This window comes from Lacibacterium aquatile, assembly GCF_042683105.1.
Classification (GTDB): domain Bacteria; phylum Pseudomonadota; class Alphaproteobacteria; order Elsterales; family Elsteraceae; genus Lacibacterium; species Lacibacterium aquatile.
Genome location: NZ_JBHUIP010000012.1, coordinates 285328 through 342998 on the forward strand (window position 1 = coordinate 285328; position 57671 = coordinate 342998).

Here is a 57671-nt window from a genome sequence, read left to right on the forward strand (position 1 = left end):
ATCTGGCCTCGCCAGACCGTGATGCACTGGAAGCTTTGCGTCTGGCGGGGAACGAGGCGCCGCTTCCCATGGTGATGTTCTGCAAGGAGGGTGACGATGGGTTGGTGATGGAGGCTATGCGGGCCGGTGTCACCGCCTATGCCATGGATGGCGTGCAGGTGGAGCGGCTGAAGCCGCTGCTCGACCTCGCCATCGCCCAGTTCCGGCAGTTTCAGCACCTGCGCGAAGAACGCGACGCCGCCCGCCAGACCCTGGCCGACCGCAAGCTCATCGACCGGGCCAAGGGCATCCTCATGAAGCGGAAAAGCTGCGACGAGGAAACCGCCTATGCCTTCCTGCGCAAAACCGCGATGGACCGGGGCGTGAAGCTCAATACCCTGGCAAGCGACATCATCGCGATGGAGGATCTGCTGAAATAATGGGCCGTGCTTCTGGCGGTTATTTGAGCAACAAGCCGTGATAAACTCCGTATCAGGAGAGAGTCATGTCCGATTCAAAATTTGACGATATTGCGGACCTACGCCTGGCGGAAGAGCGCCTGCTTCAGAATCGTGCCGGCGAATCGGAAACGATCCCACTAGAGCAACTGCTTGAACACTATGGCCTAGTTCCTCCAAAGCCTCGTCATCCTCGGACCCCGCGCGCGTTGCGCGCTTAACACGATGCTGGGCGGCAACGCCGCCGGGCCGAGGATCTGTGGCCGCGCTCGGTTCTTCGCTTAAAGATCCCCCGGTCAAGCCGGGGGATGACGACGGAGAGGGTGACAGGCAGTACGTCGCGGCCTGTCTACGCGAGATCCCAGGTCAAACCCGAGATGACAGCCATCTTTTAGAAAGTCACCCAGCCCGCGTTCTTCTCGCCGCTTTCCAGGCAGGCGTGGATGAAGCGCATGCCGTCCAGCCCGTGTTCCACCGTCGGCACCAGCAGCGCCTCTGGCTTCGGAGCGCGGCCTTCGAGCTTGGCGGTGATCTGCTCGGCAAGGTCGGTGTAGATCTGGGTGAAGCCTTCCAGATACCCCTCCGGATGCCCACCGGGAACCCGGCTGGCATGGGCAGCCACCGGTAGTGAGCCCGCGCCGTTCCGCACCACGAGGCGCGGCGGCTGGCCCAGGATGTTGTAATGGAGGTCGTTGGGATATTCCTGTTCCCAGAACAGGCTGGCCTTGTCGCCAAAGACCCGCAGGCGCAGGGCATTGCCATGGCCGGTCGCGACTTGACTGGCCCAGAGCGAGCCCTTCGCCCCGCCTTTGAAGCGCAGCAGCACCTGGACATTGTCGTCGACCACCCGGCCTTCGACCATGCTCGACACATCCGCCGCCAGCTCCGACAGGGTCAGGCCGGAGACGAAGCTGGCGATATTGAAGGCATGGCTGCCGATATCGCCCAGCGCGCCCGCGCCCGACTTCTTAGGATCGGTACGCCATTCGGCACCGCGATGGCCGGTCTTTTCGACCGCCGTCACCATCCAATCCTGGGGATATTCCACCTGGACGAGGCGGATCTGCCCCAGATCGCCCGCTGCCACCATCTCGCGCGCCTGCCGCACCATGGGGTAGCCGGTGTAGTTGTGGGTCAGGCCAAAGATCAGGCCGGATTTCTTCACCAGCGCCACCAGATCCTCGGCATCCTGCACATTGGTCGTCAGCGGCTTGTCGCAGATGACATGGAAGCCTTTTTCGAGGAACAGCTTGGCCTGCGGGTAATGCAGATGGTTCGGCGTCACGATAGCGACAGCGTCGATCTTGTCGGCGCGCTTAGCCTCGGCTTCCGCCATTTCCTGATAGGAACCATAGGCACGGTCGACCGCGATATGCAGCTCGGCCGCCGACGCCTTGGACTTCTCCGGGTCAGACGAGAAGGCCCCCGCCACCAGTTCGTATTTATCGTCGAGGCGCGAGGCGATGCGGTGCACGGCGCCGATGAAAGCCCCCTGCCCGCCGCCGACCATCCCAAGGCGAATGCGACGTGACATGCTTCAGATCCCCAGCAGCTTGCGGTTCGTTGCCTGATCAACGCCCGACGCGGCGAAATCGTCAAACGCGCGCCCTGCCGCCTGGATGATGTGGCTTTCGATGAAAGGCGCGCCTTCGGCTGCTCCCTGCTCGCTATCCTTGATGCAGCATTCCCACTCCAGCACCGCCCAGCCGCCATAACCATATTGGGTCAGCTTGGAGAAGATGCCGGTGAAATCCACCTGCCCGTCGCCCGGCGAGCGGAAGCGCCCCGCGCGATCCGCCCAGGACTGGAAGCCGCCATAGACGCCCTGGCGCCCGGTCGGATTGAACTCGGCATCCTTCACATGAAACGCCTTGATGCGCTCGTGATAGATATCGATGAAGGCGAGGTAGTCGAGCTGCTGCAGCACGAAATGGCTCGGATCGAACAGGATGTTGGCGCGCTTGTGACCGCCCACGGCCTCCAGGAACATCTCGAACGTCACGCCGTCATGGACGTCTTCGCCGGGATGAACCTCGAAGGCGAGATCGACGCCATTGTCCTCGAACACATCCAGGATCGGGCGCCAGCGCTTGCCCAGCTCCTCGAACGCCGTCTCGACCAGCCCCGCCGGGCGCTGAGGCCAGGGATAGAGGAACGGCCAGGCCAGGGCGCCGGTGAAGCTCGCCTGGCTGGTGAGGCCCAGGTTCTTGGAGGCCTTGGCGGCCAGATGCATCTGATTGACGGCCCATTCCTGGCGGCCCTTCGGGTTGCCGCGCAGCGCCTGCGGGGCAAAGCCGTCGAAGGCGAGGTCATAGGCCGGATGCACCGCCACCAGCTGACCCTGGAGATGGGTCGACAGCTCGGTGATCTCCAAGCCGTGATTGGCGAGGATGCCTTTCACTTCATCGCAATAGGTCTTGCTGGTCGCCGCCTTGTCGAGGTCGAAGAGGCGCAGATCGCCGGACGGCATCTGAATGCCCTTATAGCCATAGTCCGCCGCCCATTTGGCGATGGTATCCAGGCTGTTGAACGGCGCGGTGTCGCCCGCGAACTGGGCCAGGAAAATCGCCGGTCCTTTAAGGGTTTTCATGTCAGATCCTTCCTCCCGCTTCTTGTGTAATGGCCCGGACCGCGGCGGTGCTATCCCGCGCCAGCAGTCGGACAGGTAGTCTTTCAATATGAAGTTTGCGCGACCGTTTGCCGGACAAGGCTTCCAGCAGCCGCTGAGCAGCAAGGCGCCCGATCTCGTGCCGGGGCTGGACAAGCGTGGTCAGGGTCGGTTCACAGAAGTCGGCATAATCGACGCCATCGAACCCGACGACCGACAGGTCCTGCGGCACCCGCACCCCGGCGGTATGCATGGTCTTCACGAAACCGATGGCCATCTCGTCGCTGGTGGCATAGACGGCCGTCACCTTGCGTTCCCCTGCAAGGAACCGCTTGGCCGCCGCCACGCCCGATGCCAGGGAATAATCCCCCGGCCAATAAACCTGTTCCCCCAGATCGAGTCCTGCGGCAACCACGCCGACGCGGAAGCCGTCATAGCGCTCGATTTCGACGACATTGCCTGCGGGGCCGGAGAGATAGGCAATCCTGCGATGCCCCAGATCAGCCAGATGCCGCACGGCCACCTTGGAGGCCAGGGCATTTTCCACCAGCACATGGGGAATGGGCGCATCGATGGCGGCGCACATGGCGACAACCGGCACATCGAAGTCCAGCAACCCCCGCCCCTGATGCACGGGTATATGCCCGTTGAGCAGCATCACCCCATCCACCTGACCCGACTGCACGATATCGAGGAAACGGGCGTATTTTTCCGGCTGCTGATCGAGATTGCCGATGATGAGGCCATAGCCGTTGCGTCCCAGTTCGTCGTCAATGCCGCGCACCACTTCGGGGAAGAAGGGGTTGGCGATATTCGGCACCACCACCAGCACCATCATGCTCTTGCGCGCACGCAGGTTTCGGGCAGCGGTATTAGGCATGTAACCGATTTCAGCGACACCCTTCAAGACCCGCTCGCGCAGATCCGGGCGTACCTGTTCGGGCTTGGTCAACGCCCGGCTGACGGTTGCGACGGATACACCCAGAAGCTTGGCGACATCCGCCATCTTCAAGGTCCGGCCATCCGATCCGCTACCCGCCTTGCGCGCCTGATTCATCTAGGTCCCGTTTCCCCTGGGCTTCATACCCATGCCACGCCGTCACTTACAACGCGTCTCAAATTTGATTCCGCCTGACAACGACAAGCTATCTTGTAGGCCTCACCGAAATCGATTACAAACGAAGAAATCGATTACAAGATCGATTGACGACCACATAAGCTAACAATCGGTCGCAAATTGGAGGAAACGATGGGCATTAATTACTCGCGCCTCTTGGCCTGCGCAATGTTCGGCATCGCTGCCAGCACCTCGGCCATGGCTCAGGACAAGCAAGCGGAAGTCATCCATTGGTGGACCTCGGCCGGTGAAGCCGCTGCCGTGAAGGTGTTCGCCGACAAGTTCAACGCCGCTGGTGGTAAGTGGGTTGATAGCGCTATCGCAGGCGGTTCGAACGCCCGTGCCGCTGGCATCAACCGCATCGTGGGCGGCAAGCCCCCCACCGCCATGCAGTTCAATACCGGCAAGCAGTTCGACGAACTGATCGCCAACGACATGCTGAATACGGTCGACGAGGTGGCCAAGGAAGACAATTGGGCGAAGATCGTCCCGACCGCCTTCCAGAATGCCGTGACCCGCGACGGCAAGATCTATGCGATCCCGGTCAATATCCATGGCCAGAACTGGACTTGGTCCAGCACGGCTGCGCTTGAGAAGGCCGGAGTCAAAGAGCCGAAGAACTGGGACGAATTCCTGGCCGCCGCCGAAAAGCTGAAAGCCGCCGGGATCATCCCCCTGGCGCTGGGTGGCCAGAAGTGGCAGGAGCGTCTGCTGTTCAACGCCGTGCTGACCGGTGTCGGCGGCGCCCCCGCCTATCAGCAGGTCTATGCCAAGCGCGACGTATCGGGTGAAGCTTTCGCCAAGGCCGCCGAGATCTATGGCAAGCTGCGCCAGTATGTCGATCCGGGCAGCCCGGGCCGTAACTGGAACGACACCATGGCCATGATCATCACCGGCAAGGCTGGTTTCCAGTTCATGGGCGACTGGGCCAAGGGCGAACTTGCCGCCGCTAATCTGACCCCCGGCAAGGAAGTCGGCTGCTTCATCCTCGGCGAAAAGCCGGTGTTCGTCATGGGCGGCGACATGATCGTGCTGGCCAAGACCAAGGATGCCAACCAGATCGCGGCTCAGAAGCTGCTGGCCAAGACCCTGATGACCCCGGACGCGCAGGTCGAATTCAACGTCAAGAAAGGCTCGCTGCCGATCCGCACGGATATCGACGTCTCCAAGATGGATGCCTGCGCCCAGAAGGGTGTCGCCTACATGAAGGATCCGGCCAACCAGCAGCCGAACGTCGACATGCTGGTGACCTCCGACACGCTCGGCACTCTCGACGACGTGATCACCGCCTATTGGAACACCCCGGGCCAGAAAGCCGACGAATTCACCAAGAAATTCGCCGCCGCTCTCAAGGCTTCGAACTAAAGAACTCCATAATCGTCATCCCGGGACTTGATCCCGGGACCTCTTAAGTTTTCGCGTTCAATCGTCATCCCGTGGCTCGACCACGGGATCTCCTCCGGGAGCCTTTCCAATGCTGCCAAAAACAGTCTGGAAACAGCCTCGGAGGAGACCCCGGGATCAAGTCCCGGGGTGACGACAGAATGCAAATGAGGGGATCCCGGTCGAGCACCGGGATGACGATCATGAAAGTTCCACGCTCATCCGTTAGGCATTCCATGGCTAGAACCAAACGCAAGCACCAGATGGCGGCATCCGTCGCCATGCTGCCGGCCTTCGTGACGGCGCTGCTGATCTATGTCGTCTGCACCGGCTGGACGATCTGGGTCTCCTTCACGAACTCGCGCCTGCTCCCCTCCTCCCAGTTCGTCGGGCTGGCACAGTATGAGCGGCTGTTCGCGAACGAGCGCTGGCAGATCTCCTTCGGCAATCTCTTTGTCTTCGGCGGCTGTTTCCTGGCGATCAGCCTGATCCTGGGCCTGCTGATGGCGATCATGATCGATCAGCGGGTGCGGTTCGAAAATCTGCTGCGCGCGGTGTTCCTCTATCCCTACGCCATGTCCTTCGTGGTCACCGGGCTTGTCTGGCAATGGTTCCTCAATCCCGAACTGGGCCTGCAGAAGCTGATGCGCGGATTGGGCTGGGAAAGCTTCACCTTCGACTGGCTGGTGAACCCAGACTTCGTGGTCTTCACCCTGGTCATCGCCGCCGTCTGGCACGCCTCTGGCCTTGTCATGGCCATCATGCTGGCGGGGTTGCGCGGGGTGGATAGCGAGATCTGGAAAGCGGCCAAGATCGACGGCATTCCCGCCTGGCGCGTCTATGTCTCGATTGTCCTGCCGATGCTGGGATCGGTCTTCGCTACCGCCATCGTGCTGATGTCGATCACCGTCGTGAAGCTTTATGACCTTGTCGTCGCCATGACCAATGGCGGCCCTGGCAATGAATCCGAAGCGCCTGCCAAGTTCGTGATGGATTACCTGTTCGAGCGCGGGAACATCGGCCTCGCCACCGCCGCCTCCACCATCATGTTGATCACGGTGCTCGTGGTGCTCGCCCCCTATCTCTACTTCAAATATGGGCGCCATAACCGGGGGGCGCACGCATGAACCCAAATGGCCCAAAGCCGCAGCGCCTGACCCCCGGCCGCATCGGCATCTATCTTTTCCTCTTCTCGGCCGCGCTGTTCTTCCTGCTGCCGCTGTTCATCATGGTGGTGACCTCCCTGAAGACGCTGGAGGAGATCCGCATGGGATCGATCCTGACGCTTCCGGCGAGCTTGAACTTCGACGCCTGGATCAAGGCCTGGACCCAGGCCTGTACGGGTCTGGAGTGCAAGGGCATCCAGGTCGGCTTCTGGAATTCGGTGAAGATCCTGATCCCCAGCGTGATCATCTCGATCATCGTCGGGGCCGTGAACGGCTATGCCCTGACCTTCTGGAAGCGACCCGGCGCCAATCTGCTGTTCGCCGTGCTGATGGTGGGGGCCTTCATCCCCTATCAGGTCTTCCTCAATCCGATGATCCGCTTTTTCTCCTTCGCGGGTCTCTATAGCTCGCTGCCGGGGATCATCCTGGTGCATGTGATCTTCGGCATGCCGGTCATGACCATGCTGTTCCGGAATTTCTATACCAACCTGCCGGTCGAACTGTTCAACGCCGCCCGTGTGGATGGCGCCGGATTCTGGCGGATCTTCATCGATGTGATCCTGCCGATGTCGGTGCCGATCTTCGTGGTCGCGGCCATCCTGCAGGTGACGGGTATCTGGAACGACTTCCTGCTCGGCCTCGTCTTTGCGGGCCGCGAGAATCTGCCCATGACCGTCCAGCTCAATAACGTGGTGAACACCACCACCGGCGAGCGCGAATACAACGTCAACATGGCCGCGACGCTGCTGACGGCCCTCGTTCCCACCATCGTCTATTTCGTGTCTGGACGCTGGTTCGTGCGGGGCATCGCGTCGGGCGCGGTCAAAGGATAAGACGAATGACGAATATTTCCGTCCGCGACATGACGATTGCCTTCGGCGCGCGCCGGGTGCTCGACACGCTGTCGCTCGAAGTGAAGGCAGGCGAATTCCTGGTGCTGCTCGGCCCCTCGGGCTGCGGCAAGTCGACCCTGCTGCACACCATCGCCGGGCTGATGGATGTGACCGAAGGCGAAATCTGGATCGGCGACAAGAACGTCACCTGGGAAGAGCCCAGCGACCGCGGCCTCGCCATGGTCTTCCAGTCCTACGCCCTCTATCCGCGCATGAGCGTGCGGCAGAATCTCTCCTTCGGCCTCAAGGTCGCAGGCCTACCCAAGGACGAGATCAACCGGCGCGTCGACGCCGCCGCCGAACTGTTGAAACTGACCGAACTGATGGAGCGCCTGCCTGCGGCCCTGTCGGGCGGTCAGCGCCAGCGGGTCGCCATCGGCCGCGCCCTGGTGCGACAGGTCGGCGTCTTCCTGTTCGACGAACCGCTCTCGAACCTCGATGCCCAGTTGCGCACCGACCTGCGGGTGGAACTGAAGCGTCTGCATGCCCGCCTGAAGTCCACCATGGTCTATGTGACCCATGATCAGGTCGAGGCCATGACGCTGGCCGACCGGATCGCGATCATGAAAGACGGCATCATCCAGCAGATCGGCACCCCGTATGAGGTCTATCGCCAGCCGGTCAATCGCTTTGTCGCGACTTTCATCGGCGCGGCCAAGATGAACCTGCTGAAGGGCCATCTGGTGGTCGCAAACAACAAGACGACGTTTGTGCGCGAAGGCTATTCCATCGATCTGGCCGGGTATGAGTTCGCCACCCCGCCCCAGGATCGCCAGGAAGTCGAACTTGGCATCCGACCCGAACACCTGGGCCAGGGGGAAATCCCCCTTAGCGTCGAGATCGTCGAACCCATGGGCGCCGACACCCTGGTCTGGGCCAGCGCCAACGGCGTGACCTTCGCCATCCGTCTGGATGGGGAGCGCGAAATCCGACCCGGCGACACTCTGCCGATTTCCATTCCCGTTACTCACGTTTCCCTGTTCGACGCCGCCACTGGGCGGCGGATCTGAGAGGAAGTCCCATGGCTATCGTTGATCGTCTCTCCCTGCAGCTGTTCTCCGCCCGCGCCATCCCGGTGCTGGAAGATCAGTTCGCCCTCCTCTCCAAGCTCGGCTATCGCTGCGTCGAACCCTATGGCGCGCTGTTTGCCGAAGCCGACCAGTTGGAAACCCTGCTGAAGCGCTACGACATGGCCGCCCCCAGCGCCCATATCGGCCTCGACCGCGTGCTGGGCGACACCGAAGCCACCGCGCTGACCGCCAAGCGCCTGGGCATTGAACTGGTCGTCGTCCCCTACATCAAGCCGGAGGAGCGCCCGACCGATGCCGCCGGATGGGATGCCCTGGGGGCCAAGCTCGAGGTAGCAGGCGACGTCTTCAAGAAGCACGGCCTCGGCTTTGCCTGGCACAACCACGAGTTCGAGCTGGAAGCCTTGAGCGATGGCAGCTTCCCCATGGAACGCCTGTTGAAAGCGGCCCCCTCCATGGGGTGGGAGATCGATCTGGGCTGGGTCACCCGCGCCAGCCAAGATCCCATCGCCTGGCTGAACCGCTGGAAGGACCGCATTCTGGCGGTGCATCTCAAAGACGTGGCATCGCCGGGCGAGGCAACGGACGAAGGCGGCTGGGCCGATGTCGGCCATGGCACCCTCGACTGGCAGCAGCTGGTTGCCGCCGCCAAGGCAACCTCGGCCAAATATTTCGTGGTCGAACATGACAATCCGAACGACATCGAACGTTTCGCCCGCCGGGCGCGCGAAACCGTCGCCAGCTGGTAAATCGCTCCCATGAAAACCTTCGGTATCGGCATCGTCGGCTGCGGCAATATCTCGACGGTCTATTTCCATAATACCCCCCTCTTCAAGGGGCTGGAGGTCCGCGCCTGCGCCGACCTCAATCAGGCAGCAGCGGAACGTCAGGCGGAGAAATTCAAGGTCCGCGCGGTCAGCCTCGCCGACATGCTGGCAGACCCCACCATCGATATCATCGTGAACTTGACCGTTCCCAATGCCCATTTCGACGTGTCGATGGCGGCGCTGAATGCCGGTAAACACGTCTATTCGGAAAAGCCGCTGTGCCTGACCCTCGATCAGGGGCAGAAGCTGCTCGCCACCGCCAAGGCCAAGGGCGTGCTGATCGGCGTGGCGCCGGATACCTTCCTGGGCGCTGCCGGTCGCAAGGCGCGCGAGCTGGTGGATGCGGGCAAGATCGGCAAAGTCACCGGCGGCACCGCTTTCATCATGGGCCGGGGCATGGAGCATTGGCACCCTGACCCCAGCTTCTTCTTCCAGCCCGGCGGCGGTCCGATCCTGGACATGGGTCCCTATTACATCAGCGCCCTCGTCAATGTGCTGGGGCCGGTGAAGCGGGTATCGGCAACCAGCACCATCGGCAAGCCGGAACGCATCATCTCCACCCCCGATTCGCCTAAGCTGGGGCAGGCGATCAAGGTCGAAACCCCGACCACCATCATGTCGGTGTTGGAATTCGCGAGCGGCGCTTCGGTGCTGTTCGGCGCCAGCTGGGACGTGATGAAGCACTCCCATCCGCCGCTGGAGCTCTATGGCACCCTGGCCACCATGAAGATCCCCGATCCGAACTTCTTCGGCGGCGCGGTGGAGATTGCCGATGCTTCCGGCGAATGGGTCAGCGTCGATACCTCGGTCGACCCGGCAGGCGCGATCAACTGGCCGGTGGAGGAGCCGAAGAACGCGAATTATCGCGTGCTCGGGATCGCCGATCTGGCCGACGCCGTGCGCAACGGCTCGCCCCATCGCTCCTCGGCCACGGTAGGCGTGCATGTGCTGGACGTGCTGCTGTCGATCCTGCGGTCGGGCGAGGAACGCCGCCCGGTCGATATCACGACTCCCTGCCAGCAGCCCGCCGCCTGGACCAACGACGCCCTGAGCGCGCTGTTCGCTTAAACTCTTTACGAGTCCCTCCTGGGGCCGGGGCCATGTGCTCCAGCCCTTTTTTTTATTCAAACCAAACGCGTCATCCAAAAAGCTCGTCATCCCCCGCTTCATGCGGGGGATCTCCTCCGAGGGCCTGTCCAATTCGAATTAGCACCATGTGGAAACGCACCCGGAGGAGATGCCCCGATCAAGTCGGGGCATGACGACAGAGAGAAATCTCTGCCTCACCACTGTGCAGCGCAGCATAAATCCTGAGCATCACCCGCATACCGCTCTCAAAAGGGGCAGGAATCCGCTCAAAATCCATCTGGCACGACATTTGCTAAATCCCTGACGAACATACGGCGGGGCAATGGCGTCCCGCCCGATCAGGACAATGGCGTCCGAGAGCTTGGCACTTCGGTTAACCCCGAAGCCACCAACGCACTCGGGCGCCTTTTCGTTTTGGAGCTTGGTGAATGAACAGCGGTATCGACACGATTACGAACAACCTCTCGGGCGGTCTCAAGCCCGAGAAGCTGGCCGTGTCGCTGGGCTTCATGCCGCTGACCGACTGCGCGCCGCTGGTCGTCGCCCAGCGGATGGGCTTTTTCGAGAAACACGGGCTCGACGTGACTTTGAGCCGCGAAGGCTCCTGGGCGACTATCCGCGACAAGATCATGATGGGCGTGCTCGACGGCGGTCACATGCTGGCGCCGATGCCGCTGGCCCTGACGCTGGGTATGATCGGCAAGCAGTCGATGGTGGTCGGCTGCGCCCTGGGCCTCAACGGCAATGCAGTGACCCTGGGCGCCCCGCTCTGGGACCGCCTGCAGCCCTATAACCCCGCCCCTGGCCCGATGTCCGCCGCGCCGATCCGCCGTCTGATCGACGAGACCGGCGCCCGTCCCCGCTTCGGCGTGGTCTTCCCGATCTCGATGCATTCCTATCAGCTGCGCTATTGGCTGGCCGACGCCGGGATCGATCCCGACAAGGAAGTCGATCTGATCCCGGTGCCGCCGCCTCGCATGGTCGAGGCCCTGGCGAATGGCGAGATCGACGGCTTCTGCGTCGGCGATCCCTGGAACAGCCAGGCGGTAGCCCTGGGTGTCGGCCGCATCGCTTTGGCAGGCTGTGAACTCTGGTCGGCCTCCCCCGAAAAAGTCCTCGGGGTCACCACGGCCTGGGCCGATGCCAATCCGGGTACGCACCTCGCCCTGATCCGCGCCATCGTGGAGGCCAGCGCCTGGGCCGATGCGCCGGAGAATGTGCCAAAACTGGCGGAGATGCTGGCCGACGACCGCGTACTCGCCGTGCATCCGCGCGCCATCCTGCCGGGTCTGGTCGGGCGTTATCCGATTGGCCTGGGGGAAGGCGTACGGCTGGTTCCGGGCTTCCACCTCTTCCACGCCTCTGCCGCCAATTTCCCCTGGCTGAGCCATGCCCGCTGGATCCTGGGGCAGATGCGGCGCTGGGGTCAGGTTGCCCCGAATGTCGATCTGGAAGCCGTCGCCCGATCCGTCTGGCGCCCCGATCTCTATCGCAGCGCGGTTGCCCCTATGGGGCTGCCGGTGCCGCCAACCGACAGTAAGGCCGAGGGTGGCTATGCGACACCCTGGTCCCTGCGCACCGCCACCAAACCCATCCCGATGATCGCCAACCGCTTCTTCGACGGCGCCGTCTTCGACGATGCCGCGACCTCCTTCTAAGCCATCACGTCCGGAGTGACAGCCATGACCAAGACCCGACTGTTCGCCCCTACCCGCCGTCAGTTCCTCGGCGCTGCTGCCACCTTTACCGCCGCCCGCGCCCTGCTGCCCGGCGGGGCCTATGCCGCCCCGGCTGCGCCTGAAACGACCAAGGCCACCATCGGCTATATCGCGCTGACCGACAGCGCACCGCTGATCATCGCCAAGGAAAAGGGCCTGTTCGCCAAATACGGCATGCCGGATGTGGAGATCGCCAAGCAGGCCAGCTGGGGCACTACCCGCGATAATCTGGAATTGGGATCGGGCAGCGGCGGCATCGATGGCGCCCATATCCTGACCCCCATGCCCTATCTGATGAGCCTGGGCAAGGTCACCAAGAACAACGTCCCGCTGCCGATGACCATTCTGGCGCGCCTCAATACCAATGGTCAGGCGATTTCCGTCTCCAATGCCTACAAGGACCTGAAGGTCGGCAAGGATGCCTCGCCCCTGAAGGAAGCCTTCGCCAAGGCCGCTGCCGGGGGCAAGGAGATCAAATGCGCCATGACCTTCCGGGGCGGCACCCACGATCTCTGGATCCGCTATTGGCTGGCCGCCGGCGGGATCGACCCGGACAAGGATGTGCAGACCATCGTCGTGCCGCCGCCCCAGATGGTGGCCAACATGAAGGTCGGCTCGATGGAGGCTTTCTGCGTCGGCGAGCCCTGGAACGCCCAGCTCGTCAACCAGGGCATCGGCTTCACGGCGCTGACCACCGGCGAGCTGTGGACGGATCACCCGGAGAAAAGCTTCGCCATGCGCACGGATTGGGTCGAGAAGAACCCGAATGCGACCAAGGCCCTGCTGATGGCGGTGATGGAGGCCCAGCAATGGGCCGATAAGCCGGAAAACCGCAAGGAACTGGCCGATATCATCGGCAAGCGCGCCTGGTTCAACGTCCCGCCCGCCGACATCATCGGCCGCACCAGCGGCAGCGTCGATTACGGCGATGGCCGCAAGGTCGAGAATTTCCCGCTGCTCATGAAGTACTGGAAGGACCACGCCTCCTTCCCGTTCGAGAGCCATGAAATCTGGTTCCTGACCGAGAATATCCGCTGGGGGATCCTCGGCGCCGAAACCGACATAAAGAAGACCGTCGCCGCCGTCAATGGCGCCAAATATTGGCTCGACGCCGCCAAGGAACTCGGGACCGCCGATATCCCGGCTTCGACCTCGCGCGGCAAGGAGACCTTCTTCGACGGCAAGACCTTCGATCCGGCCGATCCCGCGGCCTATCTCGCCAGCCTCGCCATCAAGCGCATCTGAGGCCGCATCATGACCGATACGCGGATCACTATCGCCGCCGCCAGCGTCGGCCTGCCGACCAGGATCAAGAGCTTCTTCCGTCCGGCAGCGCTGCGCCGGGCAGCCGGGGTTATCCTGCCGCCGCTGGTCACCCTGGCCCTGATCCTGGCTGTCTGGGAGATCGCTTGCAGCCAGCCGGGCGCCAGCCTGCCACCGCCGTCAAAGGTGCTGGAGCAAAGCGCCGAACTGATCTTCAGCCCCTTCTATGATCGCGGCGGCCTCGACAAGGGTCTGTTCTGGCACCTCTACGCCAGCCTTCAGCGGGTCGCGGTCGGTTTCTCGCTGGCCGCCATCTTCGGCGTGCTGGTGGGGGTGATCATCGGGCAGAGCACGCTGGCCATGCGCGGCCTCGACCCGATCTTCCAGGTGCTGCGCACCGTGCCGCCGCTCGCCTGGCTGCCGCTGTCTCTGGCTGCCTTCCGCGACAGTCACCCCAGCGCGATCTTCGTGATCTTCATCACCTCGGTCTGGCCGATCCTGATCAACACCTCGGTCGGCGTGCGCAACATCCCGGACGACTATCGCAACGTCGCCCGCGTGCTGCAGCTCAACCCGATCGAATATTTCTACAAGATCATGCTGCCCGCGACGGTCCCCTACATCTTCACCGGCCTGAAGATCGGCGTCGGCCTCTCCTGGCTCGCCATCGTCGCGGCCGAGATGCTGATCGGCGGCGTCGGCATCGGCTTCTTCATCTGGGACGCGTGGAACAGCTCGCTCATCAGCGACATCATCGTCGCCCTGATCTACGTCGGCCTTGTCGGCTTCTTCCTTGACCGCTGCATCACACTCGCCGGGCGCTTTGCGGGCCGCGGCATGGGAGCGCAATGACCATGACCCAGCCCTATCTCTCCATCAGCCAGGTCGCCATGCAGTTCCCCGCCCGGGGCGGCGGCCTCTCCACCGTGCTGACCGATGTGGATCTTGCCATCGAAAAAGGCCAGTTCATCTCGATCATCGGTCATTCGGGCTGCGGCAAGTCCACGCTGCTCAACATCGTCGCGGGCCTGCTGACCTGCATGAGCGGCGGCATTCTGCTGGAAAACAAGGAAGTGAACGCCCCCGGCCCCGACCGCGCGGTCGTCTTCCAGAACCATTCCCTGCTGCCCTGGCTCACCGTCTACGAAAACGTGCGCCTGGCTGTCGACAAAGTGTTCTCCGGCCAGAAATCCAAAACCGAGCGGGACGAGTGGACCCGCCATAACCTCGCGCTCGTCAATATGACCCATGCCCTGGATAAGCGCCCGCATGAGATTTCGGGCGGCATGAAACAGCGCGTCGGCATCGCCCGGGCGCTGGCCATGGAACCCAAGGTCCTGCTGATGGACGAGCCGTTTGGCGCCCTTGATGCCCTGACCCGCGCCCAGCTGCAGGACACGGTCATGGATATCCATCAGCGCCTGGGCAACACGGTCATGATGATCACCCATGATGTGGACGAGGCCGTGCTGCTGTCGGACCGCATCGTGATGATGACCAACGGCCCGTCGGCCACCATCGGCGAGGTGCTGACGGTCGATCTACCACGCCGTCGCGACCGGCTGAAACTTGCCGACGATCCCGCCTATCACAAGAGCCGCGCCGCGGTGCTCTCGTTCCTCTACGAGCGCCACCGCCACCCGGCCACCGCTGCCTGAGCTCAGGGAGGAACAGCGACATGCGCGACGGCACCCATATCCGCGAACGGCTCGTCATCGTCGGCAACGGCATGGCGGGCATCCGCACCCTCGAAGAGATCATCAAGCGCGATCCCCATCGTTATGCCGTGACCGTCTTCGGGACCGAGCCCCATGTGAACTATAACCGCATCATGCTCTCGCCCGTGCTGGCGGGCGAAAAGACGTTCGACGAGATCGTCATCAATACCCGCGACTGGTACGAAGCGAACGGCGTCGAACTGATCACCTCTGAGACCGTCACTACCATCGACCGCGCGGCCAAGACGGTCACGGGCCAGCACGGCACGATCCGTTCCTATGACAAGCTGCTGCTCGCCACCGGCTCGCTGCCCTTCATGCTGCCGGTGCCGGGCAAGGATCTGCCGGGCGTGATCGCCTTCCGCGATCTGGCCGATGTCGAGACCATGGTCGCCGCCTCCAAGACCTACAAACACGCCGTCGTCATCGGCGGCGGTCTGCTGGGCCTGGAGGCCGCCAACGGCCTGAAGCTCAACGGTATGGAGGTCACGGTCATCCATCTGCCCGAGACGCTGATGGAGCGCCAGCTCGACCCCTCTGCCGCCCATCTGCTGGAACAGGATCTGATCCGGCGCGGCCTGACCGTCATCACCGGCGCCAATACCGCCGAACTGGTCGGGACCGAGCGTGTCACCGCCCTGCGCCTGACCGATGGGCGGGAGATCCCGGCCGACCTTGTGGTCATGGCGGTTGGTATCCGGCCGAACACCGGCCTTGCCAAGGAAGCAGGTCTCGATTGTGGACGCGGCATCAAGGTCAATGATGGCCTCATCACCTCCGACCCCGATATCGCTGCCATCGGCGAATGTGTCGAACATGACGGTCAGGTGTTTGGCCTCGTCGCCCCGATCTGGGATATGGCGAAGGTCTGCGCCGATCATCTGACCGGCACCACCACCAGCGCCTATCGCCCCGTCGCCACCGCGACCAAGCTGAAGGTCACAGGCATCGACATGTTCTCCGCCGGGGCCTTTTCCGGGGGCGAGGGCTGCGAGGATATCGTCTATCGCGACGGCGCGCGTGGCATCTACAAGCGCCTGGTGGTCAAGGACGGCTGCCTCGCCGGGGCCGTGCTCTATGGCGATACCCGCGACGGCGGCTGGTACTTCCAGATGATGAAGGAGGCCGCGCCGCTGGGCGAGCTGCGCGATACCGTGATTTTCGGCCAGGGGCTGCAGGGGGCATCCTCCGCAAACCCTAGCGCGGCCGTTGCAGCCTTATCGGATGACGCGGAAATCTGCGGCTGCAACGGCGTCTGCAAGGGCACCATCATGGGTGCGATTGCCGAAAAGGGGCTCACCACCCTCGATGGCGTCAAGGCCCATACCAAGGCCTCGGCCTCCTGCGGCTCCTGCACGGGGCAGGTCGAACAGTTGCTGGCGCTCGCGCTGGGGGACGAGTTCCAGGCCGATACAATCAAGCCGATGTGCAAATGCACCACCCATGATCACGACACCGTGCGTCGACGTCTTGTTGCGGAAGGGCTGAAGTCCATTCCGGCGGTCATGCAGGCCCTGGGTTGGAAGACGCCCGACGGCTGCGCCTCCTGCCGTCCGGCGCTGAATTTCTATCTGATGTGCGCCTGGCCCGACACCTACAAGGACGATGCCCAGTCGCGCTTCGTCAATGAACGCAACCACGCCAATATCCAGAAAGACGGCACCTATTCCGTTGTCCCGCGCATGTGGGGCGGGGTCACCACCGCGAACGAACTACGCGCCATTGCCGATGTGGTCGATAAATTCGCCATCCCCTCGGTGAAAGTGACCGGCGGTCAGCGCATCGATCTCTTGGGTGTGAAGAAGGAAGACTTACCGGCGGTCTGGGCCGATCTCAATGCGGCCGGGATGGTTTCCGGCCATGCCTACGGCAAGGCTTTGCGGACGGTAAAAACCTGCGTCGGGTCCGACTGGTGCCGCTTCGGAACCCAGGATTCGACCGGCATGGGCGTGAAGCTGGAGCGCCTAACCTGGGGCTCCTACCATCCCCACAAGGTGAAGCTGGCCGTTTCCGGCTGCCCGCGCAACTGCGCCGAAAGCACGATCAAGGACTTCGGCGTCATCGCGGTCGACAGCGGCTGGGAGCTCTATGTCGGCGGCAACGGCGGCATCCATCTGCGCGGCACCGATCACCTCGCCAAGGTCGAGACGGAGGCCGAGGTGCTGGAATATTGTGGCGCCTTCCTGCAGCTGTATCGCGAAGAAGCCCGCTATCTCGAACGCACCGCCCCCTGGGTGGAGCGTGTGGGCATCGCCTATGTCAAAGACAAGATGATCGTGGATGCGGACAATCGCGCCGCCCTCTACGACCGCTTCCTGGAAAGCCAGAAATTCAGCCAGAACGACCCCTGGGCCGAGCATATCGCCGAACGCAAGATCGCCGACAGCTATCGCCCCATGGCCGACGTGGAGATCTAAATATGAGCGACTGGAGCCTTGTCGGCACCCTTGACGATATTCCGCGCCTCGGCAGCCGCATCGTGCGCACTTCCCAGGGCGATATCGCAGTCTTCCGCGCCGCCGACGATCACATCTTCGCGCTGATGGATCGCTGCCCGCACAAGGGCGGTCCCCTCTCGCAAGGGATCGTCCATGGCCATTCCGTCACCTGCCCGCTCCATGGCTGGGTGATCGACGGGAAGAGCGGCGAAGCCCAAGCGCCGGACGTCGGCTGCGCGCCGCGCTTTCCGGTGCGGATGGATGCCGATGGCCGCATCTTCCTCAACCTCGCCAGCCTGATCGTGAAGGCGGCCTGACATGAGCGTGACCCGCACCACCTGCCCCTATTGCGGTGTCGGCTGCGGCGTCACAATTGACCCGTCCGGTCAGGTAACAGGTGACAGAGATCATCCCGCCAACTTCGGTCGCCTCTGCTCCAAGGGGTCAGCGCTGGGCGAGACCCTGGCCCTGCCCAACCGGCTGCTGTCGCCCCGGCTGCACGGCAAAGCCATCGGCTGGGATGCTGCCTTGGACGAGGTTGCCGCCCGCTTTGCCGATGCTATCGCCCAGCATGGTCCCGATAGCGTCGCGATCTATGGTTCAGGGCAACTGCTGACCGAGGATTACTACGTCGCTAACAAGCTGATGAAGGGCTGCATCGGCACCGGCAATATGGACACCAATTCCCGCCTCTGTATGGCCTCGACCGTCGCGGGACAGAAGCGCGCGTTCGGCGGCGATATCGTGCCGGGGCAATATGAGGATCTAGAACAGGCCGACCTCGTGGTGCTGGTCGGATCCAACACCGCCTGGTGCCATCCAGTGCTCTATCAACGGCTGATCGCCGCCAAGCAGAAGCGCGGCACCCGCATCGTCGTGATTGATCCCCGCCGCACCGCGACCACCGAGGATGCGACCCTGCATCTGGCGGTGAAGCCGGGCGGCGATGTCGCCCTCTTCAACGGGCTATTGATCTATCTGATAGATCATTTGCAGACAAATCATCTATTTAACTCATCAGTCACCGGGCTAGCCGCTGCCGAGGAAATGGCCCGCGCGCATCTTAGGACGCTCGAGCGAGACACTGGGTTGAGCCAGGCTGAGCTCTATCTCTTCTATGACTGGTTCGCCCGGACCGAGAAGGTCGTTACGGTCTTCAGCCAGGGCGTCAACCAGTCGAGCGCCGGGACCGACAAGGTCAATGCCATCATCAATGTGCATCTGGCAACGGGCCGTATCGGCCGTCCCGGCATGGGGCCGCTGTCGGCCACCGGCCAGCCCAATGCCATGGGGGGGCGCGAGGTTGGCGGGCTTGCCAATCAACTGGCCGCTCATCTGGATATCGACGGCACAGCCGACCGCGATCTGCTGGCCCGCTTCTGGAAGCTGCCCCGTGTCGCCGACAAGCCGGGCCTCAAGGCGGTCGACTTGTTCACAGCGGCGGCGGACGGAAAAATCCAGGCGCTCTGGATCATGGCGACCAACCCGATGGTCAGCCTGCCCGATGCCGATGTGGTCCGGCGCGCGCTGGAGCGCTGTCCCTTTGTTATCGTCTCCGACATCGTCGCCGATAGCGACACCGCCCGCCGGGCCCATCTGCTGCTCCCGGCGGCGGGCTGGGGAGAGAAGGACGGCACCGTCACCAATTCCGAACGCCGCATTTCCCGCCAGCGCGCTTTCCGGTCACTCCCGGACGGGGTGAAACCCGACTGGTGGGCGATCTGCGAAGTCGGCAAGCGCTTAGGCTTCTCCGAGCAATTCGCCTTCCAAGGCCCCGCCGATATCTTCCGCGAACATGCCGCGCTGTCGGGCTTCGAGAATGATGGGCGACGGGTCTTCGATATCTCCGCCCTCGATGGCATCACGGCTGCCGACTACGAGGGTTTGAAACCCTTCTGCTGGCCCTGGCGCAAAGGAGAGCAGCCGACTGCCCGTTTGTTCGCCGATGGCCGTTTCCCCACCCCGGACGGTAAGGCTCGCATTGTTCCGGTCGCCCCGCGCCCACCGGTCCATACGCCCCGGAAAAAGCGTCCGCTGATCCTGAATACCGCCCGTCTGCGCGATCAATGGCACACGATGACCCGGACCGGCATCGTCGAGCGTCTGGGGCAGCATCGGCCGGTTCCGCAGCTTCACATCCATCCCGATGACGCAGGCGATATCCAGTCAGGACAGTTGGTGGAAGTCACCAGCGATTGGGGCCGCGCCCTGCTGATTGCCGATATCACCGCCGATGGGCGAGCGGGCGAGGTCGCGGCCATGATGCATTGGACGGCGGCTACCGGCAGCGGGGCCGAGATCGGGCCGGTGGTCAATCCCGCCGTCGACCCCGTCTCCGGTCAGCCGGAACTGAAACATACCCCCGTTTCGATCAAGCCGCTGGCCACCCGCTGGCAGGGTCTGCTGATCCTGCGCGATCCTCCGGTCACTCCGCCCAAGGCCGCCGAAACCCTGATCGTCCGCCAGCCGATGGAGGGCGCCTGGGTCTATCGCCTGACAGCATCCCAATATGCCGCCGATCCCTCCACCATTCCCGCGCCCAGCGGGGCAGAGTTCGTCTCCGCCGTCGACCGGACACGCGGCAAGATCCGCTGGGCCGCCATCCGTAACGGCCAGGTCGAAGCCCTGTTCTTCGCTGCGCCAGCCGACCAGAAACTGCCCGATGCGGAGGCGCTGATCGCCCTGCTCGCCCTCAATCCATCCGATCCCGACATGCAGGCATCGCTGCTGGCGGGACGGCTGACACAGACAGCCCCACGCTCGCCCCAGATCTGCATCTGCTTCGGTATCACCCAGGAGCAGATCGAAACTGCCATCGCCGGAGGCTGCCAGACGACCGAAGCCTTGGGCGCCAAACTTCGCTGCGGCACCAACTGCGGCTCCTGCCTGCCCGAACTCAAGGAGATGATCCGCCATGCAGCCATCGTCCATGCTTGAGTATTTCCCGTTATTTCATCAGCTGAAGGGCAAAATCGTCCTGCTGGCAGGCGATGGCCCCGCGGCCAGGGCGAAGACAAAGCTGTTGGAGCGGTCCGGGGCGCGACTCATTAGTTATACTGATGAGTCGCAATTTGCCGATGCTGCCCTGCTGGTCATCGCGCTGGAGGATGAGGATGCCGCCCGCGATCTCGCCAAAAGGGCAAGGGCGGCGGGCCTGCTGGTCAATGCCGTCGACAGGACGGACCTGTGCGACGTCATCTTCCCGGCCATCGTAGATCGCGGCCCCATCACCATTGCCATCGGCACCGGCGGGGCCGCTCCAGCCCTGGCCCGCAACATCCGCGCCCGCATCGAGCGCGCGGTTCCCGCTGGTTTTGGTCGCCTCGCCAGCCTCTGCGGCAGTTTGAGAGCAGAAGTGAAGCGCCGTCTTCCGTCGCTCGAAGCCCGCAAACATTTTTGGGACCGGGTCATCGGTGGCACGCCTGCCGCTTTGATACTGGCAGGTCAGGAGGCGGCAGCGCGGGGGGAGATTGACCGGCTGCTGGCGGGCAAAGCGTCACAGCCGATGGTGCATCTGGTGGGCGCCGGGCCGGGCGATCCCGAATTGCTGACCCTGAAAGCCGCCCGGTTGATCGGGGAAGCCGATGTCATCCTGCATGATCAGCTCTGCGGGACAGCGGTGCTGGATCTTGCCCGCCGGGACGCGCGGCTGATCGATGTGGGCAAACGCTGCGGCCGCCGCTCCATCAGCCAGGAAGAGATCAACGAGCTGCTGCTGGAGGAGGCTCAGAAGGGTGGCAAAGTGGTGCGCCTCAAGACCGGCGATCCTTTCATCTTCGGGCGCGGCGGCGAAGAGATGGCCTATCTCCAGGCCCAGGGTATCGCCGTCGAGGTGGTGCCCGGCATCACCGCTGCCCTGGCCGCCGGATCGCGGTTGCAGGCACCGCTCACCCATCGGGGCATCTCCCGCTCGCTGCATCTGGTGACGGGTCATCTGATGGATGGAAGCGGGCCTGACTGGTCCGATCTCGCCAAGCTGCAAGGGACGGTCGCCGTCTATATGGGGCGCGGTGCCGCAGGCCGGATCGCACGCCAGCTGATCGCCGGGGGCCTCGATCCCGCGACACCGGCCATTGCGGTGGAGAATGCGAGCCTGCCGGGCGAGCGCGCCTGTCATTCGACACTGGCCGAACTGCCTTTCGCGCTTGCGGAAAGCGGCTTTGACGGTCCAACCTTGCTGCTTGTCGGCGCCGCCCTTACGGCTGCGCTTCCCCAAGCAGCCAGTTGCGAGACAGTGTGAGCGACGACGAAAACGCCCCCGGCCTGACCCAGCTTCCCCACGACCGCCACAGCTTTGCCCCCGTCGTGCGCGCCATCGGGCGTGGGCCGGGGCGTGGCCGGTCTCTGACGGAGTCCGAGGCCGATCAGGCCATGACCGCCATCCTGCGGGAGGAAGCGACGCCCGAACAGGTGGGCGCCTTCCTGATGCTGCTGCGCTATCGCGGGGAAACCGCCGATGAACTGGCGGGGTTTGTGCGGGCAGTGCGGCGGGAGAGCGCTCTGCCCTGGCCGGTGACTGTCGATTTCGACTGGCCAAGCTATGCCGATGGCCCCTCGCGCGGGGCGCCCTGGTTCGCCCTATCCGCCAAGCTGGTGAGTCGTGCCGGTATCTCCGTGTTGCTGCATGGATCGCTGGAGGGGCCGGGCCGCACCGCCATCCGCCCCACGCTCGACGGCATCGGCATTCCGGTCGCGGCCTCGGCTGCGGAGGTTGGCTCGCTGACCTGGGTCGAGACCAAGGTTCTGTCACCCGGTCTTGCCCGGCTGCTCAGCCTTCGCGGCTTCCTGGGCCTGCGCTCCCCCGCCAATACAATTGCCCGCCTGCTGGATCCTGCCGGGGCGACAGCGGGCATGGATGGGGTGTTCCATCCGCCCTATATCGCCCTGCACCGCGACGCGGCTGAGAAGCTGGGCCGGACCGGCGTCGGTGTCTTGAAGGGCGGCGGCGGCGAGGCCGAACGGGCGCCCGCCAAGGCCTGCCGCCTCGTCACCGCTCAAGGTGAGACCGACTGGCCCGCGATTATCTCTACCGCCGGGGCCAAGCCCGCGACCCAGGATGCCGTCGGCCTGTGGCACGGGTCCGTCAGCGATCCGGTGGCCGAGGCTATCGTGATCGGCACCGCTGCCCTGGCCCTATTCCTGGCGGGGAAAGCCGATGCGCCAGCCGAGGCCGAGGCCCTGGCGCGCGAGTTGTGGGCCTCACGTCGCTAATCGGCAGATAGCCTCGAACCCCGGATCTTCGACAGCCGCGACGAGAGCAGCCAGACGCGCCAGCCCATATTCAGCACGACCCTCGGGGGTGTCGAGCAGCGGCTCGCCGATCCGCAGGGCCAGATGCAGCGCATCGAGATTGCGTCGCTGCGTTGGCTGCCTGGAATTGCTCAGCATGACCCCGCCATAGAAGAAATGATTGATCAGGCGCGCCAGTTCGAACCGGGCCGTCTCGCCTTCTGACGGCGGGCGGTCAAAGTAGGCGGTCAGCAGCAGGTTCGCACCTTCGGCGTCACGGGCGACGAAACTGCCGATGGCCGCGAGATCGATATAGCGATCCGCCTGGAAGGACGCTGCCCAATCCACCAGCCATAGGCGCTGCCCATCGTGCAGCAGATTACGTGGATTGACGTCATTGTGGCTGGGGACCAGCTGCGGTTCGAGACGCCGGTAGACGGCGGCCACCTGATCGAAAGCAGCCAGGGGCTTTGCGTCAATGACAGGCACGGCCAACGCCCGCACCCCGTCGAGATAATCGATAAGCGGCGGAAAGGCGGGCGCTGCATGCAGGCGTCGCAACAGATCACCCACTTGCCCTAAGGCATGCCGACGCTCCTGCCGCCAGAAACTGCCCGTCGGATCGGGAGTGATGAAGTCGGTGATCGACACGCCGCTCGCGCCGGTGAACAGGACCCTGGGTGAAACTCCGGCCTCGGCGGCGATATGCAGGCAGCGATGCCAGCGGCGCGGATCTGCAATCCCCTCAACCGGCGAATCGAGCCGCAACAGGTAAGACATCCCGGCAATCGATATCCAAAAGACGGGTGCGCCGGACAGGCCACCTGTCAAAAGTTTAATCCGGTCCGGTCCGATTACACTGAAGGCGGTATATAGGGCTTCGCGGACAGGTTCGGTCCAGGTGGCAGGAATATTCATGGAGGGCTCCTTTTCGAGGAGACCTTAATATCACCCGGATAAAAAATGAAAATATTTTTATCCGGGTGATATTACGCGCACTTTATAAATGTCGGCACCCTCGAGGCACAACAAGACTACCGCCCCACTGCCGGGCTGAACCGCGCCACGAGATGGTGCCGCTCGCCGGGGTAGGTCAATACCACATGGGTCACCGGCGCCCCGGCCTGCCAGGTACGGCGGATGACCTTCAGGCAGGCGGCGCCGCGCTTCATCTGCAGCGTATCGGCCAGTGCTGGACCGGCGCTGATCGCATGGATCTGATGTTCGGCGTCCGTCCAGGGGATCTGGGCCAGCAGCCAGGACCCCGGCGGCGTCTTGGAGAAATCGGCATCCCTTGCGGCGGCCACGACAGCCAGATTGATCAGCCGCTCCTCGAACACCAGCGGACGCCCATCGGCATAATGCAGACAGGTCATGACCAGCAGCGGCGTCGCTTCATCGACACCGATGATACCCGCCTGGATATCGTCGGCGAACACCTCGGTCTGGCTCAGAATCTCGAACCGGTAAGAACGCCCCTCGCGCCGGGCTTCGGCTTCGATATCGTGGATTTCAAGGACGGTTTCCTCGGACGTCGGGCTGGCGACAAAACTGCCTGAGCGCCGGCGGCGCACGATCATCCCTGACGAGGCCAGCGCCGACAGCGCCTTGTTCACGGTCATGCGCGAGCAGCCGTAATGCCGCATCAGATCATGTTCCGGCGCGATCCGATGCCCCGGCGGCCATTCACCCGACAGGATGGCGCGCTCCAGATCCTGACGGATCTCGATATAACGCGGCAGAATGTCGGGCAGATCACTCATGCGGACAATACCCGCGCCAGGGTTTTGCGGTAGCGGTCCAGGATCGCGTCACGCTTGGCGTGGCGGCCCTCCGCGACCACGGCCTCGCCGCCCGCGACCACATGTTTCACCATCGCCCGCCCGCCGCAGAAGATCCAGGCATCCAGCGCCCGGTCGCCATCGGCAGCGACAACGTCGGGATGGTCGCCATCCAGCACGATGAAGTCCGCCCGCGCGCCCACGTCCAGCACGCCGAGGTTCTGCCCCATGGCCTGGGCGCCGCCTTCCAGCGCATCATCCACCAGACGGCGGCCGGTCGACTCACCCTCTTTCGAGGTCATGAGGTTGCGGCCGCGTAGACCCAGACGCTGGGAATATTCCAGCATCTTGAGTTCGCCCGCCGCGTCGATCTCGACATTGCTGTCGCTGCCGATGCCATAGATGCCATGGGCGGCGATATAGTCGGTGCCCCGGAAGATGCCGTCGCCGAGGTTTGCCTCGGTCAGGGGGCAGAGGCCCGCCACCGCGCCGCTGGCTGCCATATCGGCAACCTCGTCATCGGTCAGATGGGTGGCATGGACGAGGCACCAGCGCTGATCGACCCGCTGATTGTCGAGCAGCCAGCGCACCGGCCGCTTGCCGGACCAGGCGATGCAGTCGTTCACTTCCTTCATCTGCTCGGCAATATGGATATGCACCGGACCACCCGGCCCGCCACGCACGATCTCCGTCAATGTCTCCGGCGTCACGGCCCGCAGGGAATGCGGCGCCATACCGACGATCGCCCCCTCTTGCCCCTTCGCCAGTTCGCCCGCGCGGGCCACCAGTTGCAGATAGCGGTCGGGCGCATTGATGAAGCGCCGCTGGCCATCGACCGGGGCAAGGCCGCCGAAGCCCGAGTAGTTATAGAAGACCGGCAGCAACGTCACGCCGATACCCACAGTCTTCGCCGCCGCCAGGATGCGCCCCGACATCTCGCCCAGATCGGCAAAGGGCGTGCCGTCGATGGCGTGATGCAGATAATGGAATTCCGCGACCGAGGTGAAACCGCCTTCCAGCATTTCGAGATAGGCGTAGGCCGCGATGGCTTCGAGATCGTCCGGCGTCAGATTGCCGTTGAAGCGATACATGACTTCGCGCCAGGTCCAAAAACTGTCGTTCGCAGGGCCGCGCCGCTCCGCCAGCCCCGCCATGCCGCGCTGAAAGGCATGGCTGTGCAGGTTGGGCATGCCGGGCAAGGCGAAACCGGAAAGCCGTGTCGCGCCTTCTGCCGAGGCATCCGCCTGGAGCGAGGCGATGCGACCGGCATCGGTGGTCAGGCGCACATCGCGCCGCCAACCGCCGGGCAGAAGAGCATGATCGAGGAAGTAGCTGCGCTGGGTCATCGGTTCAATCCGCCGGAATTTATCGCTTCCCTCTCGACAGTAAGCAATGACCCTGGTTATGTATAGACAATTAAATGAGACCCGGGGAGGGGTTTGGGAGCATGCGATTCGACCGACTATGGCGGGGCGCGCGGCTGGCGACATTGGCGCCGGACCAGCCCGGCCTGGGTATCGTCGAGGGGGCAGCCATCGGGGTCAGCCATGGCAAGATCACCTTCGTCGGACCCGAAAAAGATCTGCCCACCGGCTTTGAGGCCGACGAGATTGAAGACCTGCACGGGCGCTGGATCACCCCTGGCCTTGTCGATTGCCACACCCACCTCGTCTATGCCGGTGACCGGGCCGCCGAATTCGAGATGCGGCTGGCGGGCGCGACCTATGAGGAAATTTCCAAGGCTGGCGGCGGCATCGTATCGACCGTCCGTGCCACCCGCGCAGCCAGCGAAACCGATCTGCTGATGGCGAGCTTGCCGCGCCTGGAGCATCTGCTGGCCGAAGGCGCCACGACGGTCGAGATCAAGTCCGGCTATGGGCTGGACCTTGCCACCGAAGCCAAGATGCTGCGCGCCGCACGCCGTCTCGCCGATCAGCATAGTGTGACGATCCGCACCACTTTCCTGGGCGCCCACGCCCTGCCGCCGGAGATGAATGGCGACAAGGACCGCTATATCGACGCCGTGATTGCCATGATCCCGGAATTGGCGCGCGAAGGGCTGGCCGATGCGGTCGATGCTTTTTGCGAAGGCATCGCCTTTTCCGTCGACCAGACCGACCGGGTTTTTCAGGCCGCCACCGCTGCTGGACTGCCGGTAAAGCTGCATGCCGATCAGCTCTCGAACCTGGGCGGCGCGGCACTGGCGGCAAAACATAAGGCCCTGTCCGCCGATCATATCGAATGGACGGACGAGGCGGGTGTCGCGGCGATGGCCAAGGCCGGGACCGTCGCCGTCCTGCTGCCCGGCGCCTTCTATATGCTGCGGGAAACCAAGCTGCCGCCGATCGAGCTTCTGCGGAAGCACAAGGTCCCGATGGCGATTTCGACCGACAGCAATCCCGGCACCTCGCCCCTCACATCGATCCTTCTGACCATGAATATGGCCGCGACCCTCTTCCGCATGACGGTGGAGGAATGCATCGCCGGGGTGACGCGCGAAGGCGCGCGCGCCCTGGGTCTGCAGGACAGCATCGGAACGCTGGAGGTTGGCAAGCGCGCCGATCTGGCGATCTGGGATATCGAGCGTCCGGCCGAACTGGTCTACCGCATCGGGTTCAACCCGCTTTACAGCCGCATCTGGCAGGGAGTGCCGCAATGAGTATCCGCCTTACCCCCGGTTCCGTCCCTCTGTCGGCCTGGCGGGCGATTGCCAATGGCGAGGTTGCGACCCTCGACCCCGCCGCCATGCCCGCGATCAAGGCCAGCGCCGATGCGGTCGGCGCGATCCTGGCCAAGGGCGAGGCCGTCTATGGCATCAACACAGGCTTTGGCAAGCTCGCCAGTGTCCGCATCGCCGACGCCGATCTCGCCACCTTGCAGAAGAATATCGTGCTGTCTCACGCTGCCGGTGTCGGCGCGCCGATGGCCCCCGCGACCGCCAAGCTGATGATGGCCTTGAAGCTCGCCAGCCTTGCCCGCGGCGCCTCTGGCGTACAGGTGGCAACGATCCAACTGCTCGAAGCCATGCTGGCCCGCGATGTGGTGCCGGTGGTGCCTGCGCAAGGGTCGGTCGGCGCCTCGGGCGATCTTGCCCCGCTCTCCCATATGACCACGGTGCTGATCGGTGTCGGTGAAGCCTGGTTCCAGGGCGTCCGCATGCCAGCCGCCGATGCGCTGGCCAAGGCGGGACTGAAGCCGCTGAACCTTGGCCCCAAGGAAGGGCTGGCGCTGCTGAACGGCACCCAGTTCTCCACCGCCCAGGCGCTGGCAGGGCTTTTTGCCATCGAACGGGTGTTCCAGGCCGCGCTTGTGACCGGCGCGCTGTCGACGGAAGCCGCCAAAGGCTCCGACACGCCGTTTGATCCCCGCATCCATGCCTTGCGCGGTCACAAGGGTCAGGCGGAAGTCGCCGATGCCCTGCGTGCGCTGATGGAAGGCTCTGCCATCCGCGCGTCCCATGCCGTGGGCGACGACCGGGTACAGGATCCCTATTGCCTGCGCTGTCAGCCGCAGGTGATGGGCGCGGCGCTGGATGTCATGCGGCAGGCCTCCGTCACGCTCGCCATCGAAGCCAATGGCGTTTCGGACAATCCGCTGATCTTCCCGGAGACGGGCGAAGCGCTGTCGGGCGGGAATTTCCATGCCGAGCCGGTGGCTTTTGCCGCCGATATGCTGGCGATGGCGATCTGCGAGATCGGCTCGCTCAGCGAACGCCGCATCGCCATGCTGGTGGACCCCGCCCTCTCGCGCCTACCTGCCTTCCTGACGCCCAAGCCCGGTCTGAATTCGGGCTTCATGATCCCGCAGGTGACCGCAGCGGCACTGGTGTCGGAGAACAAGCAACGCGCTTTCCCGGCCAGTGTGGATAGCATCCCCACGTCGGCCAATCAGGAAGATCATGTCTCCATGGCAGCCCATGGCGCGCGTCGCCTGTCGGAGATGGCGGATAACGCCGCCCAGGTGATCGGCATCGAATATCTGGCGGCTGCCCAAGGCATCGACTTCCATGCGCCGCTGGCCTCAAGCAAGCCGCTGGAAGCTGCCCGCACGCTGCTGCGCGCCAAGGTTCCGCATCTGGAAGACGACCGCTATTTCGCCCCGGACATGGAAAAATCCCATGCCCTGATCGTCGGCGGCGCAATCGCCCAGACCGTGGGCGCCCTGCCCGGCCTGCAAGGAGATCTGACATGAGCCAGCCCACCTGGCTGGAGATCACACGGGGCGAACTGCCCCTGGTCTTGAGCTTTCCCCATACCGGCACCGGCATTCCCGATGAAGTCCTGCCCGGCATCAAGGACAAGGAACTGGCGCTGCGCGATACCGACTGGTGGGTCGAGCAGCTCTATGGTTTTGCCGCCGGGATGGGCGCGACGATGGTGCGCAGCGGCATCTCGCGCACCGTCATCGACCTCAACCGCGATCCGTCGGGCGCTTCGCTCTATCCGGGCCAAGCAACAACCGGCCTTTGCCCTATCGAGACTTTCGACGGTCTGCCGCTCTATAAGCCGGGGCAGGAGCCAGACGAGATCGAGATCGAGCGGCGCCTCAAGACCTATTACCAGCCCTATCACGATGCGCTGGCCGCCGAGATCGAACGGCTGCGGAAGAAGTTCGGCAAGGTCGTGCTTTACGACTGCCACTCGATCCGCTCGGTGGTGCCGCGCCTGTTCGAGGGGGAATTGCCGGTCTTCAATATTGGCACCAACAGCGGCGCCAGCTGCGATCCGGCCCTGACTGCCGTGGTCGAAAATGCTTGCGACGCCAGCCGCTTCAACCGCACCACCAACGGCCGCTTCAAGGGCGGCTGGATCACCCGCCACTACGGTCAGCCCGCCACCGGCGTGCATGCCGTGCAAATGGAACTCTCCCATCGCGGCTATATGGACGAGATCGAAAGCTCGACGCCCAAGCCGTTCGACCCCGCCCGGGCAGCCGAGATGCAATCGGCGCTGACCCGCATTTTCTCCGACATCTTAGCATGGATTTAACCGCCTCAAGTAGCCCGAAGGGCGGTAGGCAAATACAAAGGGACAAGCCCATGAGCCGTATCGACAATGCCCGTGTGATCCGCGCCCCCCAGGGGACCGAACTCAATGCCAAGAGCTGGCTGACCGAGGCCGCGCTGCGCATGCTGATGAACAACCTGGACCCCGATGTCGCTGAAAAGCCGGGCGAGCTGGTGGTCTATGGCGGCATCGGCCGCGCAGCCCGCGACTGGGCTGCCTTCGACCGCATCGTCGCGACCCTGAAGACGCTGGGCGATGACGAGACGCTGCTGGTGCAGTCGGGCAAGCCGGTTGGTGTCTTCCGGACCCATGCCGACGCGCCGCGTGTCCTGATCGCGAACTCCAACCTCGTCCCCCATTGGGCGACCTGGGATCACTTCAACGAACTGGACCGCAAGGGCCTGGCCATGTACGGCCAGATGACCGCCGGTTCCTGGATCTATATCGGCAGCCAGGGCATCGTCCAGGGCACCTATGAGACCTTTGTCGAGATGGGCCGCCGTCACTATGGCGGCAGCCTCGCGGGCAAATGGATCCTGACCGCAGGCCTCGGCGGCATGGGCGGTGCACAGACGCTGGCCGGCACCATGGCGGGCGCTTCCTGCCTTGCCATCGAGTGCAAGCCGTCGAGCATCGAGATGCGCCTGCGCACCGGCTATGTAGACGTCCAGGCCAAGGACCTCGATGACGCGCTGGCGATCATCAACAAGTCCTGCGCCGACAAGAAGCCGGTGTCCGTCGCGCTGCTTGGCAATGCGGCCGAAATCCTGCCGGAACTGGTGCGGCGCGGCGTGCGCCCGGACATCGTGACCGACCAGACCTCGGCCCATGATCCGGTCAACGGCTATCTGCCCATGGGCTGGACCCTCGACCAGTGGGAGAAGGCCCGCGCCAACGATCCCGCATCGGTGACCAAGGCTGCCAAGGCTTCGATGGCAGTCCATGTCAAGGCGATGCTGAACTTCCATAAGGCAGGCGTCCCGACCGTCGACTATGGCAACAACATCCGCCAGATGGCGCTGGAAGAAGGCGTCGAGAATGCCTTCGACTTCCCCGGCTTCGTCCCGGCCTATATCCGTCCGCTGTTCTGCCGCGGTGTCGGCCCGTTCCGCTGGGCAGCCCTGTCGGGCGACCCGGAAGACATCTACAAGACCGACGCCAAGGTCAAGGAACTGCTGCCGGACAATAAGCACCTGCACAATTGGCTGGACATGGCCAAGGAACGCATCAAGTTCCAGGGCCTGCCCGCCCGTATCTGCTGGGTCGGCCTTGGTGACCGCCATCGCCTGGCCCTGGCTTTCAACGAGATGGTCGCCAAGGGTGAACTCAAAGCCCCGATCGTCATCGGCCGCGATCACCTCGACAGCGGCTCGGTCGCCAGCCCCAATCGCGAAACCGAAGCCATGAAAGACGGATCGGACGCCGTGTCAGACTGGCCGCTGCTCAATGCCCTGCTGAATACCGCTTCGGGCGCGACCTGGGTCAGCCTGCACCATGGCGGCGGCGTCGGCATGGGCTTCAGCCAGCATTCCGGCATGGTCATCGTCGCCGATGGCACTCCGGCGGCGGCCAAGCGTCTGGAGCGTGTGCTGTGGAACGATCCGGCGACCGGTGTTATGCGTCACGCGGATGCCGGATATGAAGAAGCCATCGATTGGGCCAAGAAACAGGGACTAAATCTTCCCAGCCTCACCTGAAAAAATATCAATAGAATCAACATTGAGGCCCAGGAATTTCCTGGGCCTTTCTTTTTGTTAACCATTCATAAATCAATGATTCTTCCATTTCGAATATCAGAAAATATGAATCCTTAACAATTAGATGGATGACAAGGGTTAATGAATCGTGAATAAATATGCACACGTTATACCTTTTTAACAGGAAGACATGATGGCTAAGATCGTTTTGGGGACCTGGGATTTGGAGACCGTCGGTTTTCAGGAGGAGCTCCTGCAGACCTCCCAGACCGCGACCAAAGTTCAATACACGGTGATGACCGAGCGCGGATTGGCCGTGCTGACCGGCACCGGCACCGGCATGACCTACAATATGGCGGGCGAGCCGACGGCAGGCACTCTGTCGACGATCACCCTGACGATCGGCGGCAAAGCCGCCGTGACCATGACCGACCTGGCGATCCCTGCAATGGGCTGGATGACACTGTTCGAGTCAGGCACTCCCAATGACAGCGGCCTACGTTACTTCAACTTCGGCAGTTCTACTGTCCCGACGAACGGCAACGACACCTTCACAGGCTATATCGGCAAAGACCGCGCCTATCTGTATGACGGGAATGATTTCGCCCAGTTAGCTGCCGGGGACGATTATGCCGAAGGCGGCAGCGGCAACGACACGATCTACGGCGGCGCTGGCCTTGACACGATCACCGGCGGGGACGGTGATGACGTGCTGTATGGCGAGGCGGGCCACGACTCCATCTTTGGTAGTTCGGGCAATGACCTCATCTACGGCGGCGATGGCGACGAGAATCTAGACGGGAGTACTGGCAATGACACCCTCTGGGGTGATGCGGGCCGGGACAGCCTCGGCGGGGCGGACGGGAACGATCTCCTCTATGGCGGCGACGGAAACGACGATCTGAACGGAGGTATCGGAAACGATGTCCTGCGGGGAAATGCCGGCGATGACCGAATCGTGGGTGAAGATGGCGACGACATCATCACCGGTAGCCTGGGGAACGACTTCATCTTCGGCGGGACCGGCCATGACAAGATTCTGGGTGACGACGTAGTGTCGAGCACAATCGGCGGCAATGATTCTATTCTTGCCGGCGACGGGAATGATTGGGTGAATGGCGGCGGCGGCGCTGATTATATTCAAGGCGATGCCGATAATGACACGCTGCTCGGCGGTTATGGCGACGATATACTCGATGGCGGCATGGGCAAGGATAGCCTGCTTGGCGAGGCTGGGGTCGATCTCATCAACGGCGGCGACGGTGAGGACAGCCTCTATGGCGGCGCCGACGATGACAGGCTGGATGGCGGCTCGGAAGATGATTTTCTGGACGGCGGCATCGGCAATGATTATGCGGGGGGGGGCGATGGCAATGACCTGCTCTCCGGCGGCGACGGCGATGACAGACTGGAGGGCGATGCCGGTCTCGACACTTTGCGCGGCGGCAAGGGCAACGACCTCATCTTTGGCGGCACCGGTAATGACCTCCTCTACGGTGAGGACGGCAATGATTTGATGTCTGGCGGCACAGATAACGACACCATTTACGGCGGCCTCGGTAACGACTCGCTCCAAGGCGACGACGGCAACGACAAACTTTATGGCGAAGACGGCAACGACACCCTCAATGGCGGTAATGGCGACGATCTGCTCACCGGCGCGGCGGGGGATGACCGCCTCTATGGCCAGACCGGCAACAACACGCTGATCGGCAGCACGGGCAACGATTATCTGCACGCCCAGGGCGCCTCGATCCTGCGCGGAGACACCGGCAACGACACGCTGGTTGCGGTTGGCGGTGCGGCGAATGACACCCTGATCGGCGGCCAGAATGACGATCTGATCTCAGGTGCTGTCGGCAACGATCAGATCTGGGGCGACGATACGGTTGCAGGCTCGACCATCGGCGGCGCCGACCTGATCTATGCGGGTGACGGCGACGATATCGTCAACGCGGGCTGGGGCAATGACAAGGTCTCCGCCGGTAACGGTGCCGACACCGTCCTTGGTGACGCTGGCAACGACAGCCTCTATGGCCACGCAGGAATGGATGTTCTGAGCGGTGGCGAGGGCGATAATTACATCGCAGGCGGCACCGAAAACGACAGCGTTGTGGGCGGTAACGGCAACGACAAGATGTATGGCGAGGACGGAAACGATGCCCTGATGGGTGAGGCCGGTAACGACACCCTCTCTGGCGGCAACGGTGACGACACAATCGATGGCGGCATCGGCAACGATATCGTCAATGCCGGCGACGGCGTCGATTCAGTGCTGGGTGGCAGCGGCCTCGACAGTCTCTTTGGTTTTGCCGGTAACGATACAATCGACGGCGGCACCGATAATGATTATATCGACGGCGGGGATGGCAATGATGCCCTGCGCGGTGGCACCGGAGACGAAACCATATCGGGCGGTAACGGCGCTGACGGTCTCTCGGGACAAGCGGGCGACGACAGGTTGTACGGCGGTGCCGACGATGACGTCCTGTTCGGCGGAACCGGGGTCGATAGAATGTGGGGCGGCGACGGTAACGACACCATATATGGCTTTGATTTAGCCGGGGGAAATGCAGCACTCTCCGGCGAAAAACTCTACGGCGAAGCGGGCAACGACATCCTCGTTTTCGGTAACTCCGGCACCCAGATGTGGGGCGGCACCGGCAACGACACCTTCTTCTTCGGTAGGATCGATATCGGCGTGACCAAGTCCGCAAACTTCATCCGCGACTTTCAGGCCGGGGATAAGATCGACCTCCTGTCCATTGATGCCAACCGCACCATGGCCGGTAGCCAATGGTTCACCTTTGTCGGCGATGCTCTCGCAGATCAGGCAGGCGAGGTTTCCTTCAAGAGCGGCGTGCTGACCGGGAATATGGGTGACGGCTATAGCTTCTCCGTCACCATGGACGGTGTCACCACTTTGACGGCGGCCGACCTGATCCTGACAGAGTAAACTGCAGGACCGTGTTCTGACCGAGGATGACAAGGGCCACTCCAATCGGGGTGGCCCTTCGTCTTAGTGATCCATCGCCGCCAAGACTGCTTCCGCCCGAATTTCCTCGGTCAGTCGCGCTTTGAGGTCCGAGAACTCGACGCTGGTTTTCATCGTGTAGTGACGCGGGTGCGGCAGATCCACGGGCAGGTCGGCTTTGATGCGCCCCGGCCGCGCCGACATGACGATGACGCGGGAAGCCAGGAAAATCGCCTCCTCGATATCATGGGTCACGAACAGCACCGTCTTGCGCTCGCGCTCCCAGATCCCCAACAGCAATTCCTGCATCAGGGATCGGGTCTGGTTGTCGAGCGCGCCAAAGGGCTCATCGAGCAACAGGATTTCCGGGTCATTGGCCAGCGCGCGGGCGATCGCCGTGCGCTGCTGCATGCCGCCTGAAAGCTGCTTGGGGAAATGGTTCTCGAACCCCCGCAGCCCCACTTTCTCGATATAGCTGGCAACAATGTCTTTGCGCTGGGCATCGGGCACGCCCTTTTCCCGCAGGCCGAAGGCGATGTTGTCAGCCACGGTCAACCAGGGGAACAGGGTATAGGACTGGAAGACCACACCGCGATCCGGCCCCGGCCCTTCAATCTTGCGACCATCGAGCAGCACCTGCCCCGACGTCGGCCGATCCAGGCCGGCGACGATGCGCAGCAAGGTCGATTTCCCGCACCCAGATGGCCCTAGGATGGTGATGAAATCATTCTCGGCAATGGTGAGATCGGTCGGCTGCAAAGCCGTGACCGAGGCACCACCGCGCACGCCCGGAAAGATCCGCCCGACGCCGGAAATTTGCAGCTTGCTCATGCCAGCCTCCAGGCGAACAGCTTGCGGTTCAGGGCCTTGAACAGGAAGTCGGACACCAGACCGATCAGGCCGATGATGATAATGCCAAAAATGATCTGACCGGTGGCGAGCAGCGCCTGGCTATCGACGATCATATGGCCGATGCCGCTGGAAGACCCGATCAACTCGGCCACGATGACATAGGTCCAGGCCCAGCCGAGGACGAGGCGCAGAATCTCGGCAATCTCAGGCGCATTGGCGGGAATCATCACCCGGGCCAGCACGCCGCGATCCTGGGCGCCCAGGGTATAGGCCGCCTCCACCAGATCGCGCCGGGTCTGGCCCACGGCAACTGCGACCATCAGCACGATCTGGAAGACCGAGCCGATGAAGATGACCAGCAGCTTCTGCGTCTCGCCGATACCGGCCCAGAGGATCAGCAGCGGCACAAAGGCGGAGGCCGGAAGATAACGGGCAAAAGAGACGAAGGGCTCGAAGAAAGCCTCCACCGCCTTATAGGCCCCCATCAGGATGCCCAGCGGCACCGCGATCAAGGCGGCGAGCACAAAGCCCCCGACCACGCGCCAGACGGTCATGCCGATATCATGCAGGAAACCGTATTTGGTCAGCAGCAGATAGCCGTCCTTCACCATCGTGATGGGATCGGCCAGAAAGGTCTTCGATACAAAACCGCCAAAGGTCGCGAACGCCCAGGCGGCGACAAAAATCACAAAAAAGGAAATGCCGAGGACGAGGCGCGCGCCCCGGCCAACCGGCTCCAATGGACGGAGCATCAGCTTATTCTCCGAAGGAAAAGGGCGGCCCCCTTATCGGGAACCGCCCGTCATACGCTTAGTCGAGGAAGGAGGTATCGGCCAGCGCATCGAGATCGGGGATCGCCTTGATCACCCCGGCCGCGAGCAGCAGGTCGGCTGCTTCCTTGTTGAATGTCTTGAACTCGCCCGCGAAGAAGGTCTTGTTCGCGGCCTTATCCTGCCAGCGCAGATATTTGGCCGAATTGCCGAACTGCTCGCCACTCTGCTTCACGTCCGCGCCCATGATCTCATAGGACTTGGCAGGATCCTTGGCGATCATCTCGACCGCTTCGAAATAGCTCTTGGCAAACGCCTTGGCCGCAGCGGGCTTTTCGGACAGAAACTTCGGCGTGCAGCCGAAGGTATCCATCACCATCGGATAATCGAGCGTGGTGGCGATGATCTTGCCGGACTGCGGCGCATCACGCACCGAGGAAAGATAGGGCTCGTAGGTCATGGCGGCGTCATTCTGACCCGCGATAAAGGCCTGGGCTGCCGGACCTGGCTCCATATTGACGACCGTGACGTCTTTCACGCTGAGGCCGTTCTTGTGGAGCATCCAGGCCAGCGCGAAATACGGCGAGGTGCCGGGGGCCGAAGCCGCAACCGTCTTGCCCTTGATATCCTTGATCGACGCGATATTGCCGCGCACGACCATGCCGTCGGCGCCATAGGATTTATCGAGCTGGAAGATCTGCTTCGTCGCGATCCCGGCCGCATTCCAGGCAATCCAGGTTTCGACCGTCGTGGCCGCGCACTGGATATCGCCCGAGGCGATGGCGAGGTGACGATCCTTCTGCGGGATCTTCTTGATCGTGACATCAAGACCGTTCTTTTCGAAGATCTTGGCTTCCTTGGCCAAGGTCAGCGGGGCAAACCCCGTCCAACCGCTGATCCCGATGGCAACGCTGTCAGCCGCAAAGGCCGAGGTCGAAGCCAAAAGCGCCATCCCCGCGGCGCAACCCATTCCCAAACGAACCGCTTTCATAAGCCCATCCCCTGATTTCATTGTTGCGGTACAGCATCATCGCACCATGGGTCAGAGAGCCTGTCAATTGTCTATACATAGATATGCTATTTACGCCTTATACTTGTATAGACAAGTGTAAGACTGAGGCGCACGATGGTCTGCACCATTAACGGGAGGAACGTCGTGGCCGGGATCAACATCACCTATCTCAACGGATCGGATGTCGAGGCGCTGAGCCTGACCAATGACGAGATCCTGGCGGCTGTCGAAGCCGGTCTTAATGCCCAGGGCAATAGCCAAACGGTGATCGAGCCGCGGGTACATCTCATCCCCGAAAGCTCGACCAAGGGTCACTTCAACGTGCTGCGCGGGGTGGTGAAGCCGCTGGGTCTGGCGGGCGTCAAGGTCGTCGGCGACTTCGTCGATAACTACAAGCAGGGCCTGCCGTCGGAGATGGCGATCCTCAATCTCTTCGACCCTGAAACCGGCATGCCGAAGGCGATCATCGACGCCACCGCCATCACCGAAATGCGCACCGGCGCCATGACCGCCCTGGGCGCCAAACATCTGGCCCGCAAGAACTCCAAGCGCCTGGGCCATATCGGTGCACGCGGTACCTCCTATTGGAACGTCCGCCTGCTGGATCATCTCTTCAATCTTGATGAGATCCGGGTCCATTCACGCCGGAAAGAAAGCCGCGAGGGCTTTGCCGCTACCCTCGAAAAGGACCTCGGCAAGAAGATCATCGTCACCGACGATTGGGAGTCTTGTGTGCGCGAGATGGATATCGTCGTCGAAGCCTCGCGCCTGCCCGAACCGACCCCGATGCTGAAAACCGAATGGATCAAGAAGGGCGCCTTCATCGTCCCCTATGGCACCATGAGCGCGGTTGAAATGTCGCTGACCGATATCATGACCAAGATGGTGGTCGATGACTGGGGTCAGTGCCGCAAGGGCCTGCCATTCGGGGCGCTGCGCCGCCATGTGGACGAGGATAAGCTGACCGAGGAAAACCTCCATGCCGAGCTTGGCCAGATCGTCGCCGGGAAGAAGCCCGGCCGCGAGAGCGAAGAGGAAACCAACCTTTTCTGGCACCGCGGCCTCAGCCTCTCGGACATCGCCCTTGGCCATGCTCTTCTGACAAAAGCCGCCAAGCAGGGGATCGGGCAGACCCTTAAGTTCGACTAGGCGATCCCACTGGCGTCGGCCCCACCCTTAGACCGGGAGCGGCGCCAGTGGATTGACCAGACCGGCAGTGCGCAATTCACGCCAGAAGTCGGCGGGGATCACCTCTGCCAGGGCGGCGCTATCCTCGGCGATACGGCTCGGCTGGCTGGCGCCGGGGATGACGGCGGCCACTGCCGGGTTGGCGAGGGAGAACTGCAGACCCGCCGACTTCATGCTGATGCCATGGCGGTCGGCAATCGCCTTGATCCGGGCGACCTTATCCAGGATCGCAGGAGTCGCCGGGGCATATTCGAAGTTGGGGCCGCCGACGAGGGCACCGGAGCTATAGGGGCCGCCGACCACGATCCCGAGACCACGCTCGGCCACCTTCGGCATCACCCGCTGCAAGGCACGATCATGGTCCAGCAGCGTGTAGCGGCCCGCCAGCAGAAAGCCATCCGGCTTCGGGCCTTCGAGATCCAGCAGCAGCTCGATGGGCTCGACCCGGTTCACGCCCAGGCCCCAGGCCTTGATCACCCCTTCGTCGCGCAGCCGGTCCAGAACCTTGAAAGCCCCCGTCCGGGCCTGTTCGAAGACGCTGAGCCATTCATCACCGTAGAAATCCTGGGCGACGTCATGGACCCAGGCGATGTCGATGCGATCGGTCTTCAGGCGCTTGAGGCTATCCTCGATGGAACGCAGGGTGGCGTCGGCCGAATAGTCATTCACGATCTTGTTCGGGCGGCCATGCTTGAAGACATCGCCCTTCTCGCCCAGGTCGCGAGCGCTGACATCTTCGACCTCGTCCAGGATGACCCGGCCAACCTTGGTGCCGATGACATACTCGTCACGCGGCCGCCCTGCCAGCACGTCGCCCATGCGGATCTCCGCCAGACCCGCGCCATAGAAGGGGGCATTGTCGAAGAAGCGGATACCGTCGTTCCAGGCGGCATTCACCGTGGCCTGCGCCTCGGCTTCAGGAATGGCGCGGAACATATTGCCAAGCGGCGCTGCGCCAAAGCCGAGCTTACCCGGCAGAATATCCTTGAGTGCCATATCAATTCTCCTTTGGGGGTCGGTTACAGTAAGCCGAGAACCAGCGCGGCGACAGCGCCGGACGATTGCGGGTTCTGGCCAGTTACGAGGCGGCCATCCTGGATAGCGTTGGACGACCAGTCGGCGGCGCCATGGTGCTGGGCGCCAAGTTCCTTGAGGCGGCTCTCCAGCAGGAAGGGGACTTTTTCCACGCCGCCCACCGCCCGCTCCTCGGCATCGGTGAAGGCGGCGATGCTGCGGCCCTGGATGAAGGGCGTACCATCGGGCTTGCGCATCCCGGCAAAGACCGCCGGAGCATGGCAGACGCTGGCGATCACCCGGCCGCTGGCATCGAAGGCAAACAGCAGATCGTGCAGCTTCTTGTTGTAAGGCATATCGAAGACGGTGCCATGACCACCCGGCATATAGACCGCGTCGAAACCGTCGGCATTCAGCGTATCGAAGGCGGGCGTATCTGCAAGCTCAGCAATCGCGTCCTTCCAGGCGATCAGTTGCTCCGACGTCGGCGCGCTCTTGGGATCGACCGGCACCTTGCCGCCTGCGATGGAGGAAACAGTGACATCATGGCCCGCGCCGGTGAAAGCGAGGTAGGGAACGGCATGTTCTTCGACCCAGAGGCCGGTGGCCTCGCCATTCAGCATGCGGTCGTGGCTGGTGAGGATGAAGAGGATCTTGGACATCGTTTGGCTCCTTGTTTGCTGAGCTCATGATGGTCCAACGAACATGTATTCCTGAAATTTATTTCTTTGATTTCAGATATTGATCAAAGATCATGACTGGATGAAATACGACCTGAATCTCCTGCCTACCTTCCTGGTGCTAATGGAGGAGCGCAACGTGACCCGCGCTGCCGAGCGTCTGGGGATCACGCAGCCCGCCCTCTCCAACGCGCTGAACCGCCTGCGCGAGATGCTGCGCGATCCCCTGTTCATCCGCGAACGCTATGGCATGCAGCCGACGGAAATGGCGCGGGAGCTCGCCCCCGCGATTGCCGCCGCCCTCGCCTCCATCGACGAGATCGTGCTGGGCCAGCAGGAGTTCGATCCGGCCAAGGCAGACCGGCTGATCACCATCGCGCCGAATTCCTATGTCGAATTTGCGCTGATCCCCGCCATCGTTACCCGCCTGCGCGAGCTTGCCCCCGGCATCAAGCTGCGCCTGATTCCCTTCGGCACCGATCTGGCGGAAACCGGCGTCATGTCAGGCTCCACCGCCATGGTGCTGGGGCGCTTCCCCGATCCGCCGGACAATCTGGTGGTGCAGCACCTGCTGGACGAAACCCTTGCCTGCGTGGTGCGGGCCGACCATCCGGAGGTAGGCGACAGCATTTCCCGCGAGCAGTATGAGCGGATGAAGCACGTCAATATGCTGCCCCCCGGCCGTCTGCGCGTCGGCCTGTTCCAGGCATTGGAGCGCCAGGGCCTGAAGCGGGATGTTGCCGTCTCCGTGACCCATTTCCTGGCGATCCCGGAGATGGTCGCGGTGACGGACTATTGCAGCACCCTGCCGCAGCTGATCTGCCGCCGCCTTGCCCGCGATCCCCGGCTGAAAGTCCTGCCTTCCCCGGTCGATCTTGGCGGCTTCCCGGTGGAAATGGCCTGGCACACCCGCTATCGCCACGACCCGGCGCACCGCTGGCTGCGGTCGCTGATCATCGATGTCGCGCGGGAAGTGGCGGCGGGAACGGCTTAAGGCCGCCTACTTATCGACGACGGAGAAGCCCTGCCAGAAGGGGTCGCGGTCGTCGACGAAGATGGTGTTATAGCCGGTCACCCGCGCCCAGCCTTCGATGGAGGGGATAATCGCCTTTTTATCGCCAACGGTGGTTTCGCCTTCGACCCGGCCGGTGAAGGTCGAGCCGATGATGCTCTCATGGACAAAAGCCTCTCCGGCTTTCAGGCGGCCGGTGGCATGCAACTGCGCCATGCGGGCCGACGTACCGGTGCCACAGGGCGAGCGGTCGATGGCCTTATCGCCATAGAAGACCGCGTTGCGCGCCGTCCCCGCCCCAGTCTGCGGCACACCGGTCCAGAGCACATGGGTCAGCTTATCGAGCGCCGGGTTGGTCGGATGCACGATCTTGTGGGTCTGGTTGAAAGCCGTGCGCAGGCGCGGGCTCCAGCGCAGAATGTCCGACGGCTGCACATCGGCAAGGTCGAGATACAGCTCTTGCGGCTCTACGATGGCGTAGAAATTGCCGCCGAAAGCGACATCGACCTTGATCTTGCCAAGCCCGTCCACATCCACCTCATACCCCTGGCCGAGCAGGAAGGAGGGGACGTTGGTGAGGCGCACGCTTTCGACGTAAGGGCCGTTCTGCACGTAACGCGCCTCGACCAGACCCGCCGGCGTATCCAGCATCAGGACACCCGGCGTCTTGGGTGTGACGAGACCATGTTCGATGATCGTCGTCACCGTGCCGATGGTGCCATGGCCGCACATCGGCAAGCAGCCGGAGGTCTCGATAAACAGGATGCCGACGTCGCAATCCGGCCTAGTCGGGGGATAGAGGATCGAGCCCGACATCATGTCGTGGCCACGCGGCTCGAACATCAGGGAGGTGCGGATCCAGTCATGTTCGGCCAGGAAATGCTGGCGCCGTTCGAACATCGTCGCGCCTTTGAGGACCGGCACGCTGCCGCCTGTAACCACGCGGACCGGATTGCCGCAGGTGTGACCGTCGATGCAGAAGAAACTATGGCGGGCCATGACGCGTCAGAACCTTTCAACCGAGAAGGGGGTCAGATCGATGGGGGCCTTGGAGCCCGAGACCAGCGCCTCGACACAAAGACCCGTAACGGCCGCCTGGGTCAGACCATAGTGACCATGACCGAAGGCATAGACAACGCGGCGGTCGCGGGTGGCGGAACTGATCACCGGCAGGCTGTCCGGCAGCGACGGGCGATGCCCCATCCAGCGGGTCCCGCCCGAGATATCGAGGTCGGGCAGAAACTGGCGTAGCCGCCCCAGGATCGCATCGATGCGGGCATAGTTCGGCTCGGCTTCCAGCCCCGCGAACTCCACCGCCCCGCCGACCCGGTCGCCGATATCGAGAGCGGAGGTCACGAAACCATGGCCTTCGAAAATGACGGAGCGCGACAGCCCCAGGCGCCCCGTGGGCAGGGTGATGTTGTAGCCGCGCTCGGTATCCAGCGGCACCTTGTCGCCCATGGATCCGGCCAGCGACTTCGACCAAGCCCCCGTCGCCACGACAATACGGTCCACCTCGAAGGCCGAGCCATCGGCGCCATGGATGCGCACGGCATCCTGACCCGAGGATATCGCCTGCACGCTCAGCTTCATCAGCTTGGCGCCGCGCTCCAGCAGCACGGCCCCAAGCTCCTTGGTCAGCGCGCGCGGATCGGAGATCGAAACGCCGGTCGGGAAATAGGCCCCGCCGACGATATTCCGAGATAGCGCGGGCTCCAGTTCCTTGACCCCGGTGCGGTCGAGGATCTCGACTTTAATGCCCGCGCTCCGCTGACGGGCGGCAAGCTTGGGGTAATTCGCAAAAGACCCGGCGTCGGACCAGACCGACAGATAGCCCTTTTTGCGCAGATGCTTCTCTTCCAGCCGCAGGGCGCCGAGGCGCCCTTCCCAGGCGGACAGAGCCTTACCCTGCAAGGCGATCAACGCACGGGTGCTGGCTTCGACCCGGGCAGGGAAGCTCGCCAGCGCAAAACGCGCCATCCAGGGCACGATCTGCGGAATATAGGACGGCCGGATCGCCAGCGGCCCCAGCGGATCGCTGAGCCAGCGCGGCAGATTCGCCCAGGCTTTGGCCGATGCCAGCGGCAGGATGTCGGTATGGGCGATCATCCCGGCATTGCCCTGGGACGTCCCGGCGGCGAACCCTTCGCGGTCCACCACCGTGACGCTGTGTCCGGCATCCAGCAGAGCATGCGCGGCGGCGACGCCGATGATTCCACCACCGATGACCGCAACCTGCATGCTCTGTCTCTCCCCTTAGGCCGCTTTAGGCAGACCGACATCCGGCAGTGCCGGAAGGTTTGCCATTGCCTTGGCCATGATTGCTTCGATTTCCGCCAGTTCCGCCCCTTCGAGCGGCAGACGCGGCGGGCGGGTCAGATAGGTGCCGCGCTTGGCAATATACTCGCACTGCTTGATGCATTGCACGAGGTCCGGACGGGCATCGAGATGCAGCAGCGGCATGAACCAATCATAGATCGGCATCGCTTCGGCCAGACGGCCATCCCGGGCCAGACGGAACAGAGTCTCGCCTTCGCGCGGGAAGACGTTCGACATGCCCGACACCCAGCCAACCGCGCCCAGCGCGACGCTTTCGACGACCACGTCATCCAGGCCGCAGAAGGGAATGAAGCGGTCGCCGGTCATGTTGCGCAGATCGACGAGGCGGCGCGTATCGCCCGAGCTTTCCTTGAAAGCGACGATGGTGTCGTAATCGGCCACCGCCGCCAGCATCGCCGGGGTCACGTCGATACGATAGGAGGGCGGATTATTGTAGACCATGATCGGCAGATCGGTCGCCTTGGCGACGCCCTTGAAATGCTCGATCGTTTCGCGCGGCTTGGCCGGATAGACCATGGTCGGCATCAGCATCAGGCCATCGAGTCCGACGCGCTGCGCCTCCTTGGCGACTTCGCTTGCAAAGACGGTCGTATATTCGGCGACACCGATGATGACCGGGATCTTGCCACCCGCCACATCCTTGGCCAGTTCCATCAGCGCGACCTTTTCGGCGCGGGTCAGCGAGCAGTTCTCGCCCACCGTGCCGCAGATCACGAGACCCGAAACGCCATCGCGGATCAGCGCTTCGATGACCTTGCGGGTCGCATCGTAATCGATGGTGAAATCCGCGCGGAACTGCGTCGTCACCGCCGGAAATACGCCCTTCCAGGTCTTCTTCGGATCTAGCGCCATGATCATCTCCCTAAGAGATAGAGGGTCTGTCGACAATGTGTATACGCAATCCTTGATCCGAGTCGAAACGCCCGTCAAGAGACTTTGTCGACAGATTGTATTTTCGTTCGCTAAGATAGTGAGGCGAAGGAGAGACGCTTGCCCAAGAAGACCGCCATGCCGGAAAACGTCACGCCGGAGATCGAAGAAACGCCCGCCCCCCGTGGCCAGGGAGCGTCGCGCGTTTACGAAAGCCTGAAGACCGATATCCTGAGCATGGTGCTACCTCCTGGGGAACCGCTGGACGAGACCAGTCTGTCGGCGCGCTTCAGCCTGTCGCGCACCCCTATCCGCGAGGCCTTGCAGAAGCTGGTCGCTGACGGTCTGGCGGCGACCTTGCCGAACCGCACCACCATCGTCTCCATGATCGATATCGCGGGGCTGCCGGATCATCTGGACGCCCTGTGCCTCATGCATCGCATCACCGCGCGGCTGGCGGCGGAGCGGGCAACCCGCCCCCAGATCCAGGGGCTACTCGACCATCAGAACAGCTTTGTCGAAGCGGTGCGCAGCGACGATATCCCCGGCATGATTGCGATCAATCATGACTTCCACCTCGCCATCGCCGATATCGCGGGCAACCGCTATTACAGGGATCTGATGGCCCGCCTGCTGAACGACGGCATCCGCTTGCAGCGTCTCTATTACCGCGCGCTGGGCGACCGGCTGCCGCAGGAATATGTTGATGAGCATGATCAACTGATCGATGCGCTCAATGCCCGCGATGCCGACAAGGCCGACCGGATCGCCCGCCAGCATGCCCAGCAGGTCGCCGATCAGATCCGCCGTTTCGTCGCCATCGCCGAAGCCGACCAGATCATCCTCGGCTGAATATTAACGCCCCTAAATTACGGCCAGAATTTCCGCTTGGATCTCTAGAGAAAATCTGACGCTTTTCTAAAGCCATCTGAAGATGCGCACCCCTTTTTGCCTGCTTATAACTGGCAAAAAAACGGACCTGCCCCGCAGGGACCACATCCGAAGGGGTTTTCGATGCGCCAGCCTTTTATTGCCAGCTTTGCGATTTCTCTCCTGACCTTGCCCGTTCTGGCTCAAGGTCTGCCGACGCCACAGGAGGCCGAGCGCTACCGGCTGCCCACCACCCCGACAACGGCAGAGAATATCGCCCGCTCAAAGAAAGTCGAACTGGGCTACGAGCTGTTTTTCGACGCTCGCCTCTCCGGCAATGAAAGCATCAGCTGCGCCTCCTGCCATCTGCCGACCAAGGGCTGGTCGACCAACGGACGGCCGAAGCGCGCCAATGATACGGTGATGCCGCGCGCCTCCCAGACCGTCCTGGGCATGGGGCACACCAGTAACGAGAAGCGGGGCTGGGGCGCCAATCGCGAGAGCGCCGTGGTCCTGATGAAGGCGGTCATCAGCGAAGCCGGACCGATGAACGTCAAGCCGCCCGAACTGGTCGCGAAGCTGAACGATGTCCCCGCCTATAAAGCGCTGTTCCACACGGTTTATGGTCGCGATGGTGATATGGACGCCGTTATCGATGCGCTGGATATCTTCATGAAGAGCATCGAATACCCCAAGACCCGCTTCGACCATTGGATCGCAGGCAACCCCCTGGCCCTCACGGATGCCGAGGTCAAAGGCTTCCGGACCTTTACCGGCGAGACCGCCAATTGCACCACCTGCCATGGCGGCCCGCGCTTCACCCAGGATGCGATGCATGATATCGGCCTTAAGGTAGATGCTGCCAAGCCGGACAAGGGGCTGGGTGATGTGACCAAGAAGGCCGAAGATGATTTCGCCTTCAAGACCCCGACCCTACGGTCGGCCGCCCAGCGCGCTCCCTATGGCCATGATGGCCAAGTCGCCTCGCTCGACGCTTTGGTCGAACATTATATGAAAGGCGGGGAGGCACGCCCGACCCTGTCCTTCGAGATACAGCGTTTCTCCCTGACCGCCGAGGAGAAATCAAACCTCGTCGCCTTCCTCCAGTCCCTCGACCCCGCGACGCAGGAATTTCTGCCACCCCTGAAGATCGCCAAAGTCGCGGCCGAACGACCTTAAGTCGATACGCCTGAAACCTTTCAACCCTCAACCTCTGTTGAAACTGCATGGCAGCCCAAATGTAATGTAGCTACATTTTGCATCGCAGCGAGACCATACTTCTTTCCAGGAAATTTGCTCGGAAAGGAGCTTCCATCATGGTCATGCCTCTCGTGCTCGCTGCCAATGTTTCTGCGGTCGTTACAGCTGCAACCAGCTTCTTCGCAGTCTTTGGCGCCGCTCGCTCTTGCGCTGCAGCAGCAGAAGCAGGGACTTCGCCGCGCACCGCCGACCTGAAGCGCCTCGGTATTCCGGTTACGGAATTCCGCAACATCGGCCTGAAGGCCTCGCACTAATCGCATCCAACGCCGCCTTCTTGTCTGCTGCTGCCCTGGGCTCCAGACAAGAAGAGGCGCATCGGCGCCATCGCGGTCCTCGATCGAGGGCTGTCAGCAGCACCGTGTTCTGCGGTCACCTGATAGGGCCTGGCCCCGCTAGCTCGCAGCAAAAAGACCCTTTAAGCATTGAAATCGCAGCCGATGACTTCTTTTCGGGCGCGGAACGGCGTAGGTTGAGGCACCTTCCTTAATCGCCCTGTTCATGGTTTCAAGCGCATGCTGCCTGTTTCCCCCCGCCAGTCAGAGATCCTCGCCCTTGCACGCAGCCTTGGCCGCGTCACGGTGGAAGACCTCGCCAGCCGGTTTGACGTCACGCCGCAGACGATCCGCAAGGATCTGAACGATCTGTGCGATCAGAAGCTTCTGTCCCGCGTCCATGGCGGCGCCATCCTGACCTCGGGCATCGAGAATTTGGGCTATCAGGCCCGGCGCATGATCGCATCGGACGAGAAGCGCGCCATCGGCGCCGCTGCCGCCGAACTGATCTCCGACAAGACCTCGCTGCTGATCAATATCGGCACCACGACCGAAGAGGTCGCCCGCGCCCTGATCGACCATCAGGAACTGCTGGTCATCACCAACAACCTCAATGTCGCGATGACGCTCTACCCCTACCCCAAGATCGATGTGATCGTGGCGGGCGGGCCCGTGCGCAAAAGCGATGGCGCGGTGATCGGCGCCGCCGCCATCGATCTGATCCGGCAGTTCAAGGTGGATACCGCCGTCATCGGCGCCTCGGCTATCGATGAGGACGGCGCGCTGCTGGACTTCGATTACCGCGAAGTGCGCGTCGCTCAGGCGATCATCGAGAACGCCCGCCGGGTCATCCTGGTGGCCGACCGGACCAAACTGGACCGCACCGCACCCGTGCGAATCGGCCACCTGTCACAAGTACAGGTATTTGTGACCGACCAATTGACTTCCCCCAAACTGCGGGCCTTATGTGGCACCCACGGAGTCAGGTTGATCGAAACTTTGTCCACCGACAATGATGCGGATATCGCATCAGAATAAAAATTAATTTTATTCTTTGTCTATTCTGTGCAAACTTCACCTCGGGGAGGTCCTTTGACCTAGGGCTGAAGTTGAAATGTTGCCATCTGATGATTGGCACGACGAAGCTGTAGAGCTGGCCGGGTTTCTTCGGCAGGCCGCAGGGGATCGTGCTTATGCAAGCCGCCGCGATCTGCGGCCTGAGAGACTTTCGCCGGGACTGCTGGCGAGCCTTTATATGGTGGATGTAACCAGCGACGCGTCGATGGGCGGCGGCCCCTGGCGCTATCGCTTCCGCCTGATTGGCGACGAGCTGATCTCCATGACCGGAGAGAACTGGACCGGACGGAACCTCGACAGCGCGCTGGTCGGGCCGCGTCTGCCCATGTTTCTGTCGGCGTTCGATGAGGTCATGCAGACCCGCAAGCCGACGCGGACGACCCATGATTTCATCAATATGCGCGCCAATGTCGCCTATCCGGCCGTGCGCTACCTCTTCCCGCTGTCGAGCGATGGCGAAACCATCGACGTGATGCTGGGCTATATCGTCGCCCTGTCGCGCCATTGGATCGAGGATGATACCGCCGGCGAGCGCATAGCGGCCTTCGGGCGGGCTTAGGGGCGCTGTCTTAGCAGAGGATGCACCAGCAGATCTGCAACGATCTCCTCAGGTCGAGCGGCTGCCGTGTCGAATCTTAGAGGCCGGTCGCCCCAATCTTCATAGTCCCGCGCCTGCACTTTTGCCCAGTCGGGCTGAACAAGGCCGGGTATGTCGGAAAGGCGCGTCTCAACCCGGCGGCGATGTTCGGTCGGATCGGAGCAGGTGATTTCGACCTCCAGCGCTTGTACGCCAGCTTCTCCAGCCACCCCGCGCCAAGCTTGTCGGGTGATCTCAATCGGATTGACGCTGTCGGCAATCACCACCCGGCCCAGCCGCAGATTATCCAGCGCCACCGCATAGGCCGTGATGTAGCCCGCAGCGGTAACGCCGCCCGGCAACTCGCCCGAGGTGCGCAAGGCCTGCTCGATGGTATCGATGCGCAGATAGCAGGCGCCCAAGGCGTCAGCAAGCGCCCGTGCGACAGTGGTTTTCCCGACACCCGGCAAGCCACCGAAGATGATCAGCATCGCAGCCCAGCTCCCCAGCGTGCGGACAAGAAAAAAGGACCGTCGTTATAGACGGTCCTCAAGGTAAGCCTCACCTGAATTAACTTGCCTCCAGCCCGCGTGCCGCCAACGGCAGCCCACGTATGGACTTAAGTGAATGTTGCATAACCTTCGGCACTACAGAATGTCAAGACTTCGTTGACTCATCGGTCAAGATCCGGGCAGTGGCACGAAGCTGGAATTTCTGCACCTTCCCGGTGGATGTCTTCGGCAAATCGCCGAACACCACAGTCCTGGGAATCTTGTAACTGGCGAGATGCTGGCGACAGAAATCGATGATCTCGCGCTCGTCTGCCGAAGCCCCCGGCTTAAGGGTGACGAAGGCGCAAGGGGTCTCCCCCCATTTGGCATCAGGCCGGGCGACGACGGCGGCTTCCAGGACGGCGGGATGGCGATAGAGCACGCCTTCCACCTCGATGGTCGAGATATTCTCACCCCCGGAAATGATGATGTCCTTGGCACGGTCTTTGAGCTCGATATAGCCGTCGCGGTGCCACACCCCCAGGTCGCCGGTATGGAACCAACCACCGGAGAAAGCCTCGCGCGTCGCCTCCGGGTTCTTGAGATACCCGCGCATGGTGATATTGCCGCGCATGAAAACCTCGCCCAGGGTTTCACCATCTTGCGGCACCGGCTCCAAAGTCTGACTGTCCGCCACCATCAGCCCCTGCTGCAGCTGGTAGCGAACCCCCTGACGGGATTTCAGGCGGGCACGGTCATCGACCGGCAACTCGTCCCAGGCACTCTCCCAGGCGCAGAAGACGGCGGGGCCATAAACCTCGGTCAGGCCATAGACGTGGGTAATCGCAAAGCCTTGGGCTTCCATGGCTGCAATGACGGCAGCGGGCGGCGGGCTGGCGGCGGTCATCAGTTCGACCTTGCCGGGCAGCGGACGGCGTTCGGCCTCCGTGGCATGGATCAGCAGATTCATCACAATGGGCGCGCCGCAGAGATGCGACACTTTATGGTCGGCAATCGCCTGGAAGACCGCCCCCGCCTCGACCCTGCGCAGGCAGACATGGGTCCCCGCCTGAAGGGTGATGGTCCAGGGGAAACACCAGCCGTTGCAATGGAACATCGGCAGGGTCCAGAGATAGACCGGGTGCCGCGGCAGACTCCAGACCAGCACGTTGTTGACGGCATTCAAATAGGCGCCGCGATGGCTATAGACCACACCCTTCGGGTTACCTGTGGTGCCGGAGGTATAGTTGAGGCAGATCGCCTGCCACTCGTCGGCAGGCGGTTCCCAACCCGTCGCGGGCGTCGCTGCTTCCAGGAGATCATCATAATCCAGCGTTCCGAGGCGCTCGCCCGGCTTACCCAGGGGGTCGACGATATCGATGACCAGCGGGCGCTCCCGCGGCTCCAATAGGGCCAGGGCGGCCTTGATGGTGGGAGAGAACTCAGCATCAGTCAGTAGAATCTTCGCCTCGCCATGGCGCAGCTGGAAAGCGATGGTGGCGGCATCCAGGCGGGTATTGAGCGTATTCAGCACGCCGCCCAGCATCGGCACCGCATAATGCGCCTCGATCATCGGCGGGGTATTCGGCAGCATGGCCGCGACCGTGGTACCCAGGGCAACGCCGTTCGCTTTCAGCACTGATGCCAGCCGCCGTACCCGGTCGCGATGCTCGCCGTAGGTCCAGCACGCCTCGCCATGCACGACCGCAATGCGCGAGGGGAAGACGTCGGCCGCCCAGTCGAGCATGCCAATCGGCGTCAGCGGCTGATGGTTGGCAGGGGTCCGGTCGAGGCCGGTTTCAAAGATGCTCATGGTTCACTCCCTCCGGTCCCCTTGGGTGGGAGCCTTGAAAAGATAATCACCGTAAGTTTGTCGTAAGGAAAGCGGGGTTCCGTCCTTGTCGTCATGCCCTGGTTTATCCAGGGCATCTCCTCCGGGGGCGTTTCCACCCAGACTCCAGAATACTCGGACAAGCTCCCGGAGAAGATCCCCCGCATAAAGCGGGGGATGACGGTGTCATTGGCCGGGATGACAGTGTTTAAGGAGGATGACAAAAATTGGCCCGCAAGGGTGCAGCCTTGACGTCGTCGCGTGCGGGCGTGAGGCTTTCTGACATGCGCCGCCTCATCCCCTTGCTTGCCGCTCTGATCGCCCTGCCTGCCTTCGCCCTGGAGGTGCAGGTCGCCAATCACTCGCGCCCCACCCTGTGCGCCGAGGAAGATAACGTCGATCTGCGGCTGTCCGGCCCGGCGAGGCGCTTCGATATCCAGGCACTGCACCCGCCCTACATCGGCACCCTGGTCGAGGATAATTACGCGCCGGACTTCACCGACTGTTCTTTCAAGGCCGAAGCGACCAGCGGGCCGGAGCCCCTGCGCATGACGATCTATGAGGGCCAGGGCTGGCAGCTGGTGGGGCATCGCTTCGCCAAATTCTGGCGCCCCGCCGATGTGCCGGTAAAGATCGGCGCCCAGGAATGGCACGATCTGCAGCTGCTCCAACTCTGGACCCGCGTCGACGAACGGGCCGAGGAGGTGCTGGTGCTCTATCCGCAGGACGGCTATTGGCGCGCCCGGCCGCTGCCACCCAAGCGCCTGGGCTGGACCGCCTATGGCACCAGCTTCCTGGTCGGCCCGGTAGAGGAAGACGGGCGGCCCTTTGTCGATCTGAAAGCCATCCACTTCGACCCGGAAACCCGGAAATTCACCCTGGAATTCCGACGCGGCGGTTCAGGGACGCTGGCCTTGAAAGATCTCACCCGCGAGAAAATCGCCCTGGAGGTGGGATTCGCCAGCGAACTGCCCCTCGGCCTGCCGTTCGCAGCGCTGCGCTCGATGTTCGTGACCAGTGCCAATGCCGATGCCAGCACGGTTTTCACCAGAATAGGCCAGGAGTGGCACGAGGCACCCGTGATGGGCTTCAAGGGCGCAGGCGCCGAGGCGCTGACCCTGGGGCGGCTGATCCCTTCACGGCACAACACCTCAGCACCAGATATGCTGCTGCAGGGGTTCAAATAGGAGTTTTCTGATGCAGCCGAACGACTTCCTCCAGGCAGAGATCACCGCCGGGGATATTGAGCCTTGGGCGGATCTGCTGCCGGGGAGTTTCCGCATCCTCGGCGCCAATCTCTTCGCCGATGTTTTCCTCGCCGATGCCGATGGCGCCGTGCATCAGCTCGATATCGGAGCCGGGGGAATTTCGGTGATTGCAGCCTCCGAGATCGAGTTTCGCGAAGGCTGCACCGAGGATGAGGAACTGTGGCTGCTGCGTCCGCTGATCGAGCATTGTCGGCAGGAGGGCAAGATCCCCGGACCTGGGGAATGCTACGCCTATCTGACCATGCCGATGTTCAAGGAGGGCAGCTACGACCCCGATAACATCGTTGTACGGCCTGTGAAGGAGTGGCTGGGTTTTGCCGGGACACTCTACCGTGAAACCCGTAACCTGCCCGCTGGCGCCACGGTCGAGCTGCAGGTGACTGAATAGGCGCCCCTGATACTCTGCTGCGAATTTACCGAGCTTGTAACCCCGGCTGGTCAACGTTCACTTCGGCAGCTCTACCCGGCGGCTCCAGCGGCCGCTTTGGCCTTCGGCCTGGAAGCCGTAGGGCGGCAGACCATCCAGGTCATAGCGCACCTGCCCGACCAGTGGACCGCCCGCCAGGGGCCAGGCGCCGGAATAGCGGGCGTTGCCGCCATCGAAGCTCAGGTCGAACTGCAGCAACCGGGCGACACCGTCATTGATCTCGATTCGCCCCTTGCCCGCCTTGAAGCTGGTGACACCACCGCCTAGCGAAAAAACGAGGGCGGAGTTGCGTTCCTCGTTGTCCGCAGCCTCGGTGGCCTTGCGCGCGACGGCGATGTCGAAGCCCGGCAGCTTGCCTTCGCCTGCAAACAATCCCGCCTCGCCTTTGAGCCCACGCCAAAGCGAGAGCAACGAACCGCCCTGCGATTTGGCAGTGCCGGTCAGGGTCAGCCGGCCAGCGACTTCGGGATCCTGGAATAGTACGCCGCCCAGGGTCGCAAGGTTGGCGTCCTTGATCTCCAGCGCGCCATCGAGGCTCACCTGTTCGTCGCCTGCCGTCAGGGTCAGCTTGCCGCTTCCCTGACCGTCAAAGCTTTTGCCGGTGATCTGCCCCAGGGACAGGGTGCCCGGTGCCGTCTCCAACGTCGCGGAGACGTCATTCATGCCGATATTGCCCGCATCGATGGACCCGAAGCGTAGGGCGATCTGGCTTTCCGGCAGCGCCTTGATCCAGGCGTTGAGATCATTCCCAGTGGTCAGCGGGCCGCCCCAGCCGTCGACATGCAGGGCGGAAACGCCGAGGCCGCCGATATATTTCCCTTCATGCAGCCCAACTTGACCACTCGCCGCGAGGTCGGCCAGCACGGCCTTGATCTCGCGCAGTTCCCAGCGGCCAGGGCCGAAGCTGAAGACACCGCGCAGGCTGGCGGGGGTATCGATCTCGTCATTGCGGCGGGCGATATCGCCCAGCTGTGCCAGTACGGCGATGCTGGAGGCGCTATCGAATTCCACATCCACCCGGCCGGTACGGGCAATCAGATCCAGCGGCCCCAGCACCTGCCCCTGCACTTTGCCCCAGGCGGGAGCCAGCGCGATCCGCGCGGCATTGGCCGGGCCATTGAGCGACAGAGCGGTCTTGAAGGGCAGCGGGCGCCCCAACACGCCGGGAAGCGGGATTTCCAGCAGTTGACCGACACGATAAGTGTCAGGCAGCGAGATATCGCCGCGCAGGTCGACAACGGCCGGCCATTTGCTGCGGTCGATGCTGCCGCCCAAGGTCAGATAGACGTCCGAGAGCGTGCCGCCCTCCAGCCGCTCCAGCGTCGCAATACCCTTGTCCAGCTTGGCCTGCAACCGCATATTAGGAACGGGCAGAGCCTTGAGAGTGGCGGCATCCACGGTGATGCGGGCGCTGCCATCCCAATCAGTCATCCAGGCTAACGGCTCGGGTCCTGAGAGATCGGGGGCTGACAGATAAGCATCGATGTTCAGCCGGTCGATATGCAGGGCCAATGTCGCTTGCTTGCGGTCACCTCGGCGCAAGGAGATATCGCCGGTCAGACGGCTGCCGTCGAAGGCCAGATCGATCCCACGGATATCCAGGGCGCTCTGATCGCCGCTAAGGTCCGCCACGGCAGACACCCGGCGCAAGCGTCCCTCAGGGATCGGCAGGGTGACGCCCAGCCAGGTCAGGGCCGGGCGGGGATCGTCGGCACCCCCTTCGATCCGGGCGGTGAAGCCATGGGGCGCGGCGAGGTCGAAGGTGCCGCTGCCTGCCACATCCGCGCTGCCGGGCAGCTGGGCATGGGCTTCGGTCACGGTCAGGATATCGCCGGACAAGGCGGCCTTGAAGGTGGCAGCGCGGGCGAAGCCATTATTCCATTCGACGGTATCGGCCTTGGCGTCGATCCGTCCGTCAATGCGGATATTGCCTTTGCGCGGGGCCAGCGCCGGGCTGCGGTTCACCTGCCAGGCTTCGACATCCAGGCGCGAGGTGGCCAGCTCCACCACCAGCACCGGATTTTCGCCGGTCCAGTCGAGTTTGATATCGCCCTGGAAGCGCTGGTCGCTCAACGCAGCCGTCAGGCCTTCCAGGCGGATGATGTCATTATCGCCCTCAACCTTGGCATCCAGGGTGAGACGGCCTTTGGCGGGCTGAGGCGCAGGCAGGCCGAGGGCGAAGAACAGCTCGGACGCGCGGTCGCCATCGCCGCGCAGACGGCCGCTGAAGGCGCCGGTATCGGTCTTGACCTGACCGGTCAGACGCAACGTCGGCCCGCCGCCGCGTGCACCCAGCTGCACCCCCAGCTGCGCGCTGGTGGGGCCGGGGGAAAGGGCCGCCTCTATATGCCAGGGCAGCGAGCGGTGATGGAAATCGCCGGTAATGCGCCAGCCTTTACCATCGGCATTGAAGACCACCTCGCCATCGAACCGGGTCAGACGCTCCCCTTCCTCGAACCAGGGCAGACCGAGGCTGCCACCGACGAACCGCACCTGTTCAACCGGCAGGGCGCTATCGGGCAGCAGCCCGTCCAGCCGGTCGACCAGATCGACCTCGGGATTGATGAAGACCAGGGAGGTGACGGCGATCTTGCCGACCAGCAGCTGGGCGAGATCCAGGCGGGCTTCCAGCTGACCGACACGGGCGAAATAAGGCGCACGGCCCCCGGCCGCTTCGCCCAGGCGCACACCATCGGCAACCAGGGAGGGGATGGGCAGTAGAGTCAGGCGCACACCGCCGTCGATGGCGACGGCGCGACCGGCCAGGGTTCCCACGGTCCCCGCGATATCGTCGCGCCATTGCGACCAATCGACGAAGCGCGGAGCGATAGCCAGGGTCCCCAGGATGACGACGAATACGGCAGCCAGCGAGATCCAGATCCGACTCCCAGCGCGCCTCATCCCAGTCTCCCTTTGAACCCGCGAACTTGGCCCCTCTCTTAGGGCCTAGAAATCAAGATCGTCATAATGCTGGACCGGCGCAATGCCTGGAACGCGGTCCGCCAACAACGGACGGAAACTCGGCCGGGATTTGACACGGGCGTACCAGTCTCGCGCGCCTTCATGGCCTTCCCAGGGCACATCGCCCAGATAATCGAGGCACGAGAGGTGCGTGGCAGCGGTGATATCTGCCAGACTGAACTCCTCGCCCGCCAGATAGCGGCGACGATCCATCAGATAGGCGATGTAATCCAGGTGATAATGGATGTTGGCGTAACCGGCCTTCATCGCCTGGCTGTTGGGTTGGCCCTGGCCGAGCAGGCGCTTGCCGACCTTTTCCTCGACCAGATTAGCCGTCACCTCGCGGTTGAACTTCTGGTCGAACCAGCCGACGAGGCGGCGGATCTCAGCGCGCTGATGCACGTCGCCATAGATCAGTGGCTTATCGGGGTAGGCCTCTTCCAGATATTCCTGGATCGCGGTGCCGTCCGACAGCACACGGCCGTCGGCCTCGATCAGCACCGGCACTTCGGCAGCCGGATTAAGGGCCATGAATTCCGGTCGGCGCTCCCACACCCGTTCGATGACGGGGTCGAAATCCAGCCCCTTCTCACGAAGGATCAGGCGGATCTTGCGTGCAACCGGAGATAACCATAGGTGAAAGAATGTCCGCATCGTGCCTCGGCTTATAGCGCAAGCGGGGTATGACTGCCAACAGGCGCCCGCTGTTTCCGCCCGCTTAAGGGGCAGATTCGACTTATTCTTTTCCTATCACACGCAACCTGGAACCTAACGGCTAGCATTTGGCGTTGAACACCCACATACTACTTCTACAGGCGGCCGGGTTCGTCCTTCCGGTCGGGGAGGACTGCTATGGGGACGTTTTATTTCTCGGGTACCTACGACGAAACAATGACCCTGCTGGTCGAGGCGCGCGATTATCTCGCCGCCAAGGAGCTTGGGTCCAGAGATCCAGGGCACGGGCCGGACGCCGAAGGGCGCTTGCTGGCGAACCGTGAAGCGATGCGCATTACCTCGCGCCTGACCCAGGTCATGGCTTGGCTACTTCTGCAACGGGCGGTTCACGAGGGCGAGGTCGATTACGACGAAGCTCTGAAGCCGGAAAACCGTCTGGACGGTCATGGCGTCTGCCTGGTGCGCTCGGAAGTTCCGCTGCCGCCCTATCTCGGCCGTCTGCTCGACCGCAGCTATAGCCTTTACGCACGGATCGACCGGCTGGATAAGCAGATGGCGGGCGCCCGCCCCTATGCCCGCGTCAAACGTCGGGAAATCCGCGCGGTGCCGTCTTGATCCCGCCCTTGTTCCTGAAATCTGGATACAAGCCCTGACCGAGCAAGGGTGATCACCCTTTACCGTGGATACCGCATTCTGTCTTTGTCCTCCCGCGCCAACGCCCGGCGCGGGGGTCTTCGCCGGGGGCGACGCGGCTGGTGCAGGGCATGCAGCCGATAGACGGGAAGCCGAGCGCTTCCATAGGGTGGCGCGGCAAGTCATGGGCTTCGAAATAGGCTTGTAGCGCTGCGCGATCCCAATCCTTCAGGGGATTGAACTTCAGGCGTGGCCCATCCTGCTCGATTGCCGGAATATCGTTGCGGGTCGATGCCTGGAATCGCTTACGGCCATTGATCCAGCCCTTGAAGCCTGCCAAGGCCCGCTCCAACGGCTCGACCTTGCGCAGGGCACAGCAGGCGTCGGGATCGCTATACCAAAGCTCCGCCCCCTCATCCCGTCGCACCAGATCGATGGGATCCGGCGCGACCGTCCGTACATCTGTCAGCCCGAGGCGGGCGACCAATGTGTCGCGATAGGCAATCGTCTCGGGAAACAGGTGGCCGGTATCGATAAATAACACCGGCAAAGCCGGATCGACGGACGCAACCATATGGAGAAGAACCGCCGACTCGGTTCCAAAAGAAGAAACGGTCGCGATATTTTCACGATTTAATAACGTAATTGAATGAGCAATTATCTCCGCTGGAGTCGCGTCATTACGCAAGCTTTCCTGCGGATCTTCATCACGAACCAACTCTTGCAATCTTGATATAGCAGCCATCTGCCGTTCTTTTTGCCATTGTTAGCTTGGTGTATCCGTAATATACCATCACAACAACATGTCAAATTCATAATAAGTCGGGTGAGTCTGTAAAATGTCATCCACCGCCCAGCCTGCGACTGCCGACACCACTGCACCTGCCCGTCCCCGCCTCCCCTCCCATCTCGCCCGGCTTGAAGCGGAAAGCATCGGCATTCTGCGGGAAACAGCCGCTGTCTTCGCCAATCCTCTGCTGATGTATTCGGTCGGCAAGGACAGCTCGGTTCTGGTTCATCTGGCCCGCAAGGCGTTTTTCCCCGGCCCGGTTCCTTTCAAACTGCTGCATGTGGATACCACCTGGAAATTCCGGGAAATGATTTCCTTCCGCGACAGGCTGGTGGCGGATTACGGGTTGGATCTGGTGGTGCATTCGAATCAGGAAGGCATTGCCGCCAAGCTTGATCCCCAGCGCGACCCGGTCGGCTATTACACCGA

51 protein-coding genes (2 of these 51 only partly in view) are annotated in these 57671 nt (G+C 62.8%); 32 read left to right on the plus strand and 19 right to left on the minus strand.

Features of this window, described 5'->3' with window-relative positions; translation table 11 throughout:
* A protein-coding gene (locus tag ACFSM5_RS12965; RefSeq protein WP_379876851.1) for an ANTAR domain-containing response regulator crosses the window boundary here: on the plus strand, positions 1-419 show its 3' portion. 172 nt of this gene lie to the left of the window's left edge; 419 of the gene's 591 nt are visible here — the last part of the coding sequence; the start codon falls outside the window, past its left edge; its stop codon occupies positions 417-419.
* A 409-nt stretch (positions 420-828) separates the two neighbouring features.
* Here ACFSM5_RS12965 and ACFSM5_RS12970 read toward each other — a convergent pair whose 3' ends face one another.
* From ACFSM5_RS12970 to ACFSM5_RS12980, 3 genes are read right to left on the minus strand one after another with little or no spacing between them, the layout of a single operon-like run.
* On the minus strand, positions 829-1971 hold the full coding sequence (locus tag ACFSM5_RS12970) for a Gfo/Idh/MocA family protein (RefSeq protein WP_379876852.1): 1143 nt from the start codon (positions 1969-1971) through the stop codon (positions 829-831).
* A 3-nt stretch (positions 1972-1974) separates the two neighbouring features.
* Positions 1975-3027 carry a sugar phosphate isomerase/epimerase family protein gene (locus ACFSM5_RS12975; protein WP_379876853.1) on the minus strand — a complete coding sequence of 351 codons (1053 nt, stop codon included), beginning with the start codon at positions 3025-3027 and terminating at the stop codon, positions 1975-1977.
* A 1-nt stretch (position 3028) separates the two neighbouring features.
* Complete coding sequence (locus ACFSM5_RS12980) at positions 3029-4102, minus strand: LacI family DNA-binding transcriptional regulator (protein WP_379876854.1); 1074 nt, start codon at positions 4100-4102, stop codon at positions 3029-3031.
* 192 nt (positions 4103-4294) lie between these two features.
* Here ACFSM5_RS12980 and ACFSM5_RS12985 point away from each other — a divergent pair, with 192 nt between their 5' ends.
* From ACFSM5_RS12985 to ACFSM5_RS13055, 15 genes are all read left to right on the plus strand, one after another.
* The gene (locus ACFSM5_RS12985) at positions 4295-5527 is read left to right on the plus strand and encodes an ABC transporter substrate-binding protein (protein WP_379876855.1); all 1233 of its coding nucleotides are present in this window, start codon (positions 4295-4297) and stop codon (positions 5525-5527) included.
* A gap of 254 nt (positions 5528-5781) precedes the next feature.
* On the plus strand, positions 5782-6672 hold the full coding sequence (locus ACFSM5_RS12990) for a carbohydrate ABC transporter permease (protein WP_379876856.1): 891 nt from the start codon (positions 5782-5784) through the stop codon (positions 6670-6672).
* Positions 6669-7544, plus strand: coding sequence for a carbohydrate ABC transporter permease (locus tag ACFSM5_RS12995; protein ID WP_379876857.1), 876 nt, complete (start codon positions 6669-6671; stop codon positions 7542-7544). Before ACFSM5_RS12990 ends, ACFSM5_RS12995 begins: the two co-directional genes overlap by 4 nt.
* A gap of 5 nt (positions 7545-7549) precedes the next feature.
* Positions 7550-8614 carry an ABC transporter ATP-binding protein gene (locus tag ACFSM5_RS13000; RefSeq protein ID WP_379876858.1) on the plus strand — a complete coding sequence of 355 codons (1065 nt, stop codon included), beginning with the start codon at positions 7550-7552 and terminating at the stop codon, positions 8612-8614.
* Positions 8615-8625: 11 nt separating this feature from the next.
* On the plus strand, positions 8626-9381 hold the full coding sequence (locus ACFSM5_RS13005; RefSeq protein ID WP_379876859.1) for a sugar phosphate isomerase/epimerase family protein: 756 nt from the start codon (positions 8626-8628) through the stop codon (positions 9379-9381).
* 9 nt (positions 9382-9390) lie between these two features.
* Complete coding sequence (locus ACFSM5_RS13010) at positions 9391-10527, plus strand: Gfo/Idh/MocA family protein (RefSeq protein WP_379876860.1); 1137 nt, start codon at positions 9391-9393, stop codon at positions 10525-10527.
* 449 nt (positions 10528-10976) lie between these two features.
* Complete coding sequence (locus ACFSM5_RS13015; RefSeq protein ID WP_379876861.1) at positions 10977-12206, plus strand: CmpA/NrtA family ABC transporter substrate-binding protein; 1230 nt, start codon at positions 10977-10979, stop codon at positions 12204-12206.
* 24 nt (positions 12207-12230) lie between these two features.
* Entirely contained in the window at positions 12231-13511 is a 1281-nt protein-coding gene (locus ACFSM5_RS13020) for a CmpA/NrtA family ABC transporter substrate-binding protein (protein WP_379876862.1), read from the plus strand.
* A 9-nt stretch (positions 13512-13520) separates the two neighbouring features.
* A complete protein-coding gene (ntrB, locus tag ACFSM5_RS13025; RefSeq protein ID WP_379876863.1) occupies positions 13521-14381 on the plus strand; it encodes a nitrate ABC transporter permease in 861 nt (286 codons plus the stop codon).
* 2 nt (positions 14382-14383) lie between these two features.
* Positions 14384-15187 (plus strand): ABC transporter ATP-binding protein, encoded by an 804-nt coding sequence (locus tag ACFSM5_RS13030; RefSeq protein WP_379876864.1) that lies wholly within the window; start codon positions 14384-14386, stop codon positions 15185-15187.
* Between the two features lie 20 nt (positions 15188-15207).
* On the plus strand, positions 15208-17664 hold the full coding sequence (nirB, locus tag ACFSM5_RS13035; RefSeq protein WP_379876865.1) for a nitrite reductase large subunit NirB: 2457 nt from the start codon (positions 15208-15210) through the stop codon (positions 17662-17664).
* Between the two features lie 2 nt (positions 17665-17666).
* The gene (gene nirD / locus ACFSM5_RS13040; protein ID WP_379876866.1) at positions 17667-18002 is read left to right on the plus strand and encodes a nitrite reductase small subunit NirD; all 336 of its coding nucleotides are present in this window, start codon (positions 17667-17669) and stop codon (positions 18000-18002) included.
* Between the two features lies 1 nt (position 18003).
* Positions 18004-20622 carry a nitrate reductase gene (locus tag ACFSM5_RS13045; protein WP_379876867.1) on the plus strand — a complete coding sequence of 873 codons (2619 nt, stop codon included), beginning with the start codon at positions 18004-18006 and terminating at the stop codon, positions 20620-20622.
* Positions 20600-21925 (plus strand): siroheme synthase CysG, encoded by a 1326-nt coding sequence (cysG, locus tag ACFSM5_RS13050; protein WP_379876868.1) that lies wholly within the window; start codon positions 20600-20602, stop codon positions 21923-21925. The genes ACFSM5_RS13045 and cysG overlap by 23 nt, the downstream gene beginning before the upstream one ends.
* Complete coding sequence (locus ACFSM5_RS13055; protein WP_379876869.1) at positions 21922-22896, plus strand: glycosyl transferase family protein; 975 nt, start codon at positions 21922-21924, stop codon at positions 22894-22896. The genes cysG and ACFSM5_RS13055 overlap by 4 nt, the downstream gene beginning before the upstream one ends.
* Here ACFSM5_RS13055 and ACFSM5_RS13060 read toward each other — a convergent pair.
* The 3 genes from ACFSM5_RS13060 to ACFSM5_RS13070 form a co-directional block, all read right to left on the minus strand.
* A complete protein-coding gene (locus tag ACFSM5_RS13060) occupies positions 22885-23832 on the minus strand; it encodes a phosphotransferase (protein WP_379876870.1) in 948 nt (315 codons plus the stop codon). The two genes, ACFSM5_RS13055 and ACFSM5_RS13060, sit on opposite strands and share 12 nt — an antisense overlap.
* 116 nt (positions 23833-23948) lie before the next feature.
* Positions 23949-24677 (minus strand): histidine utilization repressor, encoded by a 729-nt coding sequence (hutC, locus tag ACFSM5_RS13065; RefSeq protein ID WP_379876871.1) that lies wholly within the window; start codon positions 24675-24677, stop codon positions 23949-23951.
* On the minus strand, positions 24674-26041 hold the full coding sequence (locus ACFSM5_RS13070; RefSeq protein ID WP_379876872.1) for a formimidoylglutamate deiminase: 1368 nt from the start codon (positions 26039-26041) through the stop codon (positions 24674-24676). The genes hutC and ACFSM5_RS13070 overlap by 4 nt, the downstream gene beginning before the upstream one ends.
* A gap of 101 nt (positions 26042-26142) precedes the next feature.
* Here ACFSM5_RS13070 and hutI point away from each other — a divergent pair, with 101 nt between their 5' ends.
* From hutI to ACFSM5_RS13095, 5 genes are all read left to right on the plus strand, one after another.
* The gene (gene hutI, locus ACFSM5_RS13075) at positions 26143-27354 is read left to right on the plus strand and encodes an imidazolonepropionase (RefSeq protein ID WP_379876873.1); all 1212 of its coding nucleotides are present in this window, start codon (positions 26143-26145) and stop codon (positions 27352-27354) included.
* On the plus strand, positions 27351-28886 hold the full coding sequence (gene hutH / locus ACFSM5_RS13080) for a histidine ammonia-lyase (protein WP_417498522.1): 1536 nt from the start codon (positions 27351-27353) through the stop codon (positions 28884-28886). Before hutI ends, hutH begins: the two co-directional genes overlap by 4 nt.
* Complete coding sequence (gene hutG / locus ACFSM5_RS13085; RefSeq protein ID WP_379876874.1) at positions 28883-29683, plus strand: N-formylglutamate deformylase; 801 nt, start codon at positions 28883-28885, stop codon at positions 29681-29683. The genes hutH and hutG overlap by 4 nt, the downstream gene beginning before the upstream one ends.
* Positions 29684-29733: 50 nt before the next feature.
* The gene (gene hutU / locus ACFSM5_RS13090; protein WP_379876875.1) at positions 29734-31398 is read left to right on the plus strand and encodes a urocanate hydratase; all 1665 of its coding nucleotides are present in this window, start codon (positions 29734-29736) and stop codon (positions 31396-31398) included.
* 193 nt (positions 31399-31591) lie between these two features.
* Positions 31592-34354 (plus strand): calcium-binding protein, encoded by a 2763-nt coding sequence (locus tag ACFSM5_RS13095; protein WP_379876876.1) that lies wholly within the window; start codon positions 31592-31594, stop codon positions 34352-34354.
* A gap of 63 nt (positions 34355-34417) precedes the next feature.
* Here the strand turns inward: ACFSM5_RS13095 and ACFSM5_RS13100 are convergent, their stop codons facing one another.
* The 3 genes from ACFSM5_RS13100 to ACFSM5_RS13110 are packed head-to-tail and all read right to left on the minus strand — an operon-like array spanning position 34418 to position 36946.
* Positions 34418-35203: an ABC transporter ATP-binding protein gene (locus ACFSM5_RS13100; RefSeq protein WP_379876877.1), complete on the minus strand. Its 786-nt coding sequence runs from the start codon at positions 35201-35203 to the stop codon at positions 34418-34420.
* On the minus strand, positions 35200-35976 hold the full coding sequence (locus tag ACFSM5_RS13105) for an ABC transporter permease (RefSeq protein ID WP_379876878.1): 777 nt from the start codon (positions 35974-35976) through the stop codon (positions 35200-35202). The genes ACFSM5_RS13100 and ACFSM5_RS13105 overlap by 4 nt, the downstream gene beginning before the upstream one ends.
* 58 nt (positions 35977-36034) lie before the next feature.
* Positions 36035-36946: an ABC transporter substrate-binding protein gene (locus ACFSM5_RS13110; RefSeq protein WP_379876879.1), complete on the minus strand. Its 912-nt coding sequence runs from the start codon at positions 36944-36946 to the stop codon at positions 36035-36037.
* A 204-nt stretch (positions 36947-37150) separates the two neighbouring features.
* Here ACFSM5_RS13110 and ACFSM5_RS13115 point away from each other — a divergent pair, with 204 nt between their 5' ends.
* Positions 37151-38155, plus strand: a complete 1005-nt coding sequence (locus ACFSM5_RS13115) for an ornithine cyclodeaminase family protein (RefSeq protein WP_379876880.1) — start codon at positions 37151-37153, stop codon at positions 38153-38155.
* 27 nt (positions 38156-38182) lie between these two features.
* Here ACFSM5_RS13115 and ACFSM5_RS13120 read toward each other — a convergent pair whose 3' ends face one another.
* A complete protein-coding gene (locus ACFSM5_RS13120; RefSeq protein ID WP_379876881.1) occupies positions 38183-39190 on the minus strand; it encodes an aldo/keto reductase in 1008 nt (335 codons plus the stop codon).
* 23 nt (positions 39191-39213) lie between these two features.
* Positions 39214-39870: a type 1 glutamine amidotransferase domain-containing protein gene (locus ACFSM5_RS13125; protein ID WP_379876882.1), complete on the minus strand. Its 657-nt coding sequence runs from the start codon at positions 39868-39870 to the stop codon at positions 39214-39216.
* A gap of 100 nt (positions 39871-39970) precedes the next feature.
* On the opposite strand from ACFSM5_RS13125, the gene ACFSM5_RS13130 reads away from it, so the two are divergent.
* Positions 39971-40882: a LysR family transcriptional regulator gene (locus tag ACFSM5_RS13130; RefSeq protein WP_379876883.1), complete on the plus strand. Its 912-nt coding sequence runs from the start codon at positions 39971-39973 to the stop codon at positions 40880-40882.
* Positions 40883-40888: 6 nt separating this feature from the next.
* Here the strand turns inward: ACFSM5_RS13130 and ACFSM5_RS13135 are convergent, their stop codons facing one another.
* Genes ACFSM5_RS13135 through ACFSM5_RS13145 form a run of 3 tightly spaced genes read right to left on the minus strand, consistent with a single transcriptional unit; the run spans position 40889 to position 44092 of the window.
* Positions 40889-41899: a 4-hydroxyproline epimerase gene (locus tag ACFSM5_RS13135; protein WP_379876884.1), complete on the minus strand. Its 1011-nt coding sequence runs from the start codon at positions 41897-41899 to the stop codon at positions 40889-40891.
* Between the two features lie 6 nt (positions 41900-41905).
* A complete protein-coding gene (locus ACFSM5_RS13140; RefSeq protein WP_379876885.1) occupies positions 41906-43141 on the minus strand; it encodes an NAD(P)/FAD-dependent oxidoreductase in 1236 nt (411 codons plus the stop codon).
* A gap of 15 nt (positions 43142-43156) precedes the next feature.
* Positions 43157-44092 (minus strand): dihydrodipicolinate synthase family protein, encoded by a 936-nt coding sequence (locus tag ACFSM5_RS13145; RefSeq protein ID WP_379876886.1) that lies wholly within the window; start codon positions 44090-44092, stop codon positions 43157-43159.
* 138 nt (positions 44093-44230) lie between these two features.
* Between ACFSM5_RS13145 and ACFSM5_RS13150 the strand changes: the two genes are divergently transcribed.
* The 5 genes from ACFSM5_RS13150 to ACFSM5_RS13170 all read left to right on the plus strand — a co-directional run bounded on the left by ACFSM5_RS13150 (position 44231) and on the right by ACFSM5_RS13170 (position 48148).
* The gene (locus tag ACFSM5_RS13150; RefSeq protein ID WP_379876887.1) at positions 44231-44962 is read left to right on the plus strand and encodes a GntR family transcriptional regulator; all 732 of its coding nucleotides are present in this window, start codon (positions 44231-44233) and stop codon (positions 44960-44962) included.
* Between the two features lie 162 nt (positions 44963-45124).
* Positions 45125-46159, plus strand: a complete 1035-nt coding sequence (locus ACFSM5_RS13155) for a cytochrome-c peroxidase (RefSeq protein ID WP_379876888.1) — start codon at positions 45125-45127, stop codon at positions 46157-46159.
* 137 nt (positions 46160-46296) lie between these two features.
* Positions 46297-46494, plus strand: coding sequence for a hypothetical protein (locus tag ACFSM5_RS13160; RefSeq protein ID WP_379876889.1), 198 nt, complete (start codon positions 46297-46299; stop codon positions 46492-46494).
* 258 nt (positions 46495-46752) lie between these two features.
* The gene (locus ACFSM5_RS13165; RefSeq protein WP_465261248.1) at positions 46753-47550 is read left to right on the plus strand and encodes a DeoR/GlpR family DNA-binding transcription regulator; all 798 of its coding nucleotides are present in this window, start codon (positions 46753-46755) and stop codon (positions 47548-47550) included.
* 76 nt (positions 47551-47626) lie between these two features.
* On the plus strand, positions 47627-48148 hold the full coding sequence (locus ACFSM5_RS13170) for a PAS domain-containing protein (protein ID WP_379876890.1): 522 nt from the start codon (positions 47627-47629) through the stop codon (positions 48146-48148).
* Here the strand turns inward: ACFSM5_RS13170 and ACFSM5_RS13175 are convergent.
* Positions 48145-48657, minus strand: a complete 513-nt coding sequence (locus ACFSM5_RS13175; RefSeq protein ID WP_379876891.1) for a P-loop nucleotide/nucleoside kinase family protein — start codon at positions 48655-48657, stop codon at positions 48145-48147. The two genes, ACFSM5_RS13170 and ACFSM5_RS13175, sit on opposite strands and share 4 nt — an antisense overlap.
* Positions 48658-48823: 166 nt before the next feature.
* The gene (locus tag ACFSM5_RS13180; protein WP_379876892.1) at positions 48824-50470 is read right to left on the minus strand and encodes an acyl-CoA synthetase; all 1647 of its coding nucleotides are present in this window, start codon (positions 50468-50470) and stop codon (positions 48824-48826) included.
* Positions 50471-50772: 302 nt separating this feature from the next.
* Between ACFSM5_RS13180 and ACFSM5_RS13185 the strand changes: the two genes are divergently transcribed.
* Both ACFSM5_RS13185 and ACFSM5_RS13190 read left to right on the plus strand, forming a co-directional pair.
* Positions 50773-51675, plus strand: a complete 903-nt coding sequence (locus ACFSM5_RS13185) for a hypothetical protein (protein ID WP_379876893.1) — start codon at positions 50773-50775, stop codon at positions 51673-51675.
* Positions 51676-51685: 10 nt separating this feature from the next.
* Entirely contained in the window at positions 51686-52144 is a 459-nt protein-coding gene (locus ACFSM5_RS13190) for a hypothetical protein (RefSeq protein WP_379876894.1), read from the plus strand.
* Positions 52145-52201: 57 nt separating this feature from the next.
* On the opposite strand, the gene ACFSM5_RS13195 is transcribed toward ACFSM5_RS13190, so the two are convergent.
* Together ACFSM5_RS13195 and ACFSM5_RS13200 are read right to left on the minus strand one after the other, a co-directional pair.
* Positions 52202-55084: an AsmA family protein gene (locus ACFSM5_RS13195; RefSeq protein ID WP_379876895.1), complete on the minus strand. Its 2883-nt coding sequence runs from the start codon at positions 55082-55084 to the stop codon at positions 52202-52204.
* 45 nt (positions 55085-55129) lie between these two features.
* Positions 55130-55798: a glutathione S-transferase family protein gene (locus tag ACFSM5_RS13200; protein ID WP_379876896.1), complete on the minus strand. Its 669-nt coding sequence runs from the start codon at positions 55796-55798 to the stop codon at positions 55130-55132.
* Positions 55799-55996: 198 nt separating this feature from the next.
* Between ACFSM5_RS13200 and ACFSM5_RS13205 the strand changes: the two genes are divergently transcribed.
* On the plus strand, positions 55997-56434 hold the full coding sequence (locus ACFSM5_RS13205; RefSeq protein ID WP_379876897.1) for a DUF1465 family protein: 438 nt from the start codon (positions 55997-55999) through the stop codon (positions 56432-56434).
* Between the two features lie 52 nt (positions 56435-56486).
* Here ACFSM5_RS13205 and ACFSM5_RS13210 read toward each other — a convergent pair whose 3' ends face one another.
* A complete protein-coding gene (locus ACFSM5_RS13210) occupies positions 56487-57197 on the minus strand; it encodes a phosphoadenylyl-sulfate reductase (protein WP_379876898.1) in 711 nt (236 codons plus the stop codon).
* Positions 57198-57291: 94 nt separating this feature from the next.
* Here ACFSM5_RS13210 and cysD point away from each other — a divergent pair, with 94 nt between their 5' ends.
* Positions 57292-57671: the start of a sulfate adenylyltransferase subunit CysD gene (cysD, locus tag ACFSM5_RS13215; RefSeq protein ID WP_379876899.1), read on the plus strand. Its footprint extends 574 nt past the window's final position; 380 of the gene's 954 nt are visible here — the first part of the coding sequence; its start codon is at positions 57292-57294; the stop codon falls past the right edge of the window.

Excerpts from the sequence above, each read along its gene's own strand:
- ACFSM5_RS12970 (WP_379876852.1), bottom strand. The coding sequence starts at position 1,971 with ATGTCACGTCGCATTCGCCTTGGGATGGTCGGCGGCGGGCAGGGGGCT.
- ACFSM5_RS12975 (WP_379876853.1), bottom strand. The coding sequence starts at position 3,027 with ATGAAAACCCTTAAAGGACCGGCGATTTTCCTGGCCCAGTTCGCGGGC.
- ACFSM5_RS12980 (WP_379876854.1), bottom strand. The coding sequence starts at position 4,102 with ATGAATCAGGCGCGCAAGGCGGGTAGCGGATCGGATGGCCGGACCTTG.
- ACFSM5_RS12985 (WP_379876855.1), top strand. The coding sequence starts at position 4,295 with ATGGGCATTAATTACTCGCGCCTCTTGGCCTGCGCAATGTTCGGCATC.
- ACFSM5_RS12990 (WP_379876856.1), top strand. The coding sequence starts at position 5,782 with ATGGCTAGAACCAAACGCAAGCACCAGATGGCGGCATCCGTCGCCATG.
- ACFSM5_RS12995 (WP_379876857.1), top strand. The coding sequence starts at position 6,669 with ATGAACCCAAATGGCCCAAAGCCGCAGCGCCTGACCCCCGGCCGCATC.
- ACFSM5_RS13000 (WP_379876858.1), top strand. The coding sequence starts at position 7,550 with ATGACGAATATTTCCGTCCGCGACATGACGATTGCCTTCGGCGCGCGC.
- ACFSM5_RS13005 (WP_379876859.1), top strand. The coding sequence starts at position 8,626 with ATGGCTATCGTTGATCGTCTCTCCCTGCAGCTGTTCTCCGCCCGCGCC.
- ACFSM5_RS13010 (WP_379876860.1), top strand. The coding sequence starts at position 9,391 with ATGAAAACCTTCGGTATCGGCATCGTCGGCTGCGGCAATATCTCGACG.
- ACFSM5_RS13015 (WP_379876861.1), top strand. The coding sequence starts at position 10,977 with ATGAACAGCGGTATCGACACGATTACGAACAACCTCTCGGGCGGTCTC.
- ACFSM5_RS13020 (WP_379876862.1), top strand. The coding sequence starts at position 12,231 with ATGACCAAGACCCGACTGTTCGCCCCTACCCGCCGTCAGTTCCTCGGC.
- ntrB (WP_379876863.1), top strand. The coding sequence starts at position 13,521 with ATGACCGATACGCGGATCACTATCGCCGCCGCCAGCGTCGGCCTGCCG.
- ACFSM5_RS13030 (WP_379876864.1), top strand. The coding sequence starts at position 14,384 with ATGACCCAGCCCTATCTCTCCATCAGCCAGGTCGCCATGCAGTTCCCC.
- nirB (WP_379876865.1), top strand. The coding sequence starts at position 15,208 with ATGCGCGACGGCACCCATATCCGCGAACGGCTCGTCATCGTCGGCAAC.
- nirD (WP_379876866.1), top strand. The coding sequence starts at position 17,667 with ATGAGCGACTGGAGCCTTGTCGGCACCCTTGACGATATTCCGCGCCTC.
- ACFSM5_RS13045 (WP_379876867.1), top strand. The coding sequence starts at position 18,004 with ATGAGCGTGACCCGCACCACCTGCCCCTATTGCGGTGTCGGCTGCGGC.
- cysG (WP_379876868.1), top strand. The coding sequence starts at position 20,600 with ATGCAGCCATCGTCCATGCTTGAGTATTTCCCGTTATTTCATCAGCTG.
- ACFSM5_RS13060 (WP_379876870.1), bottom strand. The coding sequence starts at position 23,832 with ATGAATATTCCTGCCACCTGGACCGAACCTGTCCGCGAAGCCCTATAT.
- hutC (WP_379876871.1), bottom strand. The coding sequence starts at position 24,677 with ATGAGTGATCTGCCCGACATTCTGCCGCGTTATATCGAGATCCGTCAG.
- ACFSM5_RS13070 (WP_379876872.1), bottom strand. The coding sequence starts at position 26,041 with ATGACCCAGCGCAGCTACTTCCTCGATCATGCTCTTCTGCCCGGCGGT.
- hutI (WP_379876873.1), top strand. The coding sequence starts at position 26,143 with ATGCGATTCGACCGACTATGGCGGGGCGCGCGGCTGGCGACATTGGCG.
- hutH (WP_417498522.1), top strand. The coding sequence starts at position 27,351 with ATGAGTATCCGCCTTACCCCCGGTTCCGTCCCTCTGTCGGCCTGGCGG.
- hutG (WP_379876874.1), top strand. The coding sequence starts at position 28,883 with ATGAGCCAGCCCACCTGGCTGGAGATCACACGGGGCGAACTGCCCCTG.
- hutU (WP_379876875.1), top strand. The coding sequence starts at position 29,734 with ATGAGCCGTATCGACAATGCCCGTGTGATCCGCGCCCCCCAGGGGACC.
- ACFSM5_RS13095 (WP_379876876.1), top strand. The coding sequence starts at position 31,592 with ATGGCTAAGATCGTTTTGGGGACCTGGGATTTGGAGACCGTCGGTTTT.
- ACFSM5_RS13100 (WP_379876877.1), bottom strand. The coding sequence starts at position 35,203 with ATGAGCAAGCTGCAAATTTCCGGCGTCGGGCGGATCTTTCCGGGCGTG.
- ACFSM5_RS13105 (WP_379876878.1), bottom strand. The coding sequence starts at position 35,976 with ATGCTCCGTCCATTGGAGCCGGTTGGCCGGGGCGCGCGCCTCGTCCTC.
- ACFSM5_RS13110 (WP_379876879.1), bottom strand. The coding sequence starts at position 36,946 with ATGGCGCTTTTGGCTTCGACCTCGGCCTTTGCGGCTGACAGCGTTGCC.
- ACFSM5_RS13120 (WP_379876881.1), bottom strand. The coding sequence starts at position 39,190 with ATGGCACTCAAGGATATTCTGCCGGGTAAGCTCGGCTTTGGCGCAGCG.
- ACFSM5_RS13125 (WP_379876882.1), bottom strand. The coding sequence starts at position 39,870 with ATGTCCAAGATCCTCTTCATCCTCACCAGCCACGACCGCATGCTGAAT.
- ACFSM5_RS13130 (WP_379876883.1), top strand. The coding sequence starts at position 39,971 with ATGAAATACGACCTGAATCTCCTGCCTACCTTCCTGGTGCTAATGGAG.
- ACFSM5_RS13135 (WP_379876884.1), bottom strand. The coding sequence starts at position 41,899 with ATGGCCCGCCATAGTTTCTTCTGCATCGACGGTCACACCTGCGGCAAT.
- ACFSM5_RS13140 (WP_379876885.1), bottom strand. The coding sequence starts at position 43,141 with ATGCAGGTTGCGGTCATCGGTGGTGGAATCATCGGCGTCGCCGCCGCG.
- ACFSM5_RS13145 (WP_379876886.1), bottom strand. The coding sequence starts at position 44,092 with ATGGCGCTAGATCCGAAGAAGACCTGGAAGGGCGTATTTCCGGCGGTG.
- ACFSM5_RS13155 (WP_379876888.1), top strand. The coding sequence starts at position 45,125 with ATGCGCCAGCCTTTTATTGCCAGCTTTGCGATTTCTCTCCTGACCTTG.
- ACFSM5_RS13160 (WP_379876889.1), top strand. The coding sequence starts at position 46,297 with ATGGTCATGCCTCTCGTGCTCGCTGCCAATGTTTCTGCGGTCGTTACA.
- ACFSM5_RS13165 (WP_465261248.1), top strand. The coding sequence starts at position 46,753 with ATGCTGCCTGTTTCCCCCCGCCAGTCAGAGATCCTCGCCCTTGCACGC.
- ACFSM5_RS13170 (WP_379876890.1), top strand. The coding sequence starts at position 47,627 with ATGTTGCCATCTGATGATTGGCACGACGAAGCTGTAGAGCTGGCCGGG.
- ACFSM5_RS13175 (WP_379876891.1), bottom strand. The coding sequence starts at position 48,657 with ATGCTGATCATCTTCGGTGGCTTGCCGGGTGTCGGGAAAACCACTGTC.
- ACFSM5_RS13180 (WP_379876892.1), bottom strand. The coding sequence starts at position 50,470 with ATGAGCATCTTTGAAACCGGCCTCGACCGGACCCCTGCCAACCATCAG.
- ACFSM5_RS13185 (WP_379876893.1), top strand. The coding sequence starts at position 50,773 with ATGCGCCGCCTCATCCCCTTGCTTGCCGCTCTGATCGCCCTGCCTGCC.
- ACFSM5_RS13190 (WP_379876894.1), top strand. The coding sequence starts at position 51,686 with ATGCAGCCGAACGACTTCCTCCAGGCAGAGATCACCGCCGGGGATATT.
- ACFSM5_RS13195 (WP_379876895.1), bottom strand. The coding sequence starts at position 55,084 with ATGAGGCGCGCTGGGAGTCGGATCTGGATCTCGCTGGCTGCCGTATTC.
- ACFSM5_RS13200 (WP_379876896.1), bottom strand. The coding sequence starts at position 55,798 with ATGCGGACATTCTTTCACCTATGGTTATCTCCGGTTGCACGCAAGATC.
- ACFSM5_RS13205 (WP_379876897.1), top strand. The coding sequence starts at position 55,997 with ATGGGGACGTTTTATTTCTCGGGTACCTACGACGAAACAATGACCCTG.
- ACFSM5_RS13210 (WP_379876898.1), bottom strand. The coding sequence starts at position 57,197 with ATGGCTGCTATATCAAGATTGCAAGAGTTGGTTCGTGATGAAGATCCG.